The following is a 43,063-nucleotide window of genomic DNA, read 5'->3' as shown; positions in this document are numbered from 1 at the left end:
GAGCACGAGGTCAGCAGCCTCGCGTTTGAATTCAGCGGAAAAGGAACGGCGTTGTTTGGTCATCTGGCACCTCGATCTGGCGAGCATTCTCGCCTAAATGGGTGTCCGGTTTCATTAGACCACTACAGTGCCACCAAGGTTGGACTGGAAGATTCCGGCCGCACTGACAGGAAGGAAATCTTCGTAAATGATCGGGTCTGCAAGTATCAACCCTTTGCTGAGTAAATCTTCCAGTGGGAACAGCTGGGCATGCTCAGGTTGGTATTCCGGGCCAGCGGAATATTTAAAATACGCCAGTTCCTGGATCCGCATGTCTTCGAGGCTATCGGGGAATTTTTTAAAAACTGCCTTTAGGTTGCTTTCGTAAGAGACAGCTTCTGCTCCGATCGCGCGGCGAGCTTCGCTAAGCAGTTCGTCATAGAGCGCCATACCCTTGGGTGTTAGGGCGGCACCTCGCTGTTCAATCTCGCCAAAACGGGCAGTGTGTGCACCGTCGCAGTCTGCTCCTACGAAGCGAATACGTTCTTCGAGCGCCTTGAAGCTCGTCTGGCGGAGAAGGATGGGGAAATTGCGCCGAGGTGGCCCTTCGATTAGCTGCTTCGCTTGCACGCCCCGCTTAGGCATCTCTGCCTGGGCTTGATCGATATCCAGTGTTCTAGGTGTGAGATGATTGATATGGGGCCCACGGAAGCACACCACGTCAGCCACCAGGCGATGAGCATCCTGTAGACGGTCAAAGGTCTCTGCATCTACGGTGGCCTCGCTGTGCCACCTGAACGTTTCAATCAGCTCGGAAACGAACTCAGATCCGGCTACGGCCGATAGGCCACCTTGTTGTTCAGCAAGTTCAAGTAACTCAATTGCGTTACTCGTGAAAATATTTCTACCGGACAGAATCCGTTCAGCTGTGGCACGCAGTTCCAGATTGTCGATCAGTTCCAGGCGCAGGAGAGAAGTGAAAATTCGGAACGGGTTCTTTGCCAGCGATTCGTTCGAGACGGGGCGGAATGCGGTCGCATGTACTGGCACGCCGGCGACGCTTAGATCGTAGTAGTCGACCGGCAACATGCCCAATATGCGGAACATCCGTCGCATGGTAGCGAGTTCCTGGGCGGTGCCGAGCCTGATTGCTCCGTGATATTCCTGGGTTAGCCGATCGAGATCATTTGTTCGACTCAATGCGGCGTGCAGTTCATCGTTTTGACTGAGCGTATTCTCGTTGACGTCCTCGACAATGCTTAGGAGGGTTGAGTATTGCAACACCTCGGCCTTGTACATATCAGACATCTGTTGGGAAAACATTGCGCGTAGGTCATCTGGTGAGATGAATTCAGACTGAGTATTTGTTTGCACGGGTTTCACCGGGTTGCCGTTGGCTCAATTAGGCTGGGCTGGGAGGGCGAATATCGTGACGCGCCAAAGGCAACTACTGGCTTCCTTAAGTCGATTCACGTAACCGCCGCCCCTGCGTTTTTTTATTGGGAGTCAGCTACCGCTTTCTGACAGCAATCATGTCCAGTTCTACTGCTGCATTTCTTGGGAGCCCTGCGACGCCGACGGCGGTACGTGCATGACCGGCCACCTCACCAAACAGGTTGTGCAATAGCTCCGACGCACCATCCGCTACTTGGGTTTGCTGGGAAAAACCGTCAACGCCTTGAACGAATACGTTTATCCGTAGGATCTTTTCTACGGCAGCGAGCGAGCCAAGCGAGTGCTTGAGTACGATTGCGGCACGCAGGGCACAAAGGGCTGCGGCGTTCTTAGCATCGTCCATGGACACATCTTGTCCAACCTTGCCGGAGTGAACCACCGCGTCGCCAACCTTTGGTATCTGGCCACTGAGGTACAGTGACTTTCCGTCGATGGTCACCGGCTCATACAGGCCGCCAGACACTGGATTTTCTTGGATATCCAAGCCAAAGGTAGACGCCAGCTCTGCTAGCTTGATATCGCGTTCATTCGATTGCATGGGTAACCTTCAATCTGATGCTCAATAGTAACGTCGCTTGCGTAAACTCATCGCCTCACAGAGCGGACTGCTTTTGGCGTTCAAACACTTCCGTGGCGGAAACGCCTACCAGCTTCTGGTAGATTTCCGGATCGGTCGCACCTTCACATCCAAAGAGCAGGATTTGGCTGTTCTCGTCCAGACCGAGCTTGGCTTTCAGCTCTGGGTCAGATGCTGCCTTGAGCACGGTTGCGTAACCACCGGCAGCTGACTCACCGCAAACAATTGGAGTGTCATTGTTGCCGTCGGCGAGCGCCTTCATGGCATCAACGGCCCAGGCATCGGGAATGGCTACGTAGTCAGTGCAGAGCCACTCCAGCAGCTTCCATGCTGCCGGCGAAACCTCGCGACAGGCCAAGCCCGCCATAATCGTATGCAAGGTGCCGGAGGAGGGGGTTGGTACACCGGTCGAAGCGCTTTGATAAAGGCAATCGGCTTCGCTTGGCTCGACCATGACAAAGCGGGGAAGGTTCTGTTCACCCAGGCGCAGTGCAATACCCATAAACACGGCAGCAGCAATACTTCCCACTCCGCCTTGCATGAACACGTGCGTGATTTTGGAGAGGTCAGGCACCGCAGCAATGGCTTCTTCCACCATCACCATGTAGGCGTTCATGACATGACGAGGGAGCGGATCTTGGAAATCCGTCCATGATGTGCTGCTGACAAAGTGCCAGCCGTTCATACGCCCATCTTCTTTAGCGCGCTTGACGGAGGCTTCGTACTCACCGTCAATGCGGATCACGATGGCGCCATAGGTTTCCATTGCCTCTTTGCGGCCAGGGCTGACATGGCCATGGATGTAAACCACGCAACGGCAATGGAACGTGGCGGCTGCATGGGCCAAACCTCGACCTTGGTTACCATCCGTTGCGACGCAGACGGTGACGCGTTCGGTGATGTGCTTGAACTCGCCAGCGCGCAATTGGGCCGCAGTTGGGCGGGCGCCGGTGACCTTCTCAACGGCGTCTGCCAGCAGCATGAAGACGGTGTAAGGGGCCCCAAGAGCCTTGAAGCTGCCCAGCTTGCGCCCAAAGCGTTGGCTTTCGTCTTTATAGAAAATCTTACCAAAGCCTAATTTCTTCGCTTGATTGTCCAGCGACCACAATGGCAAGACTTCATATCCTGGCCATTGTGTAACTTCATGAACAGCTGAATGCCAATTCTTCAAGTTGTCGACCGCAGTTTGCGCATTCTGACGTTTTTCTGGAAGCGTGTGTACGGTAGAACGATGATGCAGATATTCAGCTTGCATTCGGGCTATCCTTCGAAATATTAATCTTATTTTGGTGGTTCTAAACTTCAAATGAACAAGTATCGGGCTGCACCAAATCTTCGCCATCTGAACATAATAATCATGCGAAGTTGGCTCTTCTAGTTATGAAACTAAATAGGATCTCGCATAGTTTTGGCAGGGCGAATCAGGCGGCCCGTCTCTCGACTTTCACAGACCAAGAATTATCAATCAAATCGTTTTTAGGTATGGCGCAATCCGTTTGGCAAATGATGGGGCTGCCGGCTGGAACGGATTTGAAATTTTCATATATCAGTTTGGTGAGAGCGAAATTGTTGCTCAGGGGGGAAGGGGCAAGTAGAAATTAGACTTCAAGACCTTGGTGCAGCAAAGCTGCATGGGGAGATCCTCTCGATTATTCACCTAAATCCGCTTGGCCTCGGCCTGCAACGACGTCGTTGACTCTTACGAGCAGCGGGCATCGCAGCGAACTATTTGTTTCATCAATAGCGGTATACAAAATATCCATTGGATAGACTTTTATCTGGCGGTGATATTGGGCGCAACTCATAAGCCGGTAAGTGTCGCTTCCCAACGAGGTCGCGCGATGCTTTGTGTCCGGCAGCAATTGTCATCAGTGGATTGAGCGGCCAACCAGGAGCGTCAGGTTCGGGTTGGAAATGAGACTTCTACGATGATGGTTAGCTTCCTAGAAGTGATCGAGCTCTCCCATGCTCAAGCGAACCGCAGCTGGCTTGCGGACGTAAGAATTGGCCTGTCTTTTTGTATTATTCCCGACGAAAGTGGTGGAGTTTGCTTTGAAAATTGCTCATGACGATCTAAATCGCCTGAAGTCCGATGCTGATACTGAGTATTTGCGGTACTCCAAAATGGATTTGAGGATCGACATGGCAAGAGGCATTCCGTCACCTCAGCAGATCGATCTGTCGATGGCACTTCTGGATGTTCCACTTGGCAACGATTATCTGAGTGAAGACGGTACTGATAGCCGGAATTACGGGGGGCAGCAGGGGCTCCTGGAGGCCCGGCGTCTGTTCTCCACCTTGGTGGGAGTTCCAGAGGATCAAATCGTTGTCGGGGGCAATTCCAGCCTGGCACTCATGTATGAATGCTTGGCTCAAGCATGGCGCTACGGTACGCCAGACAGCCCGCGCGCCTGGTCACAAGAACCCGGTGGCATCTCATTCATCTGTGTGGTTCCAGGATATGACAGGCATTTTGCTATGTGTGAGGACTTTGGTATCCGGATGATCTCGGTGCCAATGCTCGACGATGGGCCTGACATGGAGTTGGTAAAGCGGCTGGTCGTCAGCGACAGCAGCATCAAAGGAATCTGGTGCGTGCCGAAGTACAGCAACCCGACCAGCACCACGTATTCGAAAGCTGTTGTCGAGACCTTGGCATCCATGCCAGCGGCTGCCAGGGACTTTCGCATCTTCTGGGATAACGCCTACGTCGTTCATCCCTTGGTTGAAGTAGATGACTCGCTGGAGAATATCTACACGCAAGCCGTTCGGCACGGCCACTCGAATCGTCCGCTGATCTTCGCCTCGACTTCGAAAATGACGTTGCCGGGGGCCGGCATAGCGGAGCTTGCCGGCTCTAAAGACAATACTGCCTGGTGGCTGAAAGCTGCAGCACTCCGAAGTGTTGGCCCTGACAAAGTGAACCAGCTCAGACAGGTTCGTTTCTTGCGGTCGCCAGAAAAAATCAAAGAGCTCATGGAGCAGCATCGACAGTTGCTGCTGCCGAAATTCGAGCGCGTTCATGAGGTGTTCAATCGAAGGCTCGGAACGTTTGGTGTGGCGCAATGGACTCGGCCGCGTGGCGGATACTTCGTCAGCCTTGAGGTGCTACCGGGGACTGCAAAGCGGGTCGTCGAACTGGCCGCCCAGGCAGGCGTTAAATTTGCGACGCCTGGGTCTTGTTTCCCGTACGGAATCGATGAACGCGACTATCAGCTTCGTATCGCTCCCTCCTATCCAGATATACTCCAGCTAACGACTGCGCTAGAGGTAATCTCGGTGTGCGTCGCCAAGGCGGCATTTGATCACTTGAGTGCCGTTGCATCCGTTGAGTGAGCGCTCGTTGTTCGCCTGCCGCAGGCGAGGTCTGGAGGCGTTATGTTGTGGCAAGCGCTGCGTCGTGCTGCGTCGCGCTGCGCAAAAGTAATCGCGTAAATAATCTGTCCTGGTCTGGAAACGCTTCGTGCTTTTCCTGGACGGCTATTTCTCCTGAATGAGTGATTGGAGGGGGCTATGAACTTGCGAGCGGTAGATCTCAATCTCCTGGTCATCTTCGATACCTTGATGAAGGAGCGGCATGTCACGCGCGCTGCGCTCAAAGTACCGATGAGCCAACCCGCCATGAGTAGTGCGCTGTCTCGACTACGACTGTTGTTCAAGGATGATCTGTTTATTCGGGTTGGCGGCTGCATGGAGCCAACGGCTCGAGCCATCGAGCTAAGTGTCGGTGTTACCAGGATCTTGCGTGAAGCCGAGAGATTAATGACGTCAGAAGTGTTGTTCGATCCAGCCTCAAGCGATGATCATTTCACTGGGCGTATGTCTGATCTGATCACCTATTTGGTATTGCCCACGCTTTCCGGGCTTCTTTCCAGGCAAGCACCCGGTATGCGGATGGATATCACGCACATCCCCATTGATCAGACCCTTGCCCGGATGGAAAGCGACCAGTTAGATTTCGCAATCAGTACTCAGCTCAAGCACACCTCGAACATCGTGAGCGAGCCATTGTTTATGGACAGGCTCGTGTGTGTGATGCGTGACGGACATAAATTGTCCGGCGCTGAGCTGTCTATGCAGGAGTTTCTGAAGGCCGACCATCTACACGTTGCGGTGAGTCAGCATGATGTCCGGTTCGTGGACAATGTGCTGGCAGAGCAGCAGGTCTCTAGGCGAATTACGTTAACGATTCCTCACTGGCTATCCTTACCTGCCATCCTTTGTGAAACAGACATGATTTCTGTCATATCTGAAAGGCTGGCAAGTACCTTCGTTGATAAGGCGCTTGTCATCAAGGAGTTGCCGTTGAGCATGCCTTCCTTCAGTTGGGATCTGTACTGGCATAAGCGCAACAAAAATACTGCTGCGCATTCTTGGTTGAGGGAACAGATCAAGCAGTGTTGTAGTGAGTAAATTGTGCTGACTGGCTACCCACATTCAAACCGGCGATTGATCAATAAGCTCGCTGCACCAGTCAGTTATAGTTTTTGCCAGAATAACCGGTTGTTCGAGTGGGATCATGTGCCCGCTATCGGAAATGCATACAAGCTTAGAGTTCTGAAGGTGCTCCACTATTTCTTTGGACTCTTCGACACTTCGCAGTTCATCAAGCTCGGCCGCGATCACCAGTGTTGGAGTTTTTATGCTGCTTAAGAGGTGGAGTTCATCATGCCGAATGACTTGAGACTGTGCGATGAAGGCTTCCTTGCCCAACGTCTTGCTCATTGTCTGGATACGCCCGACGAGGCGTTGGTCTGTCCGATTACCCGGACTCAACCCCTTGGCAATGACAGAGCGGCTGAGCCCGACAAACTCGCGATTCAGGATCTGCGCCACGCTTGCTTTCTTTTGGGCGGCTTGCTCTGGGCTCTCGGAGCGGCTAGAGCTTGCAACGATAATTAGCCCTATGACGCGTTCAGGTGCCAGACGGACGATTTCTCTAGCGACGTAGCCGCCCATTGAGAAACCACACAGTATGAATTGTTTTGGCGCTCTACTAAGAGCATCAAGTGCCATTTCCGCTATTGAATTACCTACCAACGGAGCGTGATGGATGGTTAATTGATTGGGTAGCAAAGGAATAATGTCACCCCAGAGATTTTCATTGAGCATAAATCCTGGGATGAGAACGACATTAGTCTGTTTCATGCTATTCCTTAAATGGACTATTTATCTGCTGAATGGCGATATACAAAAATAGAGTTGTGGTGCGGCGTATAAGTTTTAATAATACACAAAATAACAACATAGAGCATAGCTGAATCAATGATAAGTTATTTACCTGAAGGCTGACAGATGTCTAATAGCGATATGGGTTCCAGCTCGATTCAATTAGAGCCAAAGATGGAACGCAGCAGTACCCTTGCCATGTTGGCTCTATGCATTGCGGCAACCATGGTCACGCTTGATCTATCTCTGATCAACACGGCGCTACCGACTATTTCGGAAGCGTTGGGTGTAACGGCGAGCACAGCTATTTGGCTTGTGACCGCGTACCAAATCTCCGTCATCGGGCTGCTGCTTCCATTCGCCTCGCTGGGTGAAATCGTCGGCCACAAGCGCATGTTTTTCTACGGCTTGGCTCTTTTCACCGTGTCTTCGCTTGTCGCAGGCGTTTTCACGGATCTCCCCTGGTTGATCGTTGCTAGATGCCTACAAGGGATCGGCGGTGCGGCCGTTGGAAGCGTGGTGACGGCATTGATCAAGCGCTGCTATCCGGCCGATCAGCTTGGTCGCGGTATGGGGATCTACGCGTTGGTCGTCGGTCTTTCTTTCACCGCAGGCCCTACTGTTGCGGCGGGCATCCTTGCTGTGAGCAATTGGCATTGTCTGTTCCTGGTGAATGTCCCCGTTGGGATCTACTGCCTTTATCTGTCACGGCGCTATATCCCGGTCACTTCTGGCTCGAAAGGTCGATTCGACTTAATTGGCGGAGTGTTGTGCTGTGCCATGTTTATCTTGCTGATTCTTAGCTTGGTTGCCTTTGCACGGGGCGGCGTTTCGGCTGTAGCACTATTCAAATTGCTGGGCGCGTTCTTTTGCTTTGCTCTCCTGTCGTACCATCAACGCAAACATGCCGCACCTATGCTGGCGATTGATCTGTTCAAGCAGCGGAATTTCGCTTTCTCCTCGCTGACGTCGATCTGTGCATTCGTGACTCAAGGCGTAGCATTCATTGCATTACCATTCTTTTTCCATACGTTCTTGTCCGCCACACCGTTCATGACAGGCATGCTCATTACGCCCTGGCCGGCGGTCGTGGCGTGTATGGCGATTATCAGTGGCATGCTCTCTGATCGATTTAACCCCGGCACACTGTGCACCGCAGGATTACTTATCCTGGCGACCGGGATGTTCACGCTATGTTTCCTGCCCGAAAAAGTCGTGTTCCTCGATATCGCCTGGCGAATGATGATTTGTGGTGCCGGCTTCGGTCTGTACCAGGCGCCGAACCTGAAGATGATGATCTCCAGCGCACCGTTGGAGCGCAGCGGCAGTGCTAGCGCGATTGTTGCGCTGTCGAGATTGCTCGGCCAGTCCTTTGGTGCTGTGCTGGTATCGTTTGCGTACAACATTTCGCCTGATCGCGGGCCATACATTGCACTGGGGATAGGCGTTGCGTTTGCTCTCCTGGGGGGACTGTTCTCGGCTGTTCGGAAGACCAAGGGCATTGAGACAAGGACTTTTAATGGATCGCGTCCGGTGGAGAGTACGTAACTGTCACTGTGCACAACGGCATCGCCATTCTTCTGTTGACCATGAATGAAGGCCACTGCAAGACGGAGCGGAGACTGCCGATGCATAAAGCAAACTAGGCGAAGTTGGATAGTCGAGGCGCGTTACGTATCAAGGACAGGAACAGGTTAATAGTGCACAACTTGCTTGTGCGCCTGCCATAGCAAGAGAATCGGCACAAGGGCTACCACTGTTCGCAAGTCGCATGTTTCCGAACATGCCGGGCGCAAGAAAACCTTGAGGGTTTGCGATGGTCGCTCGACCCCCGGATGGTTCCCGATCGCGGGTTTAATCCGTTGTCGGTGAAGTCGAGACTGCCATTCCACGGATACGTCAGCTCATCGTGTAAGCGCACCTGAACGCGCGTAGATGCGCCGCTTTGCTCTTACGCGCGCCTGGATTTGAGGAAGAGCGCCTCAGACGCATCGAACGAAAAGTAGATCGGATCAACCACATTAATTGTCGTGAGGAGTGTTGCCGCCACCCCGGGCCCACCAGTGACCAGGTTCCCACTATCCACCCGCCGATCAGAAATGCGACCCGAGATCGGAGCACGAACAGTCGCCCACTCTAAGTCAAACATTCGCTGGGTGAGTTGAGTTTGCGCTGCTGCCATTGCAGCTTCCGCCCGCGGTACTTGAGCACGAATTTTGTCGGTTTCGCCTGCAGAGACTGCATCGTCGCCAGTCAATCGATTAACCCGCGCGAAATCTGAGCGGCAAACACGCAGTGGCGGGCCGTCTCAAAAAGCGCGCTGAGCCAGGCAAAAGCGCGCCGCTTGACTTTAAACTGTCCGTCGACGCCGAACCAATTCTTCAGCGCTGACGCACGGAGCTTCCGCGGATTGCTAGGATATTAAAAAACAACTTAAAGCAGTCTGAACAATGCTGCCATCAAGATTCCAGCTGCAATCGCTGGAAGTGATTTTCGCAAAGTCAGCATCACGATTGCGGTCGTTAGTAAGGCAAGTCGCGCACCGTTATCACCCGTTATTGCCATCGGTGTCAGCACTGCTACAAGCACGGAGCCGGACATCGCACTAATGAACTGCTGAACTCTGTAATTGATGGGCACAAATGACATTACGAATACGCCACCCCATCGGGTCGCGAGTGTGACAATTGCCATGATCAGAATGATGTACAGCGTGCCGAACCCTGATATTTCAATGCTCATTCTTTTTCTCCGTCCACACTGCGCCCAGCAAACCACCCGCCAATGCTCCAGTAACAACGTGACTGTTTTCAGGCAAATATAAATAGGCCAATAAGGACGCTACGGCTGCCACACTCCAGATGACCAACATACGCAGGTTTTTTTGACCTCCGAGCACCATCGCGAGAAGAAAACAGCCCATCACCATGTCGAGGCCCAGACTCACTGGGTTCTGAATGACGCTTCCAAACTTCAGCCCCAGCCAACTGCCAAGCGACCAAGCCGACCACAGCGCAAGACCGCCCCCAAACAGCAGTCCCATGCCTCGCTTGCCGCTGTTGAACGCCTGCATCGACATCGCCCAGTTAGCATCGGAAACCACCATCATCACGCCGTAACGCTTGGCGCGTGGTAGTTCGCGTAACCAGGGGTAAAGGGTTGCTCCCATCAACAGATGGCGGGCATTGATCGCGAATACCGTAATCACCAACGGTATTACCGGGACGTGCTGACCCCAAAGGTCAAGCACGGCAAATTGTGCTGCGCCTGCGAATACCAGAATACTCATTAGAAGAGTTGACGCTTCGCTCAGCCCTGTCTGCGCGGCAGCAAGCCCGAAGGCAATCGCAAAGACCACAACGAACATGGAGATCGGCAAGAGCTGTTTGAAGCCGCTCCATATTTCGTATTTATCCAACTCTACTGAGCTTGCATCGACACTTAACACCATTCCACCTCACCGGATTAGGTTGTACCTCTATTCAGGCGTCATTTTGGGGGCGCTGAGCGATCCAAGAAAAGCGAATAAGTTTTATAATCGCCATTCGAGTTTCGAATGGCTAAGGTTTAGTGATGCACTCCAAGGATTTGCAGATTGACTGGCTACGAACCTTCGTGGCTGTGGTTGATACCGGTTCCATGACGGCGGCAGCGCGACAGGTATCGCGCTCGCAGTCAGCTGTCAGCATGCAACTGAAGAAGCTAGAAGATAGTATCGGTCGCCCGTTGCTCAACCGCGAGCCTAGGCAACTGTCTCTGACGCCCGCTGGCTTCGATCTGCTGGGCCATGCGCGTAGGTTGCTGGCGTCTCACTCGACGCTGGTGCTTGCTATGCATGGTGGGGCTCTTTCAGGGCGAGTGTCTCTTGGCGTTCCTGACGACTATGCAGTGCCGTATCTGGTGCCAGTGCTCAGACACTTTGCTGCGCGCTTCGGTGAGGTCGAGGTCACTTTGGTATGTGAAGAGTCCACAGCGCTGCTGGCAAAGGTTGATCGGGGTGAGATCGATTTGGCGCTGGTAACCCGTGATGCGCCTTCACGTGGTGAGTTGCTCTTCAGGGAGGCCTTGGTGTGGGCCGCCGCTGAACAGCACGAGATCTGGAAGCGCAGCCCGCTACCGATTGCAGTGCATGAATTAGGCGGACGGTTGCGTACCGAGATACTGGCAGCGCTTGAGGCTCAGCAACGTGAGTATCGAGTTGTCTACAACAGTCCTAATGTCGGCGGGCAGATTGCTGCTGCTCAAAGCGGAATGGCAGTTGCTGTGCTTACGCGGTGCAGCCTTCCACCCACTCTAAAGATGCTGGATGCGCGGCAAGGTTTACCCGAGCTTCCAGTAATTGAAGTCGTGCTGATGCGGAGCCGGGACTCAAAGGGATCTCGTGCCGTAGATACACTGTACGATGAGGTCGTGGGTTCCCTAAGAGATCCACTATGTGTTGAACGAGCTAAATGAATCGAGCTTTGAGCTGACAGACATGACGGGAGCGCCGGGCAAATTGCTTCTCGCAGATAGAATAATTCGACTCTTCGGTGCTATTTGCGGTACCTAGCAGGATATCTAAAATACATGCACATGATGGGCTTCGAATTGTACTCATAAATCAATGTGCAGACTGTAGCTGTATCCAAAAAGGGTAAGAAACTAAAATTCAGTGACTCTCAACCCTATTGGACGACCAATCATGCACAGCGTCAGTTTTAAGCAAGTTGATGTGTTCACTTTCGAGCGATACAAAGGTAACCCTGTGGCAGTCGTTCTCGATGCGAAGGGGCTGTCGGACGCCGAGATGCAGCAGATTGCCAATTGGACGAATCTTTCCGAAACCACTTTCGTATTACCGAAAACTCAAGAGCAGGCCGATTATCGCGTTCGTATTTTCACGCCTGGATCAGAGCTCCCGTTCGCGGGCCATCCAACTATCGGCACCGCACACGCTCTTATAGAGGCCGGCGCCATCGTTCCCACCGACGGCGTCGTAGTTCAAGAGTGCGGTGCTGGATTGGTGCGGCTTGATGTCACCATTGACGAGGCCGGAAAGCAGTTAATCTCGTTTGAGCTCCCCCATCCGAAGTTCGAGCCATTTGATGCTCAACGCATTGATGAATTGGAGGCCTGTTTGGGCACATCCATATCACGTGAGTATCCACCTGTTCTTGTTGACGTCGGTGCACGTTGGGTTGTCGTCCAGCTCGCCAGTGCTCAGCAGGTGATTGCGAATAAGCCTGATTTGCAGAGTATGAAGGTAAGCAATCTACGCGATAGAGCAACTGGGGTAATTGTGTTCGGCAAGTACCCGGTTGACGGCACTGCAGATGTAGAAATACGCGCTTTTGCTCCAGCTTGCGGTGTTAGCGAAGATCCCGTTTGCGGCAGTGGAAACGGAGCCATGGCGGCTTTTATCCGACATACCGGGCAGGCCGAAGCATTTGGCAGTCAATTTCGAGCCAGTCAGGGTCAAATTTTGGGCCGCGCGGGTTTCATCAATCTCGAAGTGAGCGATGAGGTCATCAAGGTCGGAGGCGAAGCCGTTACCTGTATTGACGGATTGATCAATCTTCGCTGATGAACGGTGTCCAGCTACCTCCGATGGCTGGGCATGCCTAATCACCGTCACCGACTTTTGAAAGAAGGGGGAACACCCGTATCGGTGCGTCGTCAGAGTTTCTTTTGCTTGGTGGTCAATGAGACCCACGCGACACCGCTCAATGTCACTAAGGCCGAAATGCCGCTGAGCATTGTGATGTCCTCGCTGAGGATGAGAACGCCAAATACCATGCTCAAGATGGGAACTGAAAGCTGAACGGCCCCGGCAGTAATAGTGGTCATTCGAACCCGTGCCCAATACCAGATCGCGTATCCAACGGCTGACGTTAAACCGCCAGCAATCACTGCATACCACGCCCCGGCAGTATCGACACGCAGATGATCGTGTTGGTAAAGCACGAGCACAACAGCAAAGGGAATTGCCCCAAGAAAACTGCTCGCAGTCTTGACGAGTGGAGGCTCGTTAGCCTTTCCCGCCACTGAGAAAGCGCCCCACGCGATTCCTGCAACCGCCATCAACGCGGCAGCATACGCAGGTGGTGCCGATGCGGATGGCGCGAGAAAAGCGACCATTCCGCCGAGAGCAACGAACAGCCCGAAGATGCTTGTGCGTTCCCCCCTCCGGAGCCCATAAGAAATCATAAGGACTTGTGCAGATGCAAAGAGTATCAATGCGCCTGCGCCGGTACTGATGTCACGGTAGGCGAAGGAAAAGGCGGCGACATATGTGAACAGGAAGACTGCGGCCCACCACTGCGCTTTGAGCTGTTTGATTTTTCCGCCCTGAGCCAGAAAAATTATCAGTAATGTCAGTGCGCCCGATATCACTCGGATGCCACTGAATGAAGCCGCATCGATGTCGGTCGTTTGAAAAGCTGCCCTGGTGAGCAATGAGTTGGCTGCGAACGCAATCATTGCAAGGCTCGTCATCAGAACGATAAAAGGCGCGACTGATGCGTTGCTAGCCGCTGTGTCAGTGCTCTGGCCTGAGCTCTTGAACGTCATTCTGAATCTCCATCACCGATTTCAATGCAATCGCAAGTGCGACAATGTGCGCTAGGTGTTAGCGCACGAGAGCGATGACGCTTAGGGCAAACCATTCTGTGCCTCACTTTCACCTGCGACAGTCAACACAATCCGGAATTTGGCTTCACCAGACTTCAACTTCTGAAAGGCCTCATTGGCTTGTTCGAGTGGCATGACCTCGATTCTCGGACGTACATCCGTGAGCACGCTGAAATCCAAGGTGCGCTCATTTTCGTAGGGTGTGCCTGTGAGGGATCCCCACACACTGCGTTCGCCGACGACTAACTGTCCAGACGACACGGGCAGGGGTGACTTGTGTGCTCCAAGCAGAATCAATCTTCCTTGAGGTGCCAATCCGCCCATCACCGCAGACACCGCGTCGGGATGACCAACGGTGCTGACGATGGCCTGAGCACCGCCCAAGCTGTTGAGCGTTGCTGCAGCATCTTCGTTATTGGTGTCGATATAAAGATGCGCCCCCAATGCCAGCGCATCATCTGCAATGTCTTGACCTCGGCCCACGGCGATGACTCTAAACCCCATGCGGCGCGCATACTGGAGCGCCATGTGTCCGAGGCCTCCTATACCAAGAATGGCCACGGTGTCACCCGCGTTGGCACCACATTTTTTTAGGGCATTGAAGGTCGCTATACCTGCGCAGAGGAGCGGGGCGGCCTCCACTGCGTCGAGCTCGTCGGGGATCGACACCAGTCCGCTGCTGCGAGCGATCATCAGCTCGGCATAGCCACCGTCACAGGTAGCACCAACGAAATGTTGGTTAGGGCAAAGTTGAAAGTTGCCCTGACGGCATTGGGGGCACTCGTTACAGTGTCCGCCGAGTCGGCCCACCCCTACGCGTTGGCCAATCTTCCAGATGGAAGAGGTGTGAGCGCCGAGCGCCTTTATACGGCCAACCACCTCATGACCGGGTACCCGTGGTGGTTGTAGTGCTGGATCTGCACCTTCGATGTCGCTTATGTCGGCACCACAGATGCCGCACGCTTCGACTTCAATCAATACCTCTCCGGTACATGGAGTAGGTATCGGGCGATCCACCATTTCGAGGACTCCAGGCCGGGTCACTTGCATTGCTTGGTAAGTATTTTTCATGGTCTTGTGTCCTATGGTTAGGTCAGATTTGACGTGAGTGGGTTCAGCGCTTCATCGATTCAAAGCTGGGCGAAGCCCCCGTCAACAACAATCTCCGCACCCAACATGTAGCGCGACTCATCACTGGCAAGAAACAGGACGGCTTGGGCAATCTCGTGTGGATCCCCTAACCGGCGAGCAGGAATTCGAAGCGCCATTTGCCGCTTTGTCTCGGCCAATTGTTCAGGCGTGGCACCTTCCAATTCGAAGATTGGCGTGTCTACTGCACCAGGGCTTACGGCGTTGACGCGAATTTTTCGATCCATTAATTCGCATGACCACGAACGAGCAAATGAGCGTACGGCTGACTTGGTCGCGGCCAAGGCAGAGAAACCACCCATGCCGACCGCATTTAGCCAGGCGGAATTGAGTACAACGGAGGCGCCGTCACGCAGTACAGGTGTAATGGCTTGCATGGAGAAGAACAGACCTTTGACGTTGACGGCCATAAGCTCGTCAAAGCGAGCCTCTTCGGTAGTGAGCAGGGGTGTGGAGAACGCCACGCCAGCATTGCCGAAGAAAATGTCCAAACCACCTTCACCAAACGTCTCGGCAACTTTTCGAGCCATGCGTTGCATATCATTGAGGCTGCGTACATCGGCCTGAATCGTTGTCACTGCGCCGCCCAGTTCTGCTCCAACCCGTTTAAGACGTTCTGCGTTTCGGCCAGTAATGACCACCCGGGCTCCTTCTTCGACAAACAGCTGTGCAGTCGCCAGCCCAATGCCACTGGTTGCGCCAGTGATCAAAGCAGTTTTGCCTCGTAGTCTCATGTTCAGTTCCTCAGGAGATCGGTTTAATGAGGGGCTCTTCGTCATCCACTAAAGCGTCGCTCTCAACTAGAGAAGTGCTGACATCTGAACCGCGAACGAGCGTCATATCGACGGGGCATCTATCGGCGATGGCCAGAAGCTTTCGGCGCTGCTCATCGTCAAGAGGCCCGTTCAAAGTGATCGAACGAGTGAAAAGATCCGCAGGTGACTGGTCGTTTCGCTTGGCGTGTGTGACGTGGGCACTGGCACGTTGGAGCGGAATTCCTTTGCGGCGGGCATACATGCGCATGGTCATAACCGTACATGCCGCCAAACCTGCAGAAACGAGCTCATAGGGTGACAGTCCGCTTGCGAGCCCTCCCACGGATTTCGGTTCATCCGCGAGCAAATGGTGAGCGCCGGTGCTCAATCTGAGCTGGAACAATCCCGCTCCTGTCTCCTCTGCAGTTACACCTTCGCCCGTAGAGATATCGGCGATGTCATCGACCAATTTGGGCAGGTAGCGGGCGGCCCAAGCAGCGATTACTGATGCTGCATAGTCCGAGTCAGCCCGGCGTGTTAACAGATGGTTGGCATCGTCCAGCGAAACAAAACTCTTCGGGTGGCGCGCCGCGAGGAAGATCCTAGAAGCGTTGTTGATTCCGACCACGTTGTCGCCAGGAGCATGCAAGACCAACAACGGCTTGCCCATCTGGGCAATGCGCTCTTCGAGATTCTGCTGTCGAGCGTCGTCTACGAATGATTTGCGTACTGTGAAAGGGCGACCACCCAGTAGAAGTTGCGCTTCGCCCTCTGTCTCGATCTGCGCGAGAGCGTCATTGTCGAACTGATGAAGGATATGTTTCACATCGGCAGGAGCACCGATGGTTGCCACTGCTTGCACGGAGGGCATTTCGGCGGCGGCGCTCAACGCTGCCGCTCCACCCAAACTGTGACCGATCAGTAATGAAGGTGGATGGCCTGCTTCTGTCATGGCGCGGCCTGCGGCGATGAGATCACCCACATCACTGGCGAAAGTTGAGTCAGCGAATTCTCCTTCGCTACCCCCGAGTCCTGCGAAGTCAAAACGCAGTACACCAATCCCGTTCAGTGCAAGGGCTCGTGCAATCCGCGCTGCCGCGAGGCTTTCTTTTCCACAAGTGAAACAATGGGCAAAAATAGCCCAGCCACGAGGTGTGGTCTGTGGACGCTCAATTCGTCCAGACAGCACTGTTCCAAGTGCTCCGTGAAAGTCAAAACGTTGATCTGGCATGTTCTCATCCTCAACGAACCGGGAAGTATTCGTTTAGTCCGGCAATGGCGATAAGGCCCGAATTGCCAGCGACGTGGCCTCAATGGCGCCGGCGACGTATCCAGGGAACTGTGGTGACCATTCACTGGCGATGCCGGTGAGTCGCCCCTTCCAAATCCCTGAACTCGCCGCAGCTTGGGGAGTGTTTGTGGGATGGCCAGCCGAGCCAAGATCAGCTTCGGTAGCGGTCAAAGGATCCTGCGCCCAGTCCTTGATGAAGTCAGCGCGTGGTTCCGCTGCCTGTGATCCAAAGAGACGTACGAGTTGTGCACGGCAGTGTTCGCGCAGCACATCCTCGGGGACCGCTTTACGGACGTACGCCGGTACACCGAAGAAGCCAAATAGCGCCGCGCTACCATCAGGCATGGACGCATCGTGTATTTCGCCTAATGGGCCACGCGCACTCCGCGCGGCACCGGACAGCCCCTGCTCACGCCAGAATGGTTTGTCGTAGATCGCAAGGTATTTGGCATGAGGCGCCATCCAGGTGGCCGTGTCTCGCCACTGTCGAGCCAACTCGGTTGGCAATGCTGGCTCAAACTTGATGTTTCGCTCCACCAGACGCGGAGGCATCGCCAGCAAGACCTGCTCTGCGCACCAAGTCGTGAGGTTTCCGGCAGAGTCTGTGCTATCAACCTCGACAGAGGCCGGTGTGGCACGAATCGAGAGAACGGTCTGATCCGTAAGCGTTCGTTTTGAGTCCAGCGTTCGGCTCAGTGCGTCAATGAGTGCCGACATACCGCCTTTCAAGCGGATAGAGGCCGGTGAGCTGGCATAGCCACGCATGCGTGCCGGCGAATCACTCGACGCGCGTTCCATCATCATGTCGCCAGTGTCGAACTGCTCGAAGTATTCCAGGCCTAGCTGCACAATCAGTTGATGCAGTTCAATCTGGAAGTCGGGCCAGAACCAAGTGGGCCCTAAATCAAATCGATCAAAGGTATTTGTCGACGCCCGGTCGTGGGGCGCTCTGACTGATGCGATTCGGCCTCCGAGCACGTCACGCGCCTCTAGAAGGATGTAATCCTGGCGGCCCTGACGTTCGAGTAGGTAAGCGGCATACAGGCCGCTCAAACCTGCTCCGACGATGACAGTGCGTACGTGTCGCATTTAGACCTCTGCCGTCAGGTCGGCCAGATGGCCTGTCTTGAGATAGACGGTGGCACCCTGTTCGCCGGCGGTAATTGGGGGGATTTCTCCAGCGGGTGTGCGCACCCAGCTACCGGAGGTAAAAGAGCGCTCACTCACAACCACTTCACCTTCCAGCACCAACAACTCCGCGCCTTGTACGGGCGTTGAGAGGAGCGCTTCAGATGCTGGCAGTCGAATTAAACAGACTTCCTCAGATTGGTCTGAGAACAAGGGGCAGATGTCACGATCACCGTGACGGAGCCAATTGTTTGGGTCGCTGGTGTCAATCCGCACGTGTTGGGCTTCGTCGTCGCGCATTTGCTGAAGTTTGACGAAGATAGTCGCGCCCTCACAGCTGGAGGGGCGGTGTCCAGAGCCGGGTGGGTTACGCAGATACCAGCCAGCGGGATAATCTTCGTCGTCCTCAGAAAAAGTACCGGCCAACACAAGAATTTCCTCACCGCCTGGGTGCATGTGGTGTGGGAAGTACGAATCGGGTGCATACCGCACTATGCTGGTTGCACGAGCTTTTTCTGCGCCGACGCGATCCAGCATCACGCGCTCTACACCACTTTGAGGTGAAGAGACCCATTCATACTTGTGGGACGCCACGAATGCGCGGCGTGAGAAATCTGAGTTGATCAGCATGACGACTTTCCAAATAACGCGCTGACAGGTGCCCTAGGGAAGCGGGCACCTGTCACTGCGACTTATGCTTTCGGGAGCTGTTGGTATGTCTCGATGACACGCGCCGAGTAGGTGAGCGCAGCACCGGCATTGAGGGCGATTGCAACACCCAATGCTTCGGAGATTTCTTCCAGCGTTGCGCCGGCTTCGACAGCCTTTTTAGTATGCACAGAGATGCATCCATCGCAGCGCGTGGTAACGGCCACAGCGAGGGCGATCATTTCATGAAACTTGGCTTCCAAATGACCGGTCTTGGCGGCAGCGTTGTCGATAGTCATCAGGCCGCGCATAACGTCGGGGCTCTGTTTTGCGTAATCGCCTACGCGTTCCAGAAGGGTTTCACGGTAAGCGTTCCAGTCTTGCATCATGACGGTATTCCTCTTGAAAATTTGGGCATGCGTCGCCGTGCTGCGCTTGTAACGCGGCTTAGGCGGCTAGGTAAATGCGCACATCTGGCGCGGCATCGAGCAGTGGTTTCAGAGCTTCGACGACGTCCGCCGTGAACAGCTCGCTTTGCAGGTATGCGCGTGCGTTTTCTGTGGTGTCAAAGCCATGCAGCACTTGCACATCCTCATCGCGTACAAGCAGCTCTTTGGACTGCGCACCCTTGATGGTTTCGAGGAAGGGCGCCTTGTACGTCTGGTAGATGCCGGCGGCTTCAGGACGTTTGGCAGCGGCAATCTTGAGGTTGATTTGCAGATAGACCATATGCATTTCTCCTTACCAGGTGGTGCAGCAATGTAGGCAGGCACGAGTGCCTGCCCGAGGTGTATCAGTTGCGGCCAGCCATCACGCCGCCATCGACATCCCAAATCGCGCCAGTGACCCAGCCTGCTTTATCTGAAAGCAGGAAGGAGACGACTTCGGCTACGTCCTGTGGAGTGCCGACACGACCGATTGGGTGAAAACTGTTGAAACCTTGCAGTGCGCTATGAACTTCAGCTTTAGGAATAAAGCCTTCGTAGATCGGGGTTTGTACGACCGCAGGGGAGACCGCATTGACGCGAATTTGCTTGGGAGCCAATTCCATCGCCAGATGTTGGGTCAGCGAGTGCAGACCGGCCTTGGCCATCGAATAGGCCGACGACGGAGTGGCCGCAATGGCTTGTTTGGCCCACATCGAACCGATGTTGACGATCGCACCTGGCTTGCTCTTGGCGACAAGATTGGCGGCTACTTTCTGAGTGATGAAGAAGAACGCTTTGTTCAGCTTCATGTACTGGTCGTAATCTGCACCCTCGTGTTCCAGAAATGGTTTAGGGAAGAAAACGCCAGCCGCGTTCACCAGCAGATCGACATCTGCATGCTGCTCATCAATGGCTTTGAGCAATGCATTCAAACCCTCGCTGCTGGATAGGTCAGCAGTCACCGCCCATACCTGACCCAATTTCGCCAGCTCCTGGCGCGCCGCTTCGGTCTTATCCGGGCGGTTGCCTACAATTACAGCGCTACCACCGCCAGCCAGCACCATGCGTGCCGATTCCAGACCCATGCCGCTGGTGCCACCGACGACCAACAGTTTTTTGCCTTTGAATTCAATGCTCATTTTGAAAACCTCGATTTACGCCTGTCGACGACAGGGCTCAGTAAAAGAAAAAATATCTCGGAGCATCCAGCTCATGCCCTTGCGCTAACTGCACGTAGCCCCGTGGCGTCCATTTTCCGCTTCATCGATGGATGCGCTTTTTCTGACAGAATCATTGCGTCAGCAACTTCGCACTCCTGAGCAGGGACTTTGCTCCGGCTTCGATATGGGATGGATTCTTCTCTGATTTGCATACGCCGACAAACGAGATAAAGTGTTCCTTTTTGAAAGAAATTCTTTACCGATATGAAATCGCCCGTTCACCTGAATGCCCTACGCGCCTTTGAAGCCAGCGCCCGCCATCAAAGCTTTTCAGCGGCAGCGGCGGAGTTGAATGTCACACCCGCCGCAGTCGGACAGCTCGTACGCACCTTGGAGGATTGGCTGGGTGCACCACTGTTTCTGCGCAGTAGCAGTGGACGCGTGCGGTTAATACCTACTGAAACTGCTGAGCGTGCGCTGCCGGATATTCGGGCCGGCTTCGACAGGTTGGTTCTCGGCATGGAGAGACTTCAGGAGGCATCCCCTTCAGGCGTACTCACCGTGGCGATAAGTCCTGCATTTGCTGCCAAGTGGCTGCTGCCAAGGATTGAGCACTTTCACAACGCTCGACCTGATACTGATGTAAGACTTGATACCAACCTAAAGCCCGTGGACTTCCTCGCTCAGCGTATTGATATCGGGGTGCGATACGGCGCAGGTAGTTGGCCAGGCCTGGTGGCAGATAAGCTGATGGGCGAAGAGGTCTACCCTGTATGTTCACCAAGACTGCTTAGCGAACATTGGCGTTTGCAAAAGCCAAGCGATCTGGCAAGCGAGACCTTGATTCATGATTTGTCGATGGATAGGCATACTGGCTTTCCATCTTGGGACATGTGGCTGCAGACGGCTGGCATCACCAACACTGCGACACGCGGCATGCAAATCAACAACTCAGCGGCGGTTCTACAGGCTGCAATCGACGGTCACGGTGTAGCCCTGGCTCGAAGCGTGATGGCAGCCGATGACCTCGCCGCAGGACGTTTAGTGCGTTTGTTCCCGGAGATATCATGCATGTCGCCATTGGCTTATTACGTCGTGTATCGAGCAGAGTGCTCGAGTTTGCCAAAACTGTCCGCTTTTCGAGACTGGCTATTCGAGGAGGCAGCGTCGAAGTAAAGGCGCTGACATTCGGAGCGGCTACCGATAGTTAGCCGCTTGAAGACGGCGCTCGCCCCGAAGTGCTTTACTACCTAACAGGCTGAACCACATGGTATTGACCTTCTGGCTGCAAGCAGGCCAGTGCCGAGCCGACCCGTTAAGTTTGAGGCTGGACGCCTGCTTTAGATGGGCGACGCTGTAGCCAAAGGAGCCCGAACATAGCCAGCAGCACTGGAACCAGAATTAGACCGGAGACGGTCGTCCAGCCATAGGCGTCGAGCAATCCGCCAGATAAAAATGAACCGAAAACCATAGTGCCGAATACGACGAAGTCGTTGATCGCTTGTACGCGCGGCCCGTCTTCTGAGGTGTGACAGGTCAGCACCAAGGCAGAGGCCCCGAGAAAACCAAAGTTCCAGCCAACGCCAAGCAATACCAGTGCAAGCCAAAAATGGCTAACGCTCATCCCTAGCATCCCAACCAGTGCAGCCATGCCTATCAGCGCTAGCCCTAATTGGATGATCAATGGAGCCCCAAAACGGCTGATCAACCTGCCTGTAAAAAAGCTTGGCGCGTACATGGCGATTACATGTAGTTCGATGCCGGTGTTCGAATGCACTCTGGCAATTCCACACAGTTCCATCGCCAATGGAGCGGATGTCATCATGAAGTTCATCATCATGTAACTGACAACCCCGCATGCCATAGCGATGACAAAGCGAGGCTGGCGAAGCACCTCTGCAAGGGAGCCAGAAGGCCGGGCCTCACTATGCGCTATCTGCGGGCTGAAGCGAACGCCCCACAGAATCCAGCCCGTCAGCGCAGCAAGACCAGCGGCCGCTATATACGTCAGTGCATAAGTATGAGGAGAGAGATCCATGGTCGCACTGACCAATTGAGGGCCCAACACCCCAGCGGCGACACCACCAGCCAGTACGGTCGACAGAGCTTTGGGACGATCATCTGAATTGACGCATTCGGCAGCAGCGAAGCGGAAGGTCAGTACAACCGCAGCATAAGCACCGCCGAAAAGCATAGCGATGCAAAACAGTATGAACGAACTGACATACAGGGCGTAGGCGGCAAGGAGGCCGACGATAACACCACAGATATTTCCGACGGCAAACGCAGAATTACGACCGAAGCGGCGGGATATATGGCCTATAGGTAAGGTGGCCAAAGCCATTCCGATGACAAATACTGAGATCGGAAGCGTTGCCAAGGTCGGACTTGGCGCAAGCATGTTACCGATGATTGCTCCAGTGGCATACACCACCACTGAGTTGGCACCGGATAAAGCCTGGGCAAGTGTGAGGCGCAAGATGTTCGGATTCATCCGAGAAGCAGACATTTTGAGTTTTCCAAATTACTTTTTGTGAAGCACGGCCGGCCATAGTTACTAGCTTCAGGGGAAGCGACAAACCAGAATTTGTGTCTCGGTACAAAAGAAAAACTTTCTCTGCGGCCGCCGGCCAGTAACTGACATCGGAACCAAACCAGGTCAGGCATCGGCTCTTCAATTGAGCCTCCTGCGTGGGCGAAGCGTGGATTCCAATTTTCGTGTGTTCAATAGGCGAAAGCGCCGACGCCTTTTTTACCTTGCCATGAATGACGGCGAGCGCACCCGGACGAGAGCAGCATTAGCGCAAAACCAACGGGATCTGCGAGCGCTTTCATAAGACGATCTTGCAGGCGTTTTCTCAGGGCAAATTTCTGAGAAAATCTACCGAACTATAGGGTAGTGTCAGGCTAATCTTGGCAAGAGGGGCTAATACAATGATGAACAGACTCACTACATTCCGAGGCGGCGGTTCAAAAACTCTTGTATGAAGCCGGATTTGGAGACGCTACCCGTTTCTTCAGCAGCCTTTTCTGGGGGGCGTGGTTGACGTGCAAAGTGGTCTGAACATAGCCGCGAATGGCTGCTTCTAGTCGATTCTGTTGAAAACGGTCAACCATCCCCAGCCGATCCAAGTGCACGACGTCTTCGTCGCCCTGCAATTTCAATGCAGATGCCACCGGCTGTGAGGGTTTTTGCCGGGTCTTTGCCAAGATGTGGCTGGTCGGTATTTCGCGCCCACCCGCAGCATTCTCCCACAGCGACCGCGACGAGACACAGCCATGATGTCGCGTGTCGCCGACACCTCGGCGTCGTCACGCCTCCACCCACTGAGCCTGCTTATCGCGATCGCGATATTTAGGGCTAGAAACCGGAACCCTTGAAGGACTTTAACAAGAGCGGCATTGCGCCTAGTGCCTGTTGATTGGCCGAACCATTGCCCGCGTCGCCGTACTCATCCGTCAGCGACGCTTTTTCCGCTCAATGGCGCTGCCGATGAAATCGCAGTGGCGGTTCGCACGGGCATTACTGCGCGATCAACAAAAAAGCTGAGCCACCGACAGTAGGCAAATCATCTGTGCAAACATTTGAGCACGAATAGGATGTCTCATTGCCCTGACCCTCACGGTAAGGTTCCGGTTAAACAAGTCGTTGTCCGTATTCAGTATAGGTCGTGTAATGAATTGTCCACGGGGGCAGCACGTTCCCGTTACGACAACTGTAGACCTGCGCTGCACTTTTCGTCATTTTTCCGATCTATCTGTGTCCGACCCATGCCGACTTCCTGCGTGGGCAGAGTCGTCAAATCGGGTGCCAATGGATCGCAGGTTAACTGTTTCAATCTTTAATCGAATGCGCCGGCTGTCGCTACCAGCGATGGCTTGTATCGTGCTGGCGGCCTCCGGTTGCACCCAGCAGCAGGGCCGTGATATCGCCAAGCAGTTCAGCAATGGCAAGCCCGATGAATTCTTTCAGACCAGCGTCGACCGTATGGCCACCCTGGGTATGCGTGACAATCTGCAAAGCCTGTATTTACTGATGAGCAAGCTGTATTTGCGTAACCCCAACCAGTGGCGGCAGTCGGGTTACCCGGATGCGGTGAGCGCGCAGCGGGAGATTCGCCAGGCCATTGAGCAACGTCGGCCGCTGGCGGCCTTGGGTGAACGTCGGGACCTGGCGGCGTTGAGTTATTCGTTGAGCCCAGAGTTCAAGGGCGACCGCGTCGGTGCGTTTATCTATGCCATCGGCAGTATGATCGTGACCGCCCATGGCGGGCGTACCGAGTTCTACTTGACCGATTCGATCAACCCGCAGTTCGTCAGCAACGCGGCGCGCAATATCGAGAAAGCCACCTGGCTGCTCAGCCAGCGCCAGGATGCGAACGGTGTGCTACTGCTGTTTTCCAACGAAATATCGGAGGAGGGCAGCAACCTCAGTTTTGCGGTCGAGTTCGGCAAAATAGTGGCGCGCTTGGACCTGCTCACGCAAATGCTCGATGAGCGCTATCGGCGCATCGGCCTGAATTATGCGCAAAGTCTGCTGCTGATGAATTTTCTACCGGTGCAGTGATCGCCGTTTTCGTCCCGGCGGGTGCGTTGCTTCCCTTTCCTCCGTAGGAAACAGCCTATCTTGCATGGCGGTGCTTGAAACACTTCTGCCTCGGCAATAGCCTCGGACTTTTCTGAAAAAACGAGGCCCTACCTTGGGTAAGCGAAAAACGGTCTGGCCTACTGATCGCGAAATACGCCTGCGCTTTATGCTCTTCGCTGTGATCAATGCCGCAACGGTCCAGGATGTCTGCGCTGAAGTGCTGTTGCCGGCGCATAAATTACTGAGTGAGTCGCCTAACGAAACGCAATTGCTGGCAGCCCTTGGGGAAATACTGGCGACCGAGGAAATGGAGGGCTTCAGGTTTACTCCAGGTTCCGAGGCCGATGAATTGATGCAGACGCTGCAAATATCCATCCCCTGAAACGCTCATACCACAGGCCGCAAGACGGCCTGGCGCGTCTTCAACCGAGAGCTATCATGACAGTTCGTCGACCGGTGTTTAAGCATTGGACGACTTAGCCGATGCAGTGATGACAACCCTCAGTGGACGCCAACATGTTTAATCGACGCTTGAAGAAGGACCTTCTGGACCAGGACGACGAACTCTTCCTGCTCCGTCAACTCGTCGCTCAATGTGATCGAGGCATGATCTCGATACGCTTGGATGCCGACTTTCGCATCACGGTCGTGAATGAGGCGTTCGCGCGGGCCTTGGGCTATTCCCGTGAGCAAGTGGAGGGACGCCTGTTGAATGAAATTGTCCCGGCTTACGTCAAGGACCTGCCGTGCTTTCGAAATTTCAATGCGGCGGTCGCGCGCTGCGAGCCGGTCAACGATGATTATCGCTACCTGCGTAACGATGGCAGCCTGGCCTGGTTCCACCTGACCTGGCTCCCCATTAAAGGGCGTGATGGCCAGCTTGCATCGGTACAGGCATACGGCGCAGAAGTCACTCGCGCCATCGAAATCGGCAAGGAAAACGAAGCGTTTATCAACGCGCTGTTGCGCTCGACGGCGGTCATACAATTCAAGTTGGATGGCACCGTAGTCACCGCCAATACACAATTTCTCGATGCCATGGGTTATACGCTCGAGCAGATCGTGGGCAAGAAACACAGCATGTTCTGCACCGCGCAGGAAGCGGCGTCGCCGGCGTACAGCCATTTCTGGCAGACGCTCAACCGCGGGGAATACGTGGCCAGCCGTTTCAAACGCTTGGACAGTCGTGGCCATGAAGTCTGGCTCGAAGCGACCTACAACCCTGTGCACGATGCCGAAGGTAACCTGTGCAAAGTGGTCAAGTTTGCCAGTGTGGTAACCGACCAGGTCTTGAGAGAGTCGGAGGTCAAGGAAGCTGCCGGGGTGGCCTATGAAGTGTCACAGCAAACCGATGTGACCGCCGAGCGCGGCGCGGCGGTGGTGCAAAATACCGTGCAGACCATGCAGAACATCGCCACGCAAATGCAGTCGGCCACCGGCAGCATTGAGGCGCTGGGCAAGCAATCGTTGTTGATCAGTGCGATTGTGCAGACCATCGGTGGTATCGCCGCGCAAACCAACCTGTTGGCGCTCAATGCGGCCATTGAGGCCGCGCGGGCGGGTGAACAGGGCAGAGGATTCGCAGTGGTCGCCGATGAGGTCCGGCAGCTGGCCAGTCGTACCAGTGCCGCGACGGAGGAGATTGTCAGCGTGGTTCAACAGAACCAGAGGCTGGCCGATGAAGCCATCGCCGAAATGTTCAGCAGCCGCGAACAGGCCGAGCAAGGCCTGACATTGGCCAACCAGGCCGGTGCGGTCATCACCGAAATCCAAGGCGGCGCCAAGCAAGTGGTCAGTGCAGTAGGGCGCTTTGCCAACGAGCTGCAATAGCGCCTGACGCGCTCGATCAGGCGACTAACGGGCTAAGTGCGTTCAGTCATCCAGGCTGAACGTCAGCCAGTGGGCGTTATCTGTTTGCCGATTGATCTCCACGATCACCCCCTTTATTTCCCGCCCCTGGGGCAATGTCACCGTGACATGGTTGGCGTGCCCCGGCCATTGCAGCGGACCATCCGCCTCCAGGCGCACGATGGTCGGCGTGCCATTTTCCGACAGACGAATATTGACCGACGGGTTCGGGCATTCCTCCGGCTCGGCGCCGAGGTGGCGTGAGGCCAGGAGTACATGGGCGGTACCTTCGTGTGTCAGCGACATAGTGGTTTCCTTTTGAATGCGCGCGGTGAGTTGAGCAGTGGACCTCACGCAGGTGCTGGAGGTTTCGTCGGGTTGCGACGTGCTGTTCTGCCTTCATTCGGTTCTGATGCTGCCGTGGGAAAGTTCGATGTGCTAATCGGGCGTGACTTGTCGCCCACCGTTGCCTTCCCAACACTGCCCGCGTGCTGGGCCAAGCCTTGCACGCCTCCGAATTTCAAGGATTTGCCCTCATGCTGTTGCGTCAACCTCCGTTTCTGTTTGCTGCCTTGGCCCTGACCTCTCTGGGGCATGCCGAAGAACTGCAATTGGCGCCGGTGGAAGTCACCAGCAGCGAGGCCAGCGCTGGCGAAGTGGCCCAGGCGCAATTGCGCAGCGTGCCTGGCGCCACTAACTACATCGACATGAACAGCGTGCAGCAGGGGCGGGTCAGTTCCAATGAAGACGTGTTCAAGTACCAGGCTGGGGTGTACGCCAAGGCGGCTAATAACGAAGGGGTGAAACTGTCCATTCGCGGCTCGGGCCTCAATCGCGGCCCAGGCGCCCACGCTTCCGGCTTGTACGAAATGTTCGACGGCCTGCCATTGACCGGCCCGGGCGGTACGCCCTACGAACTCAAAGACCCGCTATGGCAAAGCCGGGTCGAGGTGTTGCGTGGTGCCAACGGTTTTGACCAAGGCGCGCTGGCGCTGGGCGGGGCGGTCAATTACGTGACCCGCACCGGCTACGACGCGCCCAAGCTGCAACTGCGCTATGAGATGGGCAGCCGTGGCTACGGGCAGCGTGAGATCAGTTCGGGCCAGGTGCTGGGGGATGCCGATTACTACATCAGCCTTACCGATTCCGAGTCCGACGGCTATCAACACCAAAGCGCCGCCACCGGCAAAGGGGTTGCCGCCAACTTCGGCTATCGCTTCAACCCGAATCTGGAGACGCGTTTTTACCTGCGCTACCGCGAAACCACCAACGACACCCCCGGCAAACTCACCCGTGACCAGATCAGCCATGATCCACGCGCGGCCAATCGCCTCAATGCCGCCCGCGATTCCAAGCGCCTGCAACCCGGTTCCACCTGGCTGGCCAACAAGACCACCTTGCAGTTGGATGACAACAGTCGGGTCGAGGTAGGCCTGGCCTACCACGATTACCCCATGGACCTGCGCGAAGGCACCAATCGCCTGAAAGTCGCCTATACCGATATCAGCGGCACCCTCAATTACATCCGCCAGGACACGCTGTTCGGCCACGACAGCAAGACGACCGTGGGGCTGCGCACCACTCAGGCAATGCCCAACAATGGCACGTCGGAATATGTACGCACTCCCGCGAATAATACTGCGTCCTACGCTCCCGGCACTAAAACCCGCGACTACAGCTACCTGGGTTCCGACACCGTGCTGCATGTGGGCAACGACCTGGAGCTGGTTCCGGACCTGTGGCTGACCACTGGCCTTGCGGCGATCTACACCCGCCGCGAAACCGAAGTGACCTACCCGGCCACGGGCACGCCGGTCAGCCAGCACGATTGGGACTACGCGCCGCGCATCGGCCTGCGCTATGACTTCACCGCGCAATTGCAGGTGTACGGCAACTTGAGCCGCTCGGTGGAGCCGCCGCACGCCTGGTCGATGATCTGGGGTTCCAACCGCTATTTCCCTGAGCGCAGCGGCCCGGCCACTGGCTTGCAGCGTGAAGGCGTGAAGTTGAAAAACCAGACCGCCACTACCCTGGAAATCGGCGGGCGGGGCGAGCAGTGGTTTGGTCAGTGGGACTTGGCGCTGTACCGCTCCGAGGTGCGCCACGAACTGCTCAGCGTCGAGACCCAGGCACAAACAGCCACCGCCAATGCCGTGATCGCCGAGTCCAACGCCAGCCCCACCGTGCATCAGGGTGTGGAACTGAGCCTGCTCAGTCCGCTGTGGGAGGGCGGCCGCAACGGTCAGCTCGCCCTGCGCCAGGCCTACACCTTCAGTGACTTCCATTACCGCGACGACGAGCGCTTTGGCGACAACAGCTTGCCGGGCATCCCCAAGCATTACTACCAGGCGCAGCTGCGCTACAGCCACCCGACGGGGTTCTACACCAGCCTCAACACTGAGCATTCGTCGCGAGTGGCGGTGGATTACGCCAATTCCTACTACGCCGCGTCCTACACCACACTGGGCGCCACCCTCGGCTACGACGCCCCCAAACAAGACTGGCAAGCCTGGGTCGACCTGCGCAATCTGACCAACCGGCGTTACGCCAACACCGTGACGCCCGGTTACGACGACAAAGGCTTGGATGCCGCGCGTTCAACCCCGGCGGACGGTCGTGGCATTTACACCGGTGTGTCATGGAGCTGGCGTTAAGCCGGGTGTCAGCCCTTGCTCCCATAGCGTTTTACTGGCATTGTTCGCGCAATTGGTAATATTTCCCATTTGAGAAGTTTTTGCGCATGCATGACATTCCGGCCGCGCTGGGCGATCCAGTGCGTCAGCAGACCCTTACGGCGATGTACCGCGAACACCATGGCTGGTTACACGGTTGGCTGCGCAAAAAACTCGGGTGCTCGCAACAGGCTGCGGACCTGGCCCATGATGCGTTTATTCGCGTCTTGATGCTGTCCGAGCCGCAGCACATCCAAGAGCCGCGAGCTTTTTTGGCGACCACGGCGGGGCGCCTGCTGATCGATGGCGCGCGTCGGCGGCGCATTGAAAAAGCCTACCTGCAAGCGCTGGCAATCCAGAGTGAAGATGCCGGCGTGCCCGATCCGGCAGCCATTCATGTGGCACTGCAAGCCTTGGAGCGTATCGCCGAGATGCTCACCGGTTTGCCGGCCAAGGCCCGCGAAGCGTTTCTGCTGAGCCGCCTCGACGGGCTGACCTACAGCGAAATCGCCCTGCGCTTGAACGTGTCCCCCAGCTCGGTCAAAAACTACATTTCCAGTGCCCTGGTGCACTGCTACCACAGCCTGCACGCGGCGGACCCGCTGTCGTGAGTTCCGAACAGATCATTCAGCAAGCGGCGAATTGGCTGACGCGTCTGCACGACGAAGATGTCAGCGAAGCCGAGCGCCGGGCATTCGAGGCCTGGTGCCAGGCCGACCCGCGCCACGGGGTGGCCATCGAGCGTATGCGCGGCCTGTGGGGGAGTTTCGACACCGTGCCCGCGCAACCGGCGCGCATTGCCCTGAAGCGCGCTTTTCCCACGCCACGCGCGCGCGGAGCCCAGGTGGTAGGCCTGCTCGGTGTGTTGCTGTGCGGATGGCTGAGCCTGGAACATATGCCGGTGTGGATGGCCGACCAGCGCACCGGCGTCGGCGAGCGCCGCCAAATCGCCCTGGCAGACGGCAGCCAGTTGCAGCTCAACAGCAACTCGGCGGTGGACGTGAAATTCGACGGCCATCAGCGAGTGATCGAGCTGTTGCAGGGGGAGCTGTGGGTCGATGTGGCCAAGGACGCGCAACGGCCCTTCGTGGTGCGCACCAACCAAGGCACGGCGACGGCGTTGGGTACGCGCTACCTGGTCAAGCGCGCGGCGGACGGCTCGACGCTGGTGACGGTGATCGAGTCCACCGTGGCGGTCAAAGGGCAGGCCAGCGAAAGCGTCAAGGTCACGGCCGGGCAACGCTCGGTGGTGGACCACGGCCGCGCCCAGCCGCCCCAGCCTATCGGTAATGCCGACGCGGACGCCTGGACCCGTGGCCTGCTCAAGGTCAACGATCAACCCTTGACCGAGGTGCTGCAAACCCTGGCCAGCTATCGCCACGGCCTGTTGCGGTTCGACGCCGCTGCTTTGGGCGATATGCGCGTGTCCGGGGTGTTCAAGCTGGATGACACCTCGGCGGCGCTGTCGGCGTTGGCCGATAACCTGCCGATTCAGGTCGAGTACTTCACCGACCTGCTGGTGGTGGTCAAGCCGCGCTAATGCTGGCGCAGGCGTTTATACAAGGTGTTTCGGCTCACTCCCAGTTCCCTGGCAAGGTGGGAAATATTACCGCCGGCGGCTTTGAGGCGCCGGGTCAGGTCGTCGCTGTCGTCCAGCCCATCGTTGGCCGGGGCCGGCGCCGCCCGGTCCAGGTCGACGAAGAAGTCGTCCGGCAGATGCTCGACGCGGATCGGCTGCTCTTCGGCCATCGCCAGCGCCACCTGCAGCACGCTACTGACCTGGCGCAGATTGCCCGGCCAAGGGTGCTGCTCGAACAGCGCCAGCACCTCGGCGCTCAAGCCGGCCCTTTGCGTCGGCTCGCGATGCTGTTGCCACAGTTGTTGGAACAGCGCCTGTTTGTCACGGCGTTCGCGCAATGGGGGCAGTTCCAGGGTCAGGCCGCCGATGCGGTAGTACAAATCCTCGCGGAAACGCCCGGCCTGCACCCACTCGCGCAAGGCTCGATTGGTGGCGGAGATTATGCGCAGATCCACCGGGAACAGGTCGCTGCTGCCCACCGGTTGCACGCAGCGTTCTTGCAAAACCCGCAATAGCCGCGCCTGGGTCGGAAGTGGCATGTCACCAATTTCATCGAGAAACAGTGTGCCCTTGTCCGCTTTGCGGATCAGGCCGATGCTGCCTTTCTGATTGGCGCCGGTGAACGCGCCTTTTTCGTAGCCAAACAATTCCGATTCCACCAATTCGGCGGGAATCGCCGCACAGTTCACCGCGATAAAGGCCTGGCGGCTGCGGGAACTGGCCTGGTGCAAGGCTTTGACGAACACTTCCTTGCCCACTCCGGTTTCGCCGTGGATCAGCAGCGGAATGTCTTTTTCTAGCAGGCGCTCGGCCTGGCGCACGGCTTTTTCCACGCGCGGGTCGCCAAAGTGCAGGGTCTTGAGACCGATGGCCGTGGGGGCAGGCGTAGGGCGCGGTTCGCGAGCCTTGGGATCGGTAAATACGCGGGCTTGCACCGGCTGCTGGAGGGGACGCTTGAGCAGGCACTGGAAGCGGTTGCGCCCGGCCGCCTGCAATGAGAATGGCAAGCCTTCGGGCTGGTTGAGCAATTCCAGCAACGACACTTTGAACAGGCTGTCGATCATCACGCGCGACAAACTGATGCCCAGCAGGTTGTCGGCGCGACGGTTGGCCGAGAGCACCTGGCCGCTTTCATCGAAAATCAGCAACCCCGCCCACTGGCTATCGAGATTGCTCAAACCGGTGTTGAAGGTCAGCTGGAAGTGCTCGCCGCGAAACAGGTTGAGGATCAACCGGTTCTCCACGGTCTGGCTCATCATTTTGACCATGCCGAGGGTATGGGAGGGTGGCAGGTAGCTGTCGCTGGAAACGTCCAACACCGCGATGATTTCGCGCTGGGCATCGAAGATCGGCGCCGCGGAACCGGTCATAAAGCGGTTGGCCTTGAGAAAGTGTTCGTCGTGCGCGATGTGCACCGCCTGGGCACAGGCCAAGGCGGTGCCGATGGCATTGGTGCCGCTGGCGCGCTCCAGCCAGCTGGCGCCGGCGCTGAAACCACGGGCCAGCTTGGGTTCGATAAAACGCTGGGTGCCCCACGACGTCAGCACTTGGCCCTGGTTGTCAGCCAGCATGATCAGGCAGTTGGAGTTGCTGAGGATATTTTCGTAGTAGGGCAGGACTTCCTGGTGAGTGGTCTGCACCAGGGAATGCTGGCTCTCCAGCAATTGGCTGATGCCCTCTGCAGGCAATTGGTCAAAGCTGGGGGGGCTTTGGTGGTCCAGGCCAAAGGCGCGGCAACGGCGCCAGGAGTCCTGAATGATGGTGTCGTGAGCCAAGGGTTCGGCCATGGGGCGACCTTCTTTTTATTGTTTTGGGGTCTTGCGCAATCTACTGGCGCCAACGCTACAAAATGCGTTGAGCATTCAATCGGCTTCAAAGAGTGTTGTTCAGAACTGTTCACTGTCAAGCCCCAAACTGTTCACTTGCTCAACCAAATTGTTCACTCCTGAACATCACCTAAGCCCCATTTCCTTGTGAATCAAGTACCTGCATTTTTGGCACGAAACTCGCTCTGACGACTGGCCAGATTCATTCCAATAATAAAAAGGTCGTGTCATGTCATTGACCCTGGAACATGTCTCCCGCGTTGTCGAAGGCCAGACTTGGATCGACGACGCCAACCTGCGTTTCGAACCCGGTTCCTTCAACGTTCTGCTTGGCCGGACGCTCTCCGGCAAGACCAGCCTGATGCGTCTGATGGCTGGGCTGGACAAGCCCGACAGCGGCCGCATCCTGATGAACGGCGTGGACGTCACCCACAAGCCGGTGCGCCTGCGTAATGTGTCGATGGTCTATCAGCAGTTCATTAACTACCCGACCATGACCGTGTTCGAGAACATCGCCTCGCCGTTGCGCCAGGCCGGCATGGCCCATGAGCTGATCCAGAGCAAGGTGCTGGAAACCGCCAGGATGCTGCGCATCGAAAAATTCCTGCAACGCCACCCGCTCGAACTGTCCGGTGGCCAGCAGCAACGTACCGCCATGGCCCGGGCCTTGGTGAAGGATGCCGAACTGATCCTGTTCGACGAGCCGCTGGTGAACCTGGACTACAAACTGCGCGAAGAGCTGCGTCAGGAAATGCGCGAGCTGTTCGCCGCGCGGCACACCATCGCCATCTATGCCACCACCGAGCCCAACGAAGCCCTGGCCCTGGGTGGCACCACCACCATCCTCCACGAAGGCCGGGTGATTCAGAGTGGCAAGGCCGCCGAGGTTTATCACCAGCCCCAGACGGTACTGGCCGCTGAGCTGTTTTCCGAACCACCGATCAACCTGATGCCCGGGCGGATCAGCGGCAACGAAGTGAGCTTCGCCAATTTCGTGCATTTCCCCCTCAATGTGGACCTGCGTCCGATCGGGGAGGGCGAGTTCCGTTTCGGCATACGCCCCAGCCATATCAGCCTGGTGCCAAGCAACGACGATGACCTGGAGCTGGCGGTGACCGTGGAGGTGGCTGAGATCAGCGGCTCCGAAACTTTTTTGCATGTGCGCAGCGAACATTTCCTACTGGTGCTGCACCTGCCGGGGGTGCATGAGTACGACGTCGATGCGCCGATCCGCGTGTATATCCCCACCCATAAACTGTTTGTGTTCGATGGTCAGGGCCGCTTGGTCCAGGCCCCCGGGCGCCGTGTCGCGAGGGTTGCCTGATGGCCGAGATCCATTTGCAGAACCTGGCGCACAGTTACAGTCCTACGCCGAACGGGCCTGAAGACTACGCGATCCGGGCAATGAACCATGTGTGGGAGCAGGGCGGTGCCTACGCCTTGCTCGGCCCGTCGGGCTGCGGCAAGTCGACCTTGCTTAATATCATCTCCGGGTTGCTCAGCCCGTCCGAAGGCCAGGTGCTGTTCGATACCCAAGTGGTCAACGACCTTACGCCGGAAAAACGCAACATCGCCCAGGTGTTCCAGTTCCCGGTGGTCTACGACACCATGACGGTGTTCGACAACCTGGCCTTTCCATTGCGCAACCAGGGCATGGCCGAGGCGAAAATTCACAGCAAAGTGCAGGAAATCGCTGAAGTCCTCGACCTGCAAAACCTGCTGAACAAAAAAGCCCGCAACCTCACCGCCGACGAAAAGCAAAAAGTCTCCATGGGCCGCGGCCTGGTGCGTGACGACGTGTCGGCGATCCTGTTCGACGAACCGTTGACGGTGATCGATCCGCACCTGAAGTGGAAGCTGCGGCGCAAGCTCAAGCAGATCCATGAGCAGTTCAATATCACCATGGTGTACGTCACCCACGACCAGTTGGAAGCCTCGACCTTCGCCGACAAAATCGCGGTGATGTACGGCGGGCAGATCGTGCAGTTCGGCACGCCGCGACAGCTGTTCGAACGGCCCAGCCACACCTTTGTCGGCTATTTCATCGGCAGCCCTGGGATGAATCTGATCGAGGTGCAGGCCGAGGCGGGCGGGGTCCGCTTTGCCGGCACCCACCTGCCGCTATCCACTGCAATGCAACAGCGCCTTGCCGAGACCAGCTACCAGAGGTTGCAGGTCGGCATCCGCCCGGAATTTATCCACGTTTGGGACGAGCACAACTCTGACGCCCTGCAAGCCGATGTCACGCATCTGGAAGACCTCGGCACCTACAAGATCATGACCCTCACTCTCGACGGTGCGACGCTCAAAGTGCGCCTGGCCGAAGACAAACCGGTGCCCGAACACAAGGCTTCCATCAGTTTCCCCGCGCAATGGCTGATGCTCTACGCCGACGACTACCTGCTGGAGGTGTTGCCATGAACAAGGTGCAGAACAACAAAGCCTGGTGGCTGGTACTGCCGGTGTTCCTGCTGGTGGCGTTCAGTGCGGTGATCCCGATGATGACCGTGGTCAACTACTCGGTGCAGGACATTTTCGACCAGTCCAGCCGCTACTTTGTCGGGGCCGACTGGTACAAGCAGGTGCTGCTCGACCCGCGCCTGCACGACTCGTTGCTGCGCCAGTTCATCTATTCGGCCTGCGTGCTGTTGATCGAAATCCCGCTGGGTATCGCCATTGCCCTGACCATGCCGACCAAAGGCCGCTGGTCGTCGCTGGTGCTGATTATCCTGGCTATCCCGCTGCTGATTCCGTGGAACGTGGTGGGCACCATCTGGCAGATCTTCGGCCGCGCCGATATCGGCCTGCTGGGCTCGACCCTCACCGCCCTGGGGATCAACTACAACTACGCGGCCAACACCATGGACGCCTGGGTCACGGTGCTGGTGATGGACGTATGGCACTGGACCTCACTGGTGGCCCTGCTGTGTTATTCCGGCCTGCGGGCGATTCCGGACGTGTACTACCAGGCTGCGCGTATCGATCGCGCGTCGACCTGGGCAGTTTTCCGACATATCCAGTTGCCCAAAATGAAGAGCGTGCTGTTGATCGCGGTGATGCTGCGCTTTATGGACAGCTTCATGATTTACACCGAGCCCTTCGTCCTGACCGGCGGCGGACCGGGTAACGCCACTACGTTCCTGAGTCAGACATTGACCCAGATGGCCGTAGGTCAATTCGACCTGGGTCCGGCGGCGGCGTTTTCCCTGGTGTATTTCCTGATCATCCTGTTGGTGTCCTGGCTGTTCTACACCGCCATGACCCACTCCGACGCCAACCGCTGAGGCCGCCAACATGAGCAAACGCAAGCTGATTCCGTTGTTGCTGTACATCCTGTTCCTGCTGGTGCCGATCTACTGGCTGCTGAACATGTCCTTCAAGAGCAACACCGAGATCCTCGGCGGCCTGACGTTGTTTTCGCAGGATTTCACCCTGGCCAACTACAAGGTGATCTTCACCGATCCGAGCTGGTACACCGGTTACCTCAATTCGTTGTACTACGTGAGCCTGAACACGGTGATCTCCCTGAGCGTGGCGCTGCCGGCGGCCTATGCGTTTTCGCGCTACCGCTTTCTGGGGGACAAGCACCTGTTCTTCTGGCTGCTGACCAACCGCATGGCGCCGCCGGCGGTGTTTTTGCTGCCGTTTTTCCAGCTCTACTCTTCCATCGGCCTGTTCGACACCCACATCGCTGTGGCGCTGGCCCATTGCCTGTTCAACGTGCCGTTGGCGGTGTGGATTCTGGAAGGTTTTATGTCCGGCGTGCCCAAGGAAATCGACGAAACCGCCTACATTGACGGTTACTCGTTTCCTAAGTTCTTCGTGAAGATTTTTGTGCCGTTGATCGGCTCCGGCATCGGGGTGACGGCATTTTTCTGCTTTATGTTTTCCTGGGTCGAGCTGCTGCTGGCGCGCACGCTCACGTCGGTCAATGCCAAGCCCATTGCGGCGGTGATGACCCGCACCGTTTCGGCCTCCGGTATCGACTGGGGCGTGCTGGCCGCGGCAGGGGTGTTGACCATCCTGCCGGGCATGCTGGTGATCTGGTTTGTTCGTAACCACGTGGCCAAGGGCTTTGCCCTGGGCCGGGTCTAGAGGATTCGATGATGGAATGGATGGCCTGGACCACCCCCACCGCACTGTTCTTTGGCGGCATCGCCCTGATTCTGGCGGGCATGACTACCTGGGAGCTGCGTTCGCCGAGCATCCCGCGACGCGGGTTTCTGCCGATCAGCACCACCCGTGGCGATCGTTTGTTTATCGGTCTTCTCGGCAGCGCCTACCTGCATTTGCTGGTAATCGGCGTTACCGACTGGAGCATCTGGGTAGCGTCCGCGCTGTCCCTGGTATGGCTGTTGAGTGTGATGCGCTGGGGCTGATGCCCTTATGAAATAAACAACCAGGAGGTCTCTATGTTGAATAAGAACAATAAGCTGCGACATAGCATTTCATTGGCCGCCGTACTGGCCCTGAGCGGTTTGAGCGCTTCGGCCTGGGCCGATGCCTACGAAGACGCCGCGAAAAAATGGATCGGCAGCGAGTTCAAACCGTCCACCCTCACCGAAGCCCAGCAGCTCGAAGAGTTGAAGTGGTTTATCAAAGCTGCGGAGCCGTTCCGTGGGATGAAGATCAACGTGGTGTCGGAAACCCTCACCACCCACGAGTACGAATCCAAGGTGCTGGCCAAGGCCTTTAGCGAGATCACCGGGATCAAGCTGACCCACGACCTGCTGCAGGAAGGCGACGTGGTGGAGAAACTGCAAACCCAGATGCAGTCCGATAAAAACATCTATGACGGCTGGGTTAACGATTCCGACTTGATCGGTACCCATGTTCGCTATGGCAAAACCGAATCGATCACCGACCTGATGGCCAACGAAGGCAAGGACTTCACCTCGCCGACCCTGGACCTCAAGGACTTTATCGGCCTGTCCTTCACCACCGGTCCGGACGGCAAGCTCTACCAACTGCCTGACCAACAGTTCGCCAACCTCTACTGGTTCCGCGCCGACTGGTTCGAACGCCCGGAGCTGAAAGCCAAGTTCAAGGAAAAGTACGGCTATGAACTCGGTGTGCCGGTGAACTGGTCTGCCTACGAGGACATCGCCAAATTCTTCAGCGAAGACGTCAAGGAAATCGACGGCAAGCGCATCTATGGGCACATGGACTACGGCAAGAAAGACCCGTCCCTGGGCTGGCGTTTCACCGATGCCTGGTTCTCCATGGCCGGCGGCGGCGACAAAGGCCTGCCCAACGGTTTGCCGGTGGACGAGTGGGGCATTCGCGTGGAGGACTGCCACCCGGTGGGTTCCAGTGTCACCCGTGGCGGCGACACCAATGGCCCGGCGGCGGTGTTCGCCACCCAGAAATACGTGGACTGGATGAAAGCCTACGCGCCACCGGAAGCAGCGGGCATGACCTTCTCCGAATCCGGCCCGGTGCCGTCCCAGGGCAATATCGCCCAGCAGATTTTCTGGTACACCGCGTTTACCGCCGACATGACCAAACCGGGCCTGCCGGTGGTGAATGCCGACGGCACACCGAAATGGCGCATGGCGCCGTCGCCGGTAGGGCCTTACTGGGAAAAGGGCATGAAAAAGGGCTATCAGGACGTAGGTTCCTGGACGTTCCTCAAGTCCACCCCCGAGAAGCAGAAACTGGCGGCCTGGCTCTATGCGCAGTTCGTGACCTCGAAAACCGTGTCGCTGAAGAAAACCATCGTTGGTCTGACGCCGATTCGTGAGTCGGACATCAACTCCCAGGCCATGACCGACATGGCGCCGAAACTCGGCGGGCTGGTGGAGTTCTACCGCAGCCCGGCCCGCGTGGAGTGGACGCCTACCGGCACCAACGTGCCGGACTACCCACGCCTGGCGCAACTGTGGTGGAGCAATATCGCCGCCGCCGCCAGCGGCGAGAAAACCCCGCAACAGGCGTTGGACAACCTGGCCAAGGAGCAGGACGCGATCATGACGCGCCTGGAACGCTCCAAGGTGCAGCCGGTGTGCGGCCCGAAAATGAACCCCGAGCGTGACGCGCAATACTGGTTCGACCAACCGGGCGCACCCAAGCCGAAACTGGCCAACGAGAAGCCCAAAGGCGAGACCGTCGGCTACAACGACCTGCTTAAACAATGGGAGGCGGCGCGCAAGTAAGCGCCTATTTGTAGTGAGCGGGCTTGTCGAATCGTCGCACCGCCCGGGCTGGGCTGCGTAGCAGCCCCTTCTTAAGGTGCCGCGGTGTGTCAGATGGGACACATCGCCTGAGACAGGGGCTGCTTCGCAGCCCGGCGCGGGGCAAGCCCGCTCACCACACAAACAAGCCCGTTCACTACACAAGTCTCTCCACCCCATACCGCTGCCAGGCCTTGCCCTGCCAAGGCTTTCAGGCCGATTCTGCGCCACAGCAATTGACCGCTGGTCCACCCCGCCTTAATCGGATTTGAATTTTCCGCACCTCCCGAGGCTCTGCATTCTAGACACGCGCCGTTCAGCGTGCTTACGGGGCCGCCTTGTCGGGAGGCCTGGTTGTTTAGGACTTTGCGGACACTGCCATCATGACGTTCCTCACAGCGCTCTCAGGCCAGCCGGCCTCGATGCATCATTCGGCTCACGGTCGTTATCACGCCCTGTACCAACAGCTGTACAGCGAAGCCGAGGGCGCCGGAGAAGCCGCACGGGATTTTGTGCAAGCGCAATTGGCCCAGGCGCGTAAGTTGCCCGGCGACCTGCCCGAGGTGCCTGAGCATCTGGCCGCCTGGGTGGAGCAGCGCTGCGCCGAAGTGGCCCAGGCCTACGCCGAGTATCTGGAGCAACGCCAGCAAGGCCGGCCCCGTCGATTTTTTCACAACAAGGCCCATGCCTTGTATTGCCTGCAGCGCGTGGCGCCGACCAAACAGGTCGACGGCGCCTGGCTGTATGGCCTGCTGCCCCATTGGCACGACTCGCGCTTTGACGGCCTGCTCACCACCTACCTGGAAGAATTGGGCGACGGCCACGCCGCGCAGAATCATGTGGTGATTTACCGCAAGCTGCTCAGCGACCACGATGCCACCAGCGAAGCCGGCCTGGACGACGATCACTACCTGCAAGGCGCTCTGCAGCTGGCGCTGGGTCTGTGCGGTGAGGACTTCTTGCCGGAAATCATCGGCTACAACCTGGGCTATGAGCAGTTGCCCCTGCACCTGTTGATCACCTCGTACGAACTGAGCGAACTGGGCATCGACCCCTATTACTTCACGCTCCATGTAACCATCGACAACGCCAGCACCGGACACGCCTGCAAAGCGGCGCAATCGGTCATCGACCTGTTGCCGTTGGGCGAGGGCAGGGCGGACTTCTATCGACGTGTGGCTGAGGGCTATCGCCTCAATGACTTGGGCCCGGGCACCACGGCCGTGATCAATAGCTTCAACCTGCACGACGAACTGGTGGCCATGCTCGAACGCAAGCGCACCTTCGGCCAGCACATGCATTCGGACTATTGCCGCTTCGAAGGCAAGACCGTCAACCAATGGCTCGCCAAGCCCGGGCAGATCGGCGCGTTTCTCCAGGCACTGGAAGACAAGGGCTGGATCAAACGCAACCAGGACCCCGCCGAAAGCCGCTTCTGGCAACTGATCGAAGGCGCCGGTGCGGCGATGTTCGGGGTGTTCAGTGGCTATGAAAAACAGGTGCTGCATGACTGGATCGCCGGTGATTGGATCAGCGCCGAACGCGTGCCTGCGGTGCGCCCCGGTCGTGGCAAACCGCTGCCCCGCGACACGCATCGGCCGACGGACCCGGACACCCAGGCGCTGGTCGAATCGCTGTGCAACCTCAACGATCAACAGCAACTCACTGCGCTGCTGCCGTGGTTGTCGGCCCGGCGGCATTGCACCCCCGCGGGGCTGTACGCCACGCGCCGCTTTATCCAACTGCGCGCGCGCCTGCGCTAAGGAACCTGTTTATGTCCGCACAACAACTGGCCGACCGTGCGCTGCTGAACCTGGGACGCGGTTTGCAACAGAGCGGCTACCGCTTTATCACGCCCACGCCCTTGACCCATGACCGCGTCTACGCACGCCTGGCGACGCCGCTGGCCATGAACCTGCGCGATGTCTTCGGCTGGTCGATGCCGTTCGACCGCGACCTATTGCCCGACGCCTTGCGCGAAGAGTTGCAACACGCCGATGTCGTTGAAGAGCACGATTCGCTTTGGCGCAGCGCCGTGCGCTGGTCGAGCCTGGATGACCTGTTGATCGCCCACTCGGCGTATCCCACCACCCAAGCGGATGCGGTGTTTTTCGGGCCTGACAGCTACCGCTTCGCGCAACTGATCGACGCCCACTTGCAACAGCGCTTCGAGCCGATCAAGCGTGCTGTGGACATCGGCTGCGGCGCTGGCGTCGGTGCGCTGGTAATCGCCCGCTCGCGACATGACGCCCAAGTGCTTGCGGTGGACATCAACCCGCGCGCCTTGCGTCTCACCGCAGTGAACGCTGAGTTGGCCGGCCTGAGCAATATCAGCGCGTATCACAGCAACGTGTTGGACAGCGTGGAAGGCGAGTTCGACATGATCGTCGCCAACCCGCCCTATATGAACGATGACCGCCAGCGGGCCTACCGGCATGGCGGCGGCGCCTTGGGCGAGCAACTGTCGGTGCGGATTGTCAGCGAGTCCCTCGGGCGCCTGGCGGTGGGCGGCACATTGGTGCTGTATACCGGTGCGGCGATTGTCGCCGGGGAGGATCCGTTCCTCGCGGCGGTCAAGCCGTTGCTCGGCAGCGATGCCTACGGCTGGACCTACCGCGAACTAGACCCGGATGTATTCGGCGAAGAGTTGGAAAAACCCGGTTATGAGCGCGTAGAGCGGATCGCCGTGGTCGCATTGGCAGTGACCCGTTTGCGCTGAGGGCCGGTTTAGCAACTCTCGGCCCGCCCATCATCGACGAAGCGTTTAGCCAGAAAACCGTACAGCACATAACCGAACGCCAGCACCAGCATCGCGCCAAACACCGCCTCTTCGCCGCAGGCGTAGATCGCATACAGCGAATACGCCGCAGCCACCAGCACCACCAGCGTATTGCGTACTTGCAGCGCTTGAGGGGCGCGGGCCTTGTGCATCATCACCATTAGCCCGGTGAGGGCGGTGACGTAGGGAACCAGGTTGGTCACTACCGCCAGGCTGACCAATTTGCTGAACTGCGCTGAGGCGGTGGGCGAGATCGTCGACAAAGCGATCAGGCTTTGCAGCGCGGCGCAGGCCAACAGGCCCAGGAGTGGCGCGTTGGCTTGGGTGATCCGACTGAAGAAACGCGGAAACATGCGCTGGTCCGCCGACATCTTGGCCGTCTGGGCCAGGGTGAACTGCCAGCCCAGCAATGAGCCGATACAGGCCACCACCGCCAGCGCCATGATCACGTCGCCAACCCACGGCGCGAACATCTGCGCATACACCACCGCGAAGGGCGCGGACGCGCTCGCCAGTTCGGCGTTCGGCACGATGCCCTGGATCACGGTGGTGGACAGCACGTACACCAGCGCCGCGCCGAGGGTGCCGAGCAGGCAGGCCAGAGGCACGGTGCGCTGTGGGTCTTCCACGGCGTCATGCCCCTGGGCCGCCGACTCCATGCCAAGGAATGCCCACAGTGTCAGCGGAATACTCGCGCTGATCGCGTCCCATCCTTGAAGCTGGTGCGGGTTCCAGGCCGCCACGAACACCTCGAACTTGAAATAAAACCAGCCGATCACACACAGCCCCACCACCGGGATAATCACGCCCCACACCGTCACCACGCCTATGCGCCCGGTCAGGCGTGGGCCGCCGAAATTGGCGGCGGTGGTCAGCCAGATCAGCCCCAGGCTGCCGATAAACAGCGGCACCGGGCCACTGGCCAGCCATGGAATAAACGCCGAGAGATAGCCCGCCGCCGAAATCGCAATCGCCACATTGGCGATGATCAGCGACAGAAAATACAGAAACGAACACAGGAAGAACCCCGACTTGCCGTGGGCTTCTTCGCTATACGCCGACATCCCCCCGGCGCGTCTGCAGAACACGCCGCATTGGGCAAAGCCATATGCGATCGCCATCGAGCCCACCGCCGTGATCAGCCACGACAGCAACGAAATCGCGCCCAATTGCGCCATGCTCGCCGGCAACATGATGATGCCCGAGCCCATCATATTGATCGTCACCAATGTGGTGAGGCCCAGCAG

At 57.1% G+C, this 43,063-nt stretch carries 40 protein-coding genes and 2 pseudogenes (1 of these 42 running past the window's edge); 22 read left to right on the top strand and 20 right to left on the bottom strand.

The window, feature by feature from the left end; all coding sequences use genetic code 11:
* Positions 1 to 114: 114 nt before the first annotated feature.
* From hglS to FIV35_RS18735, 3 genes are all read right to left on the bottom strand, one after another.
* Complete coding sequence (gene hglS / locus FIV35_RS18745; RefSeq protein ID WP_231980912.1) at positions 115 to 1,353, bottom strand: 2-oxoadipate dioxygenase/decarboxylase HglS; 1,239 nt, start codon at positions 1,351 to 1,353, stop codon at positions 115 to 117.
* 136 nt (positions 1,354 to 1,489) lie between these two features.
* Positions 1,490 to 1,972 carry a RidA family protein gene (locus FIV35_RS18740; protein WP_034138541.1) on the bottom strand — a complete coding sequence of 161 codons (483 nt, stop codon included), beginning with the start codon at positions 1,970 to 1,972 and terminating at the stop codon, positions 1,490 to 1,492.
* 55 nt (positions 1,973 to 2,027) lie between these two features.
* Positions 2,028 to 3,266, bottom strand: coding sequence for a diaminopropionate ammonia-lyase (locus FIV35_RS18735; RefSeq protein WP_034138540.1), 1,239 nt, complete (start codon positions 3,264 to 3,266; stop codon positions 2,028 to 2,030).
* 797 nt (positions 3,267 to 4,063) lie between these two features.
* Between FIV35_RS18735 and FIV35_RS18730 the strand changes: the two genes are divergently transcribed.
* Both FIV35_RS18730 and FIV35_RS18725 read left to right on the top strand, forming a co-directional pair.
* Positions 4,064 to 5,347, top strand: coding sequence for an aspartate aminotransferase type Ic (locus tag FIV35_RS18730; protein ID WP_034138539.1), 1,284 nt, complete (start codon positions 4,064 to 4,066; stop codon positions 5,345 to 5,347).
* Between the two features lie 177 nt (positions 5,348 to 5,524).
* Positions 5,525 to 6,424: a LysR family transcriptional regulator gene (locus FIV35_RS18725; RefSeq protein ID WP_034138538.1), complete on the top strand. Its 900-nt coding sequence runs from the start codon at positions 5,525 to 5,527 to the stop codon at positions 6,422 to 6,424.
* A 24-nt stretch (positions 6,425 to 6,448) separates the two neighbouring features.
* Here FIV35_RS18725 and FIV35_RS18720 read toward each other — a convergent pair whose 3' ends face one another.
* The gene (locus tag FIV35_RS18720) at positions 6,449 to 7,159 is read right to left on the bottom strand and encodes an alpha/beta fold hydrolase (RefSeq protein WP_034138537.1); all 711 of its coding nucleotides are present in this window, start codon (positions 7,157 to 7,159) and stop codon (positions 6,449 to 6,451) included.
* Between the two features lie 147 nt (positions 7,160 to 7,306).
* On the opposite strand from FIV35_RS18720, the gene FIV35_RS18715 reads away from it, so the two are divergent.
* Positions 7,307 to 8,728, top strand: a complete 1,422-nt coding sequence (locus FIV35_RS18715; protein WP_052198975.1) for an MFS transporter — start codon at positions 7,307 to 7,309, stop codon at positions 8,726 to 8,728.
* A gap of 403 nt (positions 8,729 to 9,131) precedes the next feature.
* On the opposite strand, the gene FIV35_RS30460 is transcribed toward FIV35_RS18715, so the two are convergent.
* From FIV35_RS30460 to FIV35_RS18705, 3 genes are all read right to left on the bottom strand, one after another.
* Positions 9,132 to 9,476: an efflux RND transporter periplasmic adaptor subunit gene (locus FIV35_RS30460; RefSeq protein WP_465269831.1), complete on the bottom strand. Its 345-nt coding sequence runs from the start codon at positions 9,474 to 9,476 to the stop codon at positions 9,132 to 9,134.
* 137 nt (positions 9,477 to 9,613) lie between these two features.
* Positions 9,614 to 9,922, bottom strand: a complete 309-nt coding sequence (locus FIV35_RS18710) for an AzlD family protein (protein WP_034138536.1) — start codon at positions 9,920 to 9,922, stop codon at positions 9,614 to 9,616.
* Positions 9,912 to 10,631 carry an AzlC family ABC transporter permease gene (locus FIV35_RS18705; protein WP_052198973.1) on the bottom strand — a complete coding sequence of 240 codons (720 nt, stop codon included), beginning with the start codon at positions 10,629 to 10,631 and terminating at the stop codon, positions 9,912 to 9,914. The genes FIV35_RS18710 and FIV35_RS18705 overlap by 11 nt, the downstream gene beginning before the upstream one ends.
* A 122-nt stretch (positions 10,632 to 10,753) precedes the next feature.
* Between FIV35_RS18705 and FIV35_RS18700 the strand changes: the two genes are divergently transcribed.
* The gene (locus FIV35_RS18700; protein ID WP_034138535.1) at positions 10,754 to 11,635 is read left to right on the top strand and encodes a LysR family transcriptional regulator; all 882 of its coding nucleotides are present in this window, start codon (positions 10,754 to 10,756) and stop codon (positions 11,633 to 11,635) included.
* A 229-nt stretch (positions 11,636 to 11,864) separates the two neighbouring features.
* On the top strand, positions 11,865 to 12,746 hold the full coding sequence (locus tag FIV35_RS18695; RefSeq protein WP_034138534.1) for a PhzF family phenazine biosynthesis protein: 882 nt from the start codon (positions 11,865 to 11,867) through the stop codon (positions 12,744 to 12,746).
* 92 nt (positions 12,747 to 12,838) lie between these two features.
* Here FIV35_RS18695 and FIV35_RS18690 read toward each other — a convergent pair whose 3' ends face one another.
* From FIV35_RS18690 to FIV35_RS18650, 9 genes are all read right to left on the bottom strand, one after another.
* Positions 12,839 to 13,732: a DMT family transporter gene (locus tag FIV35_RS18690; protein WP_197676680.1), complete on the bottom strand. Its 894-nt coding sequence runs from the start codon at positions 13,730 to 13,732 to the stop codon at positions 12,839 to 12,841.
* Between the two features lie 81 nt (positions 13,733 to 13,813).
* Positions 13,814 to 14,863: an alcohol dehydrogenase gene (locus FIV35_RS18685; RefSeq protein ID WP_034138533.1), complete on the bottom strand. Its 1,050-nt coding sequence runs from the start codon at positions 14,861 to 14,863 to the stop codon at positions 13,814 to 13,816.
* A 59-nt stretch (positions 14,864 to 14,922) separates the two neighbouring features.
* Complete coding sequence (locus FIV35_RS18680) at positions 14,923 to 15,675, bottom strand: SDR family oxidoreductase (RefSeq protein WP_034138532.1); 753 nt, start codon at positions 15,673 to 15,675, stop codon at positions 14,923 to 14,925.
* 10 nt (positions 15,676 to 15,685) lie between these two features.
* Positions 15,686 to 16,927 (bottom strand): bifunctional alpha/beta hydrolase/OsmC family protein, encoded by a 1,242-nt coding sequence (locus tag FIV35_RS18675; RefSeq protein ID WP_052198972.1) that lies wholly within the window; start codon positions 16,925 to 16,927, stop codon positions 15,686 to 15,688.
* Between the two features lie 33 nt (positions 16,928 to 16,960).
* On the bottom strand, positions 16,961 to 18,076 hold the full coding sequence (locus FIV35_RS18670) for a flavin monoamine oxidase family protein (protein ID WP_034138531.1): 1,116 nt from the start codon (positions 18,074 to 18,076) through the stop codon (positions 16,961 to 16,963).
* Positions 18,077 to 18,745: a cupin domain-containing protein gene (locus FIV35_RS18665; RefSeq protein ID WP_034138530.1), complete on the bottom strand. Its 669-nt coding sequence runs from the start codon at positions 18,743 to 18,745 to the stop codon at positions 18,077 to 18,079.
* A gap of 62 nt (positions 18,746 to 18,807) precedes the next feature.
* Positions 18,808 to 19,149 (bottom strand): carboxymuconolactone decarboxylase family protein, encoded by a 342-nt coding sequence (locus FIV35_RS18660; protein WP_219855171.1) that lies wholly within the window; start codon positions 19,147 to 19,149, stop codon positions 18,808 to 18,810.
* A gap of 61 nt (positions 19,150 to 19,210) precedes the next feature.
* Positions 19,211 to 19,492, bottom strand: a complete 282-nt coding sequence (locus FIV35_RS18655) for a hypothetical protein (RefSeq protein WP_034138528.1) — start codon at positions 19,490 to 19,492, stop codon at positions 19,211 to 19,213.
* A 64-nt stretch (positions 19,493 to 19,556) separates the two neighbouring features.
* Complete coding sequence (locus tag FIV35_RS18650; protein ID WP_034138527.1) at positions 19,557 to 20,330, bottom strand: SDR family NAD(P)-dependent oxidoreductase; 774 nt, start codon at positions 20,328 to 20,330, stop codon at positions 19,557 to 19,559.
* 285 nt (positions 20,331 to 20,615) lie between these two features.
* Between FIV35_RS18650 and gcvA the strand changes: the two genes are divergently transcribed.
* The gene (gene gcvA / locus FIV35_RS18645; RefSeq protein WP_034138526.1) at positions 20,616 to 21,527 is read left to right on the top strand and encodes a transcriptional regulator GcvA; all 912 of its coding nucleotides are present in this window, start codon (positions 20,616 to 20,618) and stop codon (positions 21,525 to 21,527) included.
* Between the two features lie 139 nt (positions 21,528 to 21,666).
* Here the strand turns inward: gcvA and FIV35_RS18640 are convergent, their stop codons facing one another.
* The gene (locus tag FIV35_RS18640) at positions 21,667 to 22,860 is read right to left on the bottom strand and encodes an MFS transporter (protein WP_034138525.1); all 1,194 of its coding nucleotides are present in this window, start codon (positions 22,858 to 22,860) and stop codon (positions 21,667 to 21,669) included.
* Positions 22,861 to 23,104: 244 nt separating this feature from the next.
* On the opposite strand from FIV35_RS18640, the pseudogene FIV35_RS30340 reads away from it, so the two are divergent.
* From FIV35_RS30340 to FIV35_RS18615, 5 genes and pseudogenes are all read left to right on the top strand, one after another.
* Positions 23,105 to 23,231, top strand: a pseudogene (locus FIV35_RS30340) (IS481 family transposase); the annotation flags it as partial.
* Positions 23,232 to 23,295: 64 nt separating this feature from the next.
* Positions 23,296 to 23,415, top strand: a pseudogene (locus FIV35_RS29930) (SAM-dependent methyltransferase); the annotation flags it as partial.
* Positions 23,416 to 24,165: 750 nt separating this feature from the next.
* The gene (locus tag FIV35_RS18625; RefSeq protein ID WP_034138524.1) at positions 24,166 to 24,918 is read left to right on the top strand and encodes a hypothetical protein; all 753 of its coding nucleotides are present in this window, start codon (positions 24,166 to 24,168) and stop codon (positions 24,916 to 24,918) included.
* Positions 24,919 to 25,051: 133 nt separating this feature from the next.
* Positions 25,052 to 25,321 carry a hypothetical protein gene (locus tag FIV35_RS18620; RefSeq protein ID WP_034138523.1) on the top strand — a complete coding sequence of 90 codons (270 nt, stop codon included), beginning with the start codon at positions 25,052 to 25,054 and terminating at the stop codon, positions 25,319 to 25,321.
* A gap of 134 nt (positions 25,322 to 25,455) precedes the next feature.
* Positions 25,456 to 26,769: a methyl-accepting chemotaxis protein gene (locus FIV35_RS18615; protein ID WP_034138522.1), complete on the top strand. Its 1,314-nt coding sequence runs from the start codon at positions 25,456 to 25,458 to the stop codon at positions 26,767 to 26,769.
* Between the two features lie 42 nt (positions 26,770 to 26,811).
* On the opposite strand, the gene FIV35_RS18610 is transcribed toward FIV35_RS18615, so the two are convergent.
* The gene (locus tag FIV35_RS18610; RefSeq protein ID WP_034098596.1) at positions 26,812 to 27,093 is read right to left on the bottom strand and encodes a hypothetical protein; all 282 of its coding nucleotides are present in this window, start codon (positions 27,091 to 27,093) and stop codon (positions 26,812 to 26,814) included.
* Between the two features lie 230 nt (positions 27,094 to 27,323).
* Between FIV35_RS18610 and FIV35_RS18605 the strand changes: the two genes are divergently transcribed.
* The 3 genes from FIV35_RS18605 to FIV35_RS18595 all read left to right on the top strand — a co-directional run bounded on the left by FIV35_RS18605 (position 27,324) and on the right by FIV35_RS18595 (position 30,999).
* Positions 27,324 to 29,441, top strand: a complete 2,118-nt coding sequence (locus tag FIV35_RS18605) for a TonB-dependent receptor family protein (RefSeq protein WP_034138521.1) — start codon at positions 27,324 to 27,326, stop codon at positions 29,439 to 29,441.
* Positions 29,442 to 29,527: 86 nt separating this feature from the next.
* Complete coding sequence (locus FIV35_RS18600; RefSeq protein WP_034138520.1) at positions 29,528 to 30,070, top strand: sigma-70 family RNA polymerase sigma factor; 543 nt, start codon at positions 29,528 to 29,530, stop codon at positions 30,068 to 30,070.
* Positions 30,067 to 30,999 (top strand): FecR family protein, encoded by a 933-nt coding sequence (locus FIV35_RS18595; RefSeq protein ID WP_034138519.1) that lies wholly within the window; start codon positions 30,067 to 30,069, stop codon positions 30,997 to 30,999. The genes FIV35_RS18600 and FIV35_RS18595 overlap by 4 nt, the downstream gene beginning before the upstream one ends.
* Here the strand turns inward: FIV35_RS18595 and FIV35_RS18590 are convergent.
* Positions 30,996 to 32,825, bottom strand: a complete 1,830-nt coding sequence (locus FIV35_RS18590; RefSeq protein WP_034138518.1) for a sigma-54-dependent Fis family transcriptional regulator — start codon at positions 32,823 to 32,825, stop codon at positions 30,996 to 30,998. The genes FIV35_RS18595 and FIV35_RS18590 overlap by 4 nt on opposite strands.
* Positions 32,826 to 33,093: 268 nt before the next feature.
* Between FIV35_RS18590 and FIV35_RS18585 the strand changes: the two genes are divergently transcribed.
* The 8 genes from FIV35_RS18585 to FIV35_RS18550 all read left to right on the top strand — a co-directional run bounded on the left by FIV35_RS18585 (position 33,094) and on the right by FIV35_RS18550 (position 41,756).
* Complete coding sequence (locus tag FIV35_RS18585; RefSeq protein ID WP_034138517.1) at positions 33,094 to 34,188, top strand: ABC transporter ATP-binding protein; 1,095 nt, start codon at positions 33,094 to 33,096, stop codon at positions 34,186 to 34,188.
* Positions 34,188 to 35,285 carry an ABC transporter ATP-binding protein gene (locus FIV35_RS18580; RefSeq protein ID WP_034138516.1) on the top strand — a complete coding sequence of 366 codons (1,098 nt, stop codon included), beginning with the start codon at positions 34,188 to 34,190 and terminating at the stop codon, positions 35,283 to 35,285. The genes FIV35_RS18585 and FIV35_RS18580 overlap by 1 nt, the downstream gene beginning before the upstream one ends.
* Positions 35,282 to 36,148 (top strand): carbohydrate ABC transporter permease, encoded by an 867-nt coding sequence (locus FIV35_RS18575; RefSeq protein ID WP_034138515.1) that lies wholly within the window; start codon positions 35,282 to 35,284, stop codon positions 36,146 to 36,148. Before FIV35_RS18580 ends, FIV35_RS18575 begins: the two co-directional genes overlap by 4 nt.
* A gap of 10 nt (positions 36,149 to 36,158) precedes the next feature.
* Positions 36,159 to 36,959: a carbohydrate ABC transporter permease gene (locus FIV35_RS18570; RefSeq protein WP_083377858.1), complete on the top strand. Its 801-nt coding sequence runs from the start codon at positions 36,159 to 36,161 to the stop codon at positions 36,957 to 36,959.
* Between the two features lie 11 nt (positions 36,960 to 36,970).
* Complete coding sequence (locus FIV35_RS18565; protein ID WP_003232363.1) at positions 36,971 to 37,243, top strand: DUF2160 domain-containing protein; 273 nt, start codon at positions 36,971 to 36,973, stop codon at positions 37,241 to 37,243.
* 33 nt (positions 37,244 to 37,276) lie between these two features.
* Complete coding sequence (locus tag FIV35_RS18560; protein WP_034114134.1) at positions 37,277 to 39,019, top strand: ABC transporter substrate-binding protein; 1,743 nt, start codon at positions 37,277 to 37,279, stop codon at positions 39,017 to 39,019.
* 401 nt (positions 39,020 to 39,420) lie between these two features.
* Positions 39,421 to 40,800, top strand: coding sequence for an iron-containing redox enzyme family protein (locus FIV35_RS18555; RefSeq protein WP_034138514.1), 1,380 nt, complete (start codon positions 39,421 to 39,423; stop codon positions 40,798 to 40,800).
* An 11-nt stretch (positions 40,801 to 40,811) separates the two neighbouring features.
* The gene (locus tag FIV35_RS18550; RefSeq protein ID WP_034138513.1) at positions 40,812 to 41,756 is read left to right on the top strand and encodes a methyltransferase; all 945 of its coding nucleotides are present in this window, start codon (positions 40,812 to 40,814) and stop codon (positions 41,754 to 41,756) included.
* 8 nt (positions 41,757 to 41,764) lie between these two features.
* Here the strand turns inward: FIV35_RS18550 and potE are convergent, their stop codons facing one another.
* Positions 41,765 to 43,063 carry the 3' portion of a putrescine-ornithine antiporter gene (potE, locus tag FIV35_RS18545; protein ID WP_034138512.1) on the bottom strand. It continues 27 nt past the right edge of the window, so 1,299 of the gene's 1,326 nt are visible here — the last part of the coding sequence; its start codon lies beyond the right edge, outside the window; it ends in the stop codon at positions 41,765 to 41,767.

It is taken from the genome of Pseudomonas rhodesiae, assembly GCF_007858255.1.
Taxonomy (GTDB): domain Bacteria; phylum Pseudomonadota; class Gammaproteobacteria; order Pseudomonadales; family Pseudomonadaceae; genus Aquipseudomonas; species Aquipseudomonas rhodesiae.
The sequence above is the reverse complement of the archived record's forward strand: the minus strand, read 5'-3'. Positions and strand labels throughout refer to the sequence as shown.

Excerpts from the sequence above, each read along its gene's own strand:
- FIV35_RS18575 (WP_034138515.1), top strand. The coding sequence starts at position 35,282 with ATGAACAAGGTGCAGAACAACAAAGCCTGGTGGCTGGTACTGCCGGTG.
- FIV35_RS18560 (WP_034114134.1), top strand. The coding sequence starts at position 37,277 with ATGTTGAATAAGAACAATAAGCTGCGACATAGCATTTCATTGGCCGCC.
- FIV35_RS18660 (WP_219855171.1), bottom strand. The coding sequence starts at position 19,149 with ATGCAAGACTGGAACGCTTACCGTGAAACCCTTCTGGAACGCGTAGGC.
- FIV35_RS18605 (WP_034138521.1), top strand. The coding sequence starts at position 27,324 with ATGCTGTTGCGTCAACCTCCGTTTCTGTTTGCTGCCTTGGCCCTGACC.
- FIV35_RS18690 (WP_197676680.1), bottom strand. The coding sequence starts at position 13,732 with ATGACGTTCAAGAGCTCAGGCCAGAGCACTGACACAGCGGCTAGCAAC.
- FIV35_RS18610 (WP_034098596.1), bottom strand. The coding sequence starts at position 27,093 with ATGTCGCTGACACACGAAGGTACCGCCCATGTACTCCTGGCCTCACGC.
- FIV35_RS18565 (WP_003232363.1), top strand. The coding sequence starts at position 36,971 with ATGGAATGGATGGCCTGGACCACCCCCACCGCACTGTTCTTTGGCGGC.
- FIV35_RS18580 (WP_034138516.1), top strand. The coding sequence starts at position 34,188 with ATGGCCGAGATCCATTTGCAGAACCTGGCGCACAGTTACAGTCCTACG.
- FIV35_RS18665 (WP_034138530.1), bottom strand. The coding sequence starts at position 18,745 with ATGCTGATCAACTCAGATTTCTCACGCCGCGCATTCGTGGCGTCCCAC.
- FIV35_RS18720 (WP_034138537.1), bottom strand. The coding sequence starts at position 7,159 with ATGAAACAGACTAATGTCGTTCTCATCCCAGGATTTATGCTCAATGAA.
- FIV35_RS18685 (WP_034138533.1), bottom strand. The coding sequence starts at position 14,863 with ATGAAAAATACTTACCAAGCAATGCAAGTGACCCGGCCTGGAGTCCTC.
- FIV35_RS18590 (WP_034138518.1), bottom strand. The coding sequence starts at position 32,825 with ATGGCCGAACCCTTGGCTCACGACACCATCATTCAGGACTCCTGGCGC.
- FIV35_RS18740 (WP_034138541.1), bottom strand. The coding sequence starts at position 1,972 with ATGCAATCGAATGAACGCGATATCAAGCTAGCAGAGCTGGCGTCTACC.
- FIV35_RS18670 (WP_034138531.1), bottom strand. The coding sequence starts at position 18,076 with ATGCGACACGTACGCACTGTCATCGTCGGAGCAGGTTTGAGCGGCCTG.
- FIV35_RS18585 (WP_034138517.1), top strand. The coding sequence starts at position 33,094 with ATGTCATTGACCCTGGAACATGTCTCCCGCGTTGTCGAAGGCCAGACT.
- FIV35_RS18715 (WP_052198975.1), top strand. The coding sequence starts at position 7,307 with ATGTCTAATAGCGATATGGGTTCCAGCTCGATTCAATTAGAGCCAAAG.
- FIV35_RS18735 (WP_034138540.1), bottom strand. The coding sequence starts at position 3,266 with ATGCAAGCTGAATATCTGCATCATCGTTCTACCGTACACACGCTTCCA.
- FIV35_RS18600 (WP_034138520.1), top strand. The coding sequence starts at position 29,528 with ATGCATGACATTCCGGCCGCGCTGGGCGATCCAGTGCGTCAGCAGACC.
- FIV35_RS18695 (WP_034138534.1), top strand. The coding sequence starts at position 11,865 with ATGCACAGCGTCAGTTTTAAGCAAGTTGATGTGTTCACTTTCGAGCGA.
- FIV35_RS18675 (WP_052198972.1), bottom strand. The coding sequence starts at position 16,927 with ATGCCAGATCAACGTTTTGACTTTCACGGAGCACTTGGAACAGTGCTG.
- FIV35_RS18705 (WP_052198973.1), bottom strand. The coding sequence starts at position 10,631 with ATGGTGTTAAGTGTCGATGCAAGCTCAGTAGAGTTGGATAAATACGAA.
- FIV35_RS18710 (WP_034138536.1), bottom strand. The coding sequence starts at position 9,922 with ATGAGCATTGAAATATCAGGGTTCGGCACGCTGTACATCATTCTGATC.
- FIV35_RS18700 (WP_034138535.1), top strand. The coding sequence starts at position 10,754 with ATGCACTCCAAGGATTTGCAGATTGACTGGCTACGAACCTTCGTGGCT.
- FIV35_RS18625 (WP_034138524.1), top strand. The coding sequence starts at position 24,166 with ATGGATCGCAGGTTAACTGTTTCAATCTTTAATCGAATGCGCCGGCTG.
- FIV35_RS18655 (WP_034138528.1), bottom strand. The coding sequence starts at position 19,492 with ATGGTCTATCTGCAAATCAACCTCAAGATTGCCGCTGCCAAACGTCCT.
- gcvA (WP_034138526.1), top strand. The coding sequence starts at position 20,616 with ATGAAATCGCCCGTTCACCTGAATGCCCTACGCGCCTTTGAAGCCAGC.
- FIV35_RS18615 (WP_034138522.1), top strand. The coding sequence starts at position 25,456 with ATGTTTAATCGACGCTTGAAGAAGGACCTTCTGGACCAGGACGACGAA.
- FIV35_RS18555 (WP_034138514.1), top strand. The coding sequence starts at position 39,421 with ATGACGTTCCTCACAGCGCTCTCAGGCCAGCCGGCCTCGATGCATCAT.
- FIV35_RS18725 (WP_034138538.1), top strand. The coding sequence starts at position 5,525 with ATGAACTTGCGAGCGGTAGATCTCAATCTCCTGGTCATCTTCGATACC.
- FIV35_RS18550 (WP_034138513.1), top strand. The coding sequence starts at position 40,812 with ATGTCCGCACAACAACTGGCCGACCGTGCGCTGCTGAACCTGGGACGC.
- FIV35_RS18640 (WP_034138525.1), bottom strand. The coding sequence starts at position 22,860 with ATGTCTGCTTCTCGGATGAATCCGAACATCTTGCGCCTCACACTTGCC.
- FIV35_RS18570 (WP_083377858.1), top strand. The coding sequence starts at position 36,159 with ATGAGCAAACGCAAGCTGATTCCGTTGTTGCTGTACATCCTGTTCCTG.
- FIV35_RS18680 (WP_034138532.1), bottom strand. The coding sequence starts at position 15,675 with ATGAGACTACGAGGCAAAACTGCTTTGATCACTGGCGCAACCAGTGGC.
- FIV35_RS18650 (WP_034138527.1), bottom strand. The coding sequence starts at position 20,330 with ATGAGCATTGAATTCAAAGGCAAAAAACTGTTGGTCGTCGGTGGCACC.